Source organism: Mesorhizobium sp. M0761 (genome assembly GCF_040320205.1).
Taxonomy (GTDB): Bacteria; Pseudomonadota; Alphaproteobacteria; order Rhizobiales; family Rhizobiaceae; genus Mesorhizobium.
The window spans coordinates 57,672-114,080 of the sequence record NZ_JAMYPF010000020.1; the positions used below are offsets into that span (position 1 = coordinate 57,672).

52 protein-coding genes and 5 pseudogenes (1 of these 57 cut by a window edge) are annotated in these 56,409 nt (G+C 61.7%); 28 read left to right on the plus strand and 29 right to left on the minus strand.

All coding sequences use genetic code 11. The annotated features are described in order from the left end of the window. Positions 1-68 precede the first annotated feature (68 nt). The gene (locus tag NKI32_RS25870) at positions 69-1,643 is read right to left on the minus strand and encodes a phytoene desaturase family protein (protein WP_353004219.1); all 1,575 of its coding nucleotides are present in this window, start codon (positions 1,641-1,643) and stop codon (positions 69-71) included. A 119-nt stretch (positions 1,644-1,762) separates the two neighbouring features. Here NKI32_RS25870 and NKI32_RS25875 point away from each other — a divergent pair, with 119 nt between their 5' ends. Genes NKI32_RS25875 through NKI32_RS25895 form a run of 5 tightly spaced genes read left to right on the plus strand, consistent with a single transcriptional unit; the run spans position 1,763 to position 8,405 of the window. Further along, positions 1,763-2,557 carry a cyclase family protein gene (locus tag NKI32_RS25875; protein WP_353004221.1) on the plus strand — a complete coding sequence of 265 codons (795 nt, stop codon included), beginning with the start codon at positions 1,763-1,765 and terminating at the stop codon, positions 2,555-2,557. 12 nt (positions 2,558-2,569) lie between these two features. Beyond that, the gene (locus NKI32_RS25880) at positions 2,570-4,141 is read left to right on the plus strand and encodes a phytoene desaturase family protein (RefSeq protein WP_353004223.1); all 1,572 of its coding nucleotides are present in this window, start codon (positions 2,570-2,572) and stop codon (positions 4,139-4,141) included. Next, entirely contained in the window at positions 4,141-4,623 is a 483-nt protein-coding gene (locus NKI32_RS25885) for a MarR family winged helix-turn-helix transcriptional regulator (RefSeq protein WP_353004225.1), read from the plus strand. The genes NKI32_RS25880 and NKI32_RS25885 overlap by 1 nt, the downstream gene beginning before the upstream one ends. Before the next feature lie 43 nt (positions 4,624-4,666). Next, positions 4,667-6,820, plus strand: a complete 2,154-nt coding sequence (locus tag NKI32_RS25890) for a thiamine pyrophosphate-dependent enzyme (protein WP_352511439.1) — start codon at positions 4,667-4,669, stop codon at positions 6,818-6,820. Then, positions 6,813-8,405, plus strand: coding sequence for an indolepyruvate oxidoreductase subunit beta family protein (locus NKI32_RS25895; protein ID WP_352511438.1), 1,593 nt, complete (start codon positions 6,813-6,815; stop codon positions 8,403-8,405). Before NKI32_RS25890 ends, NKI32_RS25895 begins: the two co-directional genes overlap by 8 nt. Positions 8,406-8,537: 132 nt before the next feature. Here the strand turns inward: NKI32_RS25895 and NKI32_RS25900 are convergent, their stop codons facing one another. Further along, positions 8,538-9,434 (minus strand): LysR family transcriptional regulator, encoded by an 897-nt coding sequence (locus NKI32_RS25900; RefSeq protein ID WP_352511436.1) that lies wholly within the window; start codon positions 9,432-9,434, stop codon positions 8,538-8,540. 228 nt (positions 9,435-9,662) lie between these two features. Between NKI32_RS25900 and NKI32_RS25905 the strand changes: the two genes are divergently transcribed. From NKI32_RS25905 to NKI32_RS25920, 4 genes and pseudogenes are all read left to right on the plus strand, one after another. Then, complete coding sequence (locus NKI32_RS25905) at positions 9,663-10,397, plus strand: SDR family NAD(P)-dependent oxidoreductase (protein WP_352511435.1); 735 nt, start codon at positions 9,663-9,665, stop codon at positions 10,395-10,397. A gap of 50 nt (positions 10,398-10,447) precedes the next feature. Next, a pseudogene (locus NKI32_RS25910) lies at positions 10,448-11,199 on the plus strand (SDR family NAD(P)-dependent oxidoreductase). A gap of 32 nt (positions 11,200-11,231) precedes the next feature. Continuing rightward, positions 11,232-11,831 (plus strand): NADPH-dependent F420 reductase, encoded by a 600-nt coding sequence (locus NKI32_RS25915; protein WP_352511433.1) that lies wholly within the window; start codon positions 11,232-11,234, stop codon positions 11,829-11,831. A gap of 132 nt (positions 11,832-11,963) precedes the next feature. Continuing rightward, positions 11,964-12,596, plus strand: a complete 633-nt coding sequence (locus tag NKI32_RS25920) for a class I SAM-dependent methyltransferase (RefSeq protein ID WP_352511431.1) — start codon at positions 11,964-11,966, stop codon at positions 12,594-12,596. A 269-nt stretch (positions 12,597-12,865) separates the two neighbouring features. Here the strand turns inward: NKI32_RS25920 and NKI32_RS25925 are convergent, their stop codons facing one another. Together NKI32_RS25925 and NKI32_RS25930 are read right to left on the minus strand one after the other, a co-directional pair. Further along, entirely contained in the window at positions 12,866-13,459 is a 594-nt protein-coding gene (locus NKI32_RS25925) for a DJ-1/PfpI family protein (RefSeq protein WP_023686902.1), read from the minus strand. A gap of 160 nt (positions 13,460-13,619) precedes the next feature. After that, entirely contained in the window at positions 13,620-14,318 is a 699-nt protein-coding gene (locus tag NKI32_RS25930; RefSeq protein ID WP_023667782.1) for a GntR family transcriptional regulator, read from the minus strand. A 175-nt stretch (positions 14,319-14,493) separates the two neighbouring features. On the opposite strand from NKI32_RS25930, the gene NKI32_RS25935 reads away from it, so the two are divergent. Genes NKI32_RS25935 through NKI32_RS25945 form a run of 3 tightly spaced genes read left to right on the plus strand, consistent with a single transcriptional unit; the run spans position 14,494 to position 18,051 of the window. After that, positions 14,494-15,720: an iron-containing alcohol dehydrogenase gene (locus NKI32_RS25935; protein ID WP_353004230.1), complete on the plus strand. Its 1,227-nt coding sequence runs from the start codon at positions 14,494-14,496 to the stop codon at positions 15,718-15,720. A gap of 58 nt (positions 15,721-15,778) precedes the next feature. Beyond that, positions 15,779-17,227: an NAD-dependent succinate-semialdehyde dehydrogenase gene (locus tag NKI32_RS25940; RefSeq protein ID WP_352511588.1), complete on the plus strand. Its 1,449-nt coding sequence runs from the start codon at positions 15,779-15,781 to the stop codon at positions 17,225-17,227. A 41-nt stretch (positions 17,228-17,268) separates the two neighbouring features. Next, complete coding sequence (locus tag NKI32_RS25945; protein WP_353004232.1) at positions 17,269-18,051, plus strand: alpha/beta hydrolase; 783 nt, start codon at positions 17,269-17,271, stop codon at positions 18,049-18,051. 323 nt (positions 18,052-18,374) lie between these two features. Here the strand turns inward: NKI32_RS25945 and NKI32_RS25950 are convergent, their stop codons facing one another. Then, on the minus strand, positions 18,375-19,271 hold the full coding sequence (locus tag NKI32_RS25950; RefSeq protein ID WP_353004234.1) for an NAD(P)/FAD-dependent oxidoreductase: 897 nt from the start codon (positions 19,269-19,271) through the stop codon (positions 18,375-18,377). Between the two features lie 129 nt (positions 19,272-19,400). On the opposite strand from NKI32_RS25950, the gene NKI32_RS25955 reads away from it, so the two are divergent. The 3 genes from NKI32_RS25955 (at position 19,401) to NKI32_RS25965 (ending at position 22,229) form a co-directional block, all read left to right on the plus strand. Further along, positions 19,401-20,030: a TetR/AcrR family transcriptional regulator gene (locus tag NKI32_RS25955; protein WP_353004236.1), complete on the plus strand. Its 630-nt coding sequence runs from the start codon at positions 19,401-19,403 to the stop codon at positions 20,028-20,030. Positions 20,031-20,494: 464 nt separating this feature from the next. Then, on the plus strand, positions 20,495-21,670 hold the full coding sequence (locus NKI32_RS25960; RefSeq protein WP_023667775.1) for a zinc-dependent alcohol dehydrogenase: 1,176 nt from the start codon (positions 20,495-20,497) through the stop codon (positions 21,668-21,670). A 10-nt stretch (positions 21,671-21,680) separates the two neighbouring features. Then, positions 21,681-22,229: a hypothetical protein gene (locus NKI32_RS25965; protein WP_023740532.1), complete on the plus strand. Its 549-nt coding sequence runs from the start codon at positions 21,681-21,683 to the stop codon at positions 22,227-22,229. A gap of 255 nt (positions 22,230-22,484) precedes the next feature. On the opposite strand, the gene NKI32_RS25970 is transcribed toward NKI32_RS25965, so the two are convergent. Continuing rightward, the gene (locus tag NKI32_RS25970) at positions 22,485-22,709 is read right to left on the minus strand and encodes a hypothetical protein (RefSeq protein ID WP_155922421.1); all 225 of its coding nucleotides are present in this window, start codon (positions 22,707-22,709) and stop codon (positions 22,485-22,487) included. A 1,049-nt stretch (positions 22,710-23,758) separates the two neighbouring features. Here NKI32_RS25970 and NKI32_RS25975 point away from each other — a divergent pair. Continuing rightward, entirely contained in the window at positions 23,759-23,965 is a 207-nt protein-coding gene (locus NKI32_RS25975; protein ID WP_023825912.1) for a hypothetical protein, read from the plus strand. A 281-nt stretch (positions 23,966-24,246) separates the two neighbouring features. Here the strand turns inward: NKI32_RS25975 and NKI32_RS25980 are convergent, their stop codons facing one another. After that, positions 24,247-24,714: a hypothetical protein gene (locus NKI32_RS25980; RefSeq protein WP_023667769.1), complete on the minus strand. Its 468-nt coding sequence runs from the start codon at positions 24,712-24,714 to the stop codon at positions 24,247-24,249. A gap of 410 nt (positions 24,715-25,124) precedes the next feature. On the opposite strand from NKI32_RS25980, the gene NKI32_RS25985 reads away from it, so the two are divergent. Further along, positions 25,125-25,724 (plus strand): EF-hand domain-containing protein, encoded by a 600-nt coding sequence (locus NKI32_RS25985; RefSeq protein WP_352768598.1) that lies wholly within the window; start codon positions 25,125-25,127, stop codon positions 25,722-25,724. A gap of 210 nt (positions 25,725-25,934) precedes the next feature. On the opposite strand, the gene NKI32_RS25990 is transcribed toward NKI32_RS25985, so the two are convergent. Then, positions 25,935-26,099, minus strand: coding sequence for a hypothetical protein (locus NKI32_RS25990; protein WP_023667766.1), 165 nt, complete (start codon positions 26,097-26,099; stop codon positions 25,935-25,937). Between the two features lie 1,015 nt (positions 26,100-27,114). On the opposite strand from NKI32_RS25990, the gene NKI32_RS25995 reads away from it, so the two are divergent. Together NKI32_RS25995 and NKI32_RS26000 are read left to right on the plus strand one after the other, a co-directional pair. Further along, a complete protein-coding gene (locus NKI32_RS25995; RefSeq protein ID WP_023732302.1) occupies positions 27,115-27,774 on the plus strand; it encodes a L,D-transpeptidase in 660 nt (219 codons plus the stop codon). Positions 27,775-27,784: 10 nt separating this feature from the next. Then, positions 27,785-28,297, plus strand: a complete 513-nt coding sequence (locus NKI32_RS26000; protein WP_023686887.1) for an OmpA family protein — start codon at positions 27,785-27,787, stop codon at positions 28,295-28,297. Between the two features lie 305 nt (positions 28,298-28,602). On the opposite strand, the gene NKI32_RS26005 is transcribed toward NKI32_RS26000, so the two are convergent. The 9 genes from NKI32_RS26005 to NKI32_RS26045 form a co-directional block, all read right to left on the minus strand. After that, positions 28,603-29,472, minus strand: a complete 870-nt coding sequence (locus NKI32_RS26005; protein WP_353004238.1) for an SDR family oxidoreductase — start codon at positions 29,470-29,472, stop codon at positions 28,603-28,605. Position 29,473: 1 nt separating this feature from the next. Then, complete coding sequence (locus tag NKI32_RS26010) at positions 29,474-29,638, minus strand: hypothetical protein (RefSeq protein WP_023710084.1); 165 nt, start codon at positions 29,636-29,638, stop codon at positions 29,474-29,476. A 23-nt stretch (positions 29,639-29,661) separates the two neighbouring features. Next, positions 29,662-31,428 (minus strand): thiamine pyrophosphate-dependent enzyme, encoded by a 1,767-nt coding sequence (locus tag NKI32_RS26015; protein WP_353004241.1) that lies wholly within the window; start codon positions 31,426-31,428, stop codon positions 29,662-29,664. A 9-nt stretch (positions 31,429-31,437) separates the two neighbouring features. Further along, complete coding sequence (locus NKI32_RS26020) at positions 31,438-31,581, minus strand: hypothetical protein (RefSeq protein ID WP_023818614.1); 144 nt, start codon at positions 31,579-31,581, stop codon at positions 31,438-31,440. Between the two features lie 493 nt (positions 31,582-32,074). Beyond that, entirely contained in the window at positions 32,075-32,320 is a 246-nt protein-coding gene (locus tag NKI32_RS26025; protein ID WP_023667758.1) for a hypothetical protein, read from the minus strand. A gap of 13 nt (positions 32,321-32,333) precedes the next feature. Beyond that, positions 32,334-32,549: a hypothetical protein gene (locus NKI32_RS26030; RefSeq protein WP_023818615.1), complete on the minus strand. Its 216-nt coding sequence runs from the start codon at positions 32,547-32,549 to the stop codon at positions 32,334-32,336. Positions 32,550-32,736: 187 nt separating this feature from the next. Then, entirely contained in the window at positions 32,737-33,864 is a 1,128-nt protein-coding gene (locus NKI32_RS26035) for an NAD(P)/FAD-dependent oxidoreductase (protein WP_353004245.1), read from the minus strand. Positions 33,865-33,924: 60 nt separating this feature from the next. Then, positions 33,925-35,466: an amino acid ABC transporter permease/ATP-binding protein gene (locus NKI32_RS26040; protein WP_353004247.1), complete on the minus strand. Its 1,542-nt coding sequence runs from the start codon at positions 35,464-35,466 to the stop codon at positions 33,925-33,927. Positions 35,467-35,560: 94 nt separating this feature from the next. After that, complete coding sequence (locus tag NKI32_RS26045) at positions 35,561-36,403, minus strand: ABC transporter substrate-binding protein (protein ID WP_353004268.1); 843 nt, start codon at positions 36,401-36,403, stop codon at positions 35,561-35,563. Positions 36,404-36,616: 213 nt separating this feature from the next. On the opposite strand from NKI32_RS26045, the gene NKI32_RS26050 reads away from it, so the two are divergent. Further along, positions 36,617-37,711 carry a LacI family DNA-binding transcriptional regulator gene (locus tag NKI32_RS26050; RefSeq protein ID WP_352654952.1) on the plus strand — a complete coding sequence of 365 codons (1,095 nt, stop codon included), beginning with the start codon at positions 36,617-36,619 and terminating at the stop codon, positions 37,709-37,711. Between the two features lie 177 nt (positions 37,712-37,888). Here the strand turns inward: NKI32_RS26050 and NKI32_RS26055 are convergent, their stop codons facing one another. The 8 genes from NKI32_RS26055 to NKI32_RS26090 form a co-directional block, all read right to left on the minus strand. Next, complete coding sequence (locus NKI32_RS26055) at positions 37,889-39,307, minus strand: NAD(P)/FAD-dependent oxidoreductase (RefSeq protein ID WP_353004249.1); 1,419 nt, start codon at positions 39,305-39,307, stop codon at positions 37,889-37,891. Then, positions 39,304-40,167, minus strand: a complete 864-nt coding sequence (locus NKI32_RS26060; protein ID WP_353004251.1) for a PfkB family carbohydrate kinase — start codon at positions 40,165-40,167, stop codon at positions 39,304-39,306. Before NKI32_RS26060 ends, NKI32_RS26055 begins: the two co-directional genes overlap by 4 nt. Beyond that, on the minus strand, positions 40,164-41,018 hold the full coding sequence (locus tag NKI32_RS26065; RefSeq protein WP_023686872.1) for a sugar phosphate isomerase/epimerase family protein: 855 nt from the start codon (positions 41,016-41,018) through the stop codon (positions 40,164-40,166). Before NKI32_RS26065 ends, NKI32_RS26060 begins: the two co-directional genes overlap by 4 nt. Positions 41,019-41,039: 21 nt before the next feature. Then, the gene (locus NKI32_RS26070) at positions 41,040-41,900 is read right to left on the minus strand and encodes a carbohydrate ABC transporter permease (RefSeq protein ID WP_023686871.1); all 861 of its coding nucleotides are present in this window, start codon (positions 41,898-41,900) and stop codon (positions 41,040-41,042) included. Beyond that, positions 41,897-42,856: a carbohydrate ABC transporter permease gene (locus NKI32_RS26075; protein ID WP_023682778.1), complete on the minus strand. Its 960-nt coding sequence runs from the start codon at positions 42,854-42,856 to the stop codon at positions 41,897-41,899. The genes NKI32_RS26070 and NKI32_RS26075 overlap by 4 nt, the downstream gene beginning before the upstream one ends. Before the next feature lie 11 nt (positions 42,857-42,867). Then, complete coding sequence (locus NKI32_RS26080; RefSeq protein ID WP_023686870.1) at positions 42,868-44,190, minus strand: ABC transporter substrate-binding protein; 1,323 nt, start codon at positions 44,188-44,190, stop codon at positions 42,868-42,870. A gap of 28 nt (positions 44,191-44,218) precedes the next feature. Further along, a complete protein-coding gene (locus tag NKI32_RS26085; protein ID WP_023686869.1) occupies positions 44,219-45,232 on the minus strand; it encodes an SIS domain-containing protein in 1,014 nt (337 codons plus the stop codon). A gap of 172 nt (positions 45,233-45,404) precedes the next feature. Next, positions 45,405-46,427, minus strand: a complete 1,023-nt coding sequence (locus NKI32_RS26090; RefSeq protein ID WP_023686868.1) for a LacI family DNA-binding transcriptional regulator — start codon at positions 46,425-46,427, stop codon at positions 45,405-45,407. A gap of 1,012 nt (positions 46,428-47,439) precedes the next feature. Here NKI32_RS26090 and NKI32_RS26095 point away from each other — a divergent pair. The 6 genes from NKI32_RS26095 to NKI32_RS26120 all read left to right on the plus strand — a co-directional run bounded on the left by NKI32_RS26095 (position 47,440) and on the right by NKI32_RS26120 (position 54,340). Then, complete coding sequence (locus tag NKI32_RS26095) at positions 47,440-48,519, plus strand: substrate-binding domain-containing protein (RefSeq protein WP_023692318.1); 1,080 nt, start codon at positions 47,440-47,442, stop codon at positions 48,517-48,519. A 363-nt stretch (positions 48,520-48,882) separates the two neighbouring features. Beyond that, positions 48,883-49,875, plus strand: a complete 993-nt coding sequence (locus NKI32_RS26100; RefSeq protein WP_023704355.1) for a substrate-binding domain-containing protein — start codon at positions 48,883-48,885, stop codon at positions 49,873-49,875. A gap of 80 nt (positions 49,876-49,955) precedes the next feature. Then, on the plus strand, positions 49,956-51,470 hold the full coding sequence (locus NKI32_RS26105; RefSeq protein ID WP_353004254.1) for a sugar ABC transporter ATP-binding protein: 1,515 nt from the start codon (positions 49,956-49,958) through the stop codon (positions 51,468-51,470). Next, the gene (locus NKI32_RS26110; protein WP_023667741.1) at positions 51,463-52,470 is read left to right on the plus strand and encodes an ABC transporter permease; all 1,008 of its coding nucleotides are present in this window, start codon (positions 51,463-51,465) and stop codon (positions 52,468-52,470) included. Before NKI32_RS26105 ends, NKI32_RS26110 begins: the two co-directional genes overlap by 8 nt. Beyond that, complete coding sequence (locus NKI32_RS26115; protein WP_023667740.1) at positions 52,467-53,492, plus strand: ABC transporter permease; 1,026 nt, start codon at positions 52,467-52,469, stop codon at positions 53,490-53,492. The genes NKI32_RS26110 and NKI32_RS26115 overlap by 4 nt, the downstream gene beginning before the upstream one ends. Next, positions 53,489-54,340 (plus strand): sugar phosphate isomerase/epimerase family protein, encoded by an 852-nt coding sequence (locus NKI32_RS26120; protein WP_353004256.1) that lies wholly within the window; start codon positions 53,489-53,491, stop codon positions 54,338-54,340. Before NKI32_RS26115 ends, NKI32_RS26120 begins: the two co-directional genes overlap by 4 nt. 204 nt (positions 54,341-54,544) lie before the next feature. Here NKI32_RS26120 and NKI32_RS26125 read toward each other — a convergent pair. After that, positions 54,545-55,204: pseudogene (locus tag NKI32_RS26125) on the minus strand (ABC transporter permease); the annotation flags it as partial. A gap of 38 nt (positions 55,205-55,242) precedes the next feature. Between NKI32_RS26125 and NKI32_RS31595 the strand changes: the two are divergent. Next, positions 55,243-55,395, plus strand: a pseudogene (locus NKI32_RS31595) (GMC oxidoreductase); the annotation flags it as partial. A 143-nt stretch (positions 55,396-55,538) separates the two neighbouring features. On the opposite strand, the pseudogene NKI32_RS31600 reads toward NKI32_RS31595, so the two are convergent. Both NKI32_RS31600 and NKI32_RS26135 read right to left on the minus strand, forming a co-directional pair. Further along, positions 55,539-55,663, minus strand: a pseudogene (locus NKI32_RS31600) (aldehyde dehydrogenase family protein); the annotation flags it as partial. A gap of 16 nt (positions 55,664-55,679) precedes the next feature. Then, positions 55,680-55,844 carry a hypothetical protein gene (locus NKI32_RS26135; protein WP_023715648.1) on the minus strand — a complete coding sequence of 55 codons (165 nt, stop codon included), beginning with the start codon at positions 55,842-55,844 and terminating at the stop codon, positions 55,680-55,682. Between NKI32_RS26135 and NKI32_RS26140 the strand changes: the two are divergent. Beyond that, positions 55,804-56,057, plus strand: a pseudogene (locus tag NKI32_RS26140) (MBL fold metallo-hydrolase); the annotation flags it as partial. The gene NKI32_RS26135 and the pseudogene NKI32_RS26140 overlap by 41 nt on opposite strands. Positions 56,058-56,080: 23 nt before the next feature. Here the strand turns inward: NKI32_RS26140 and NKI32_RS26145 are convergent. Then, positions 56,081-56,409: the 3' end of an ATP-binding cassette domain-containing protein gene (locus NKI32_RS26145; RefSeq protein ID WP_023686849.1), read on the minus strand. It continues 415 nt past the right edge of the window; 329 of the gene's 744 nt are visible here — the last part of the coding sequence; its start codon lies beyond the right edge, outside the window; the stop codon is at positions 56,081-56,083.

The window sequence follows — 56,409 nt, forward strand, 5'->3', positions numbered from 1 at the left end:
AGTTCATAGCTTCAGGCTTCGTGGGCAGCAGCGCCTTGCCTCTCGTCGCCCTCCTGAAATCTTCCGAGCTACCTCCCGCCAAGCTGTTGCGCGAGCATGTAGCCCGAGGCCGCGCCGGTGCCGGCGCCCGGCCATGTCGCGGCGCCCGTGAGGTGCAGATTGGCGACCGGCGTGTTCCAGCCGGCATAGCCGCGCGCCGGGCGAAACAAGAAGTTCTGCGCCAGATGATGGCTGCCGCAGACCTGGTCGCCACCGACGAGATTGGGGTTCTCACGCTCGAGGTCGATTGGCGAGAACACTGCACGGCCGAGGATTTTCGGGCGCAGTCCGGGTGCGTATATCTCGATGATGTCGAGCACGCGCTCGGCGTAGGCATCCTTGACCTGATCCCAATGCGCGTGAGCGATCCTGCCTGCCGCATCGCCCAGGATTTCGGCAGGCAGCATGCGCACTTGCACCCACAGCACATGTTTGCCCTGAGGCGCGCGCGACGGATCGATCGCGGTCGGCTGGCCGATGACCAGCACCGGTTCGTCCGGCAGCATGCCCGCCATCGCCTGCTGATAGGTGCGCGACATCGCGTCGAGCGACGGCGACAGATGCACATAGGCGAACTGCCGAAGCTCGGCGCCGGCGCGCCAATCGGGCAGGTCGTCGAGCGCCAGATGGATCATCATCGTGCCCGGCGCGTGCCGGAATTTCTGCATCGCCGTGTCGAAGCCGGCGTCGCCGGAACCGTTGGGTAGCAACCTGCCGCTCAACGCCTTGGGCGCGACGCCGGCAATCACTGCCTTGGTCGCCGTATGTGTCTCACCTGAAGCGAGTCGCACGCCCGATGCCTTGCCGCCGGCAACTGTGATCTCGGCAACTTCCGCCCCGGTGACGATCGTGCCGCCGGCCGACGCCACCGTGCCCGACAACGCGCGGATGATGGTGTCGGCGCCACCCTTGCCCAGCACCATGCCGAAGCTCTGATTGGCCATCGATTCAAGATAGGGGAATACGGCGCCGCCGGCGATGTCGGGGGCGAAGTCGAGATGCATGCCCCAGGTGGCAAGCGTTGCCCGCACATGCGCGGACTCGAAATTTTCCTCCAGCCAGGCGCGCGGCGATGACAGCAAAAGCCTACCAGTATCGAGCGCGCCTGACATGCCCTTCTTGCGCCACAGGTTCCAGGCGGTGCCGGCAAGCGCGCGGGCACTCATCGGCGAGCCCAGCAGCCGGAACAGATGCTCGGCCTCTGCCGGGAAGGCAGCGACCAGTCTACGCCAGGTCGCGGCATCGGCGGCGGAGAAAGCGGCCATGCGGCCGGTGGTTTTTTCCAGATCGTTGCTGACGCCGAACCAGCGTCCGTCCGGGAAGGCGCTGGCAAAACAGTCGGCGACCGGCGCGAACTCAAGACCCTGTGCTTTCAATTCATTTGCATATTTCCGGTGGAAGGCGGAGCCGGCGAACAGGCTCAGATTCATTGCACCGAAATCGTGCCGGAAGCCGGGAAGCGTGTATTCGTGGGTCTGGACGGCGCCACCGATTGCCGCGCTGCGCTCGAAAATCCCGGTTTTCCAGCCTTTGAGCGCGAGATGCGCGGCGCATGCCAGACTGTTGTGGCCCGCCCCGACGAATATGGCGTCAAACTCGCTCACGCCCCGTTCCCATTTCCTTTATGCTTAAAGATAATTGCAGATGCATATGTTTTCGTCTAGTAGGATATTAAGGGCCGAGACGAGCCTTGATCTTCACCATAAAGAGGGAACTTCAGACCATGGACACGCAAAAACTCCTCGGCGAAGTCGCCGGCCAGCTGCTTTCAGGCGCCATCAGGGTGGTCGACCTCTCTGCGCAACTCGGACCCGACACGCCCCTTATCAAGCTGCCGCCGGAGCTTGCCGTCGACACGCCAAAGGTCGAGATCCATAACATCTCCCGTTATGACAAGAACGGCCCGTGGTGGGCATGGAACTGGCTGAAGCTTGGGGAGCATTCGGGCACGCATTTCGATGCGCCGCAGCATTGGATCAGCGGCAAGGATTATCCGGACGGCGCCACCGACACCATTCCGGCGCAGAATTTCGTCGGCCCGGTCAACGTCATCGACTGCTCGAAGGAAGCAGCCGCCGACCACGATTTCCTGCTCACCGTCGACCACATCAAGGCATGGGAAGCCAAGCATGGCACGATCAATGCCGGCGAATGGGTGGTGATGCGCACCGACTGGTACAAGCGCAATGGCTCGGAAGCCGAGTTCCTCAACGCCAACGAGACCGGCCCGCACACGCCAGGTCCGACGGCCGAAGCCATCCAATTCCTGATCAGCAAGGATATCAAGGGCTGGGGCTCGGAGACCATCGGCACCGATGCCGGCAAGGCCGGCGGCATGGAGCCGCCATTTCCAGCCCACACGCTGATGCACAAGGCCAACCGCTATGGCCTTGCCAGCCTCTGCAACCTCGACCAGTTGCCTCCGAAGGGCGCCATCCTGATCGCCGCACCGCTCAAGATCGAACATGGCACCGGCAGCCCTATCCGCGCGCTGGCGCTTGTATCAACGGCTAGGTGAAAGCACGCCACGGTGAGCCAGCCGGATCACATCATCGTTGGCAGCGGCATCAACGCGCTGGTCTGCGCGGCGATGCTCGGCGGCAAGGGCGCGAAGGTGCTCATCCTCGAACGCAACGACCGCATCGGCGGTTGCATGCGTACCGAGGAGATCACCGCACCCGGCTTCATCCATGACGTAATGGCGACGACCTTCGTGCTGTTCATCACCTCCCCGGCCTTTGCGGCATTGGGCGGCGATCTCGCGCGGCACGGGTTGGAGTTCTGCCACACCGGCACGCCAACCGGCGTGCTGCGGCCGGACGGCAGCCACGCCGTGCTCACCACCGACCGCGCCGCCAATGTCGCGGCAATCAATGCGATTGCCGCCGACGATGGCGACCGGCACGCGGACGATGTCAGCGGCATCGAGCGCAATGCCGGCCTATTGTTCGGCCTGCTCGGCGGCAGCCTGTGGTCCTATCCGACGGCGAAACTGCTGGCCGGCGATGCCTGGCGGCGCAGCCCACGCGGCCTTGCCGCCTTTCTCGGCGAAGCACTGGTGCCGGCGCGCAGCTGGCTGGAAAGCACCTATCGGTCCGAGACAATCCGCGCGCTGTGGGCGCCCTGGGTGCTGCACGCCGGGCTCGGACCGGAAGACGCCTTCTCAGGGCAGATCGCCAAGGTCATTGCCTTCGCGCTGGAAGCGGCCGGGGCGCCGATCGTCAAGGGTGGGGCGAAGACCCTGCTCACTGCCTTCGAAGCCCTGATACGGGAACGCGGCGGCGACATTCGCACCGGCGCCGATGTCGCCTCGATCGTCCAGAGCGGTGGCCGCGCGACCGGCGTGCGGCTGGCGTCGGGCGAAACGATCACTGCCAACAAGAGCGTCATCTGTTCGGTCACGCCGACGCAGCTTTACGGCCGGCTGGTCGGCAGCGAAGCTCCCGAAGCCGATGTCGAGGCGACACAGAAATACCGCTACGGCAAAGGCAATTTCCAGATCCACTATGCGCTGAACAAGCCGCCGGCATGGCGCGGCGAAGGCCTCGACAAAGTCGCGCTGCTACACCTGACGCCGGGGCTCGACGGCGTCTCGAAAGCCTGCAACGAAGCGGCGCGCGGCATGCTGCCGGACGTGCCGACCATCTGTGTCGGCCAGCCGCATGCGCTCGACCCATCGCGCTGCCCGCCTGGCAAAGCAATACTGTGGCTGCAACTTCCCGAGGCGCCCCGTCACATCAAGGGCGATGCTGCCGGCACGCTCCAGGCACCCACCGACGGGCAATGGACAGAGGCGTTGCGCGAAGCCTATGCTGATCGTGCCGAAGCCATCCTGGCCAACCACATCGATGGCTTCAAGGATAGCGTCATTGCGCGGCGCGCCTATTCGCCGGCCGATCTCGAAGCGATGAATATCAACCTGGTCGGCGGTGATCCTTATGGCGGGTCCTCGACCATCGACCAGTCGTTCCTGTGGCGCCCATTCAAGACCAGCCGCAACCACCAGACCGGCATCAAGAACCTCTACCATATCGGCGCCTCGACCCATCCAGGCGCGGGCCTCGGTGGCGGTTCCGGCTTTCTGCTGGCGGGGAGGCTGTGATGGAGCAGAAGGTTCTGGAAAAGCGCCAGCGCATCTCGACGCTTGGCCAGATCGGCCTGCAGCAATTCGCGCCCTATCTGATGAACCGCATCATGGGCCGCTACAACGCCACCTTGCGTGACGATTTCCGCAAGCAGGGCCTGACTATTCCGCAGGTCCGCACGCTGGCTGTGCTGTCGGTCACTGACGGCGTCACCGTCAACGACCTCTCGGTCTACACCGTCATAGAGCAGTCGACCTTGAGCCGCACGCTCGACACGCTGGAGGGACAAGGCTTTGTGCGACGCGAGCAAGGCGTCACCGACAGCCGCATCCGCCATGTCTTCCTGACCGATGAGGGCCGCGCAGAGTTCACCCGCGCCTGGCCGGCTATGCATGACGCCTTCGAGGCAATGTTCGACGATATTGACGATGCCGAATATGCAGCACTGATCGCGACGCTCTTGAAGATGCTCAAGAACATTCGCAAGCACGAAATCTAGACGCAGGCGCCGGCCGCACCGCCGGCAACGGAAGGTTGGAAAAATGGCCGAACGGTCTTTTGCCAAGGAAGTCGAAAAGCTCCGGCTCGGCGCCGGCGAGGAATTTGCGGGCGAAGGCATTCTCGCCATCACCAAGGCGCTGCTGCAATGCGGCGTCGGCTATGTCGGCGGATACCAGGGCGCGCCGATCAGCCATCTGATGGACGTGCTGGCCGACGCACAGGACATTCTGGGCGAGCTCGGCGTGCATTTCGAGGCGAGCGCCTCGGAAGCCACCGCCACCGCCATGCTGGCGGCCTCGGTGCATTACCCCATTCGCGGTGCGGCGACCTTCAAGTCGACCGTCGGCACCAATGTCGCGTCCGACGCACTGGCCAACCTCGCCTCCGGCGGCGTCACCGGCGGCGCGCTGATCATCGTCGGCGAAGACTATGGCGAAGGCTCCTCGATCATGCAGGAGCGCAGCCATGCCTTCGCCATGAAGAGCCAGGTCTGGCTACTCGACCCGCGCCCCAATTTGCCGTCGATCGTCAAGGCGGTGGAGGATGGTTTCGAGCTGTCCGAGGCATCCAACACGCCGGTGATGCTGCAGGTGCGCATCCGCTGCTGCCATGTGCATGGCCATTTCATCGCCAAGGACAACAAGCGCCCGCCGATGACGGTGGCCGATGCGCTCGACGCGCCGCGCCGCGACACCGGCCGCATCGTGTTGCCGCCCGCCTCCTTCCTGCACGAGAAGGAGAAGGTGCAGAAGCGCTGGCCGGCGGCGGTGGAGTTCATCGCCAAGAACAAGATCAACGAATTCTTCGGCTCGGACCACGGCTCGGTCGGCATCGTCATGCAGGGCGGCATGTACAATTCGGTCATCCGCGCGCTGCAGCGTCTCGGCCTCGCCGACACCTACGGCGAGACGGATGTGCCGCTCTATGTGCTCAATGCCGTCTATCCCCTGATCGACGACGAGTTCCTCACCTTCTGCGAAGGCAAGCAGGCGGTGCTCGTGGTCGAGGAGGGCCAGCCCAACTACATCGAGCAAGCCTTTGCCGCCATGCTGCACAAGGCCGGGCGCGGTACCAGACTGGTCGGCAAGGAGTATCTGCCGATGGCCGGCGAATACACCGGCCAGGTCATGCTCGACGGCATCGGCGCCTTCCTGCGCGCCGAGGCCTCGCATCTCTTGCCGGGCGAGGTGCGCGCGCCCAACAAGGTCGGCGACGGCGTCGACACCGCCGACCTGATCAATGTCGTGCCGGGCCGTCCGCCGGGCTTCTGCATCGGTTGCCCGGAGCGGCCGATCTTTGCCGCGACAAAGCTGGTCGAGCAGGAACTCGGCAAGCACCACATCGCCTCCGACATCGGCTGCCATTTGTTCTCGATCATGCCGCCCTTCGAGCTTGGCGCCACCACCATGGGTTACGGGCTCGGGCCGGCCTCGGCTTCAGCCTTCAATTCGCCCGACGCCAAACGGAGGTCGATCTCCTTCGTCGGCGATGGCGGCTTCTGGCACAACGGCCTGACCTCCTCGATCGGCAACGCGGTCTTCAACAAGAACGACGGCGTCATCGTCATCGTCGACAATTTTTACTCCGCCGCCACCGGTGGGCAGGACATCCTGTCGTCGCGTGCGGGCAACAAGACCAAGTCGACCAAGCATCCGATCACCGAAGCGGTGAAGGGCATGGGCGTCAAATGGCTGCGCCACATCGACCGCACCTACGATGTCGGCAAGATGCAGGACACGCTGCGCGAGGCGCTGACGACGGAGGAAAAGGGACCAAAGGTCATCGTCGCCTCTTCCGAATGCATGCTCAACCGCCAGCGTCGCGAAAAGCCGCTGGTCGACAAGGCGATCAAGGGAGGGACCCGTGTCGTCAAGCCGAAATTCGGCGTCGACGAGGACATCTGCACTGGCGACCACGCCTGCATGCGGCTGTCCGGCTGCCCGTCGCTGTCGGTGAAATCGCTCGACGATCCCTTGCGTGACGATCCGGTGGCATCGATCGACCAGAGCTGCGTCGGCTGCGGCAATTGCGGTGAGGTGGCGGACGCCGCCGTGCTGTGCCCATCCTTCTACCGCGCCGATGTCGTGCACAATCCGGGCCGCTGGGACCGCTTCCTGGAAAGCGCTCGCCGCGCCGTGATCGGCCTGATGCAGCGCCGCCGCGAGAGCCGTAGGTTGACGTTCGCCGATGCTTGACCAGGCTTCGCCCTTGCGCCCGAAATCCGGTGCCGCCGATACCGAGCCGGTGATCAAACTCGCTTTGCTCGCGGTCGGTGGCCAGGGCGGCGGTGTGCTCGCCGACTGGATCACCGATGTCGCCGAGCGCAATGGTTACGTCGCGCAATCGACCTCCGTCGCCGGCGTCGCCCAGCGCACCGGCGCTACGATCTATTACGTCGAGATGGCCCGCGACACCGGCCGGCTGCCGGTCTTTGCCCTGTCGCCTTCGCAGGGCGACGTCGACATACTGATCGCCGCCGAGCTGATGGAAGCCGGCCGCGCCATCATCAGGGGCTTCGTCACGCCCGATCGAACCACGCTCATTGCTTCTTCGCATCGCATTGCCGCGGTGTCGGAAAAGATCGAGCCGGGTGACGGCCGGGCCTCGTCTTCCAAGGTACGCGCGACGGCGGAAGCTGCATCGAAACGCTTCGTCGCTTTCGACATGGAAAAGATCGCCGCCGACAATGGCTCGATGATCTCGGCCAGTCTGCTTGGCGCGCTGGCCGGCTCCGACGCATTGCCGTTCAAGCGTGAAAGCTATGAGCAAGCGATCGGCGCCGGCGGCCGGGGCGCGAAAGCCAGCCTCGCTGCCTTCGCCGTTGCCTACGACCGCGCGCGCGGTACGACGGTCCCCGCGCCAGAGCCGGCAGAACCGGCCACGGTCGAACCAGCTCCGGGTGCAGGGCGCGTGAGCGGTCCGCAGAACCTGCTGCAGGGTTGGCAGGCGCTGGCCGCCCGCATCGACCTGATGCCCGCGGCGGTGCGCTACATGGCGCTCCGGGGCCTGAGAAAGGTCGTCGACTACCAGGACATCTCCTATGGCGGCGAGTATCTCGACCGGCTCGACCAGGCGGTCGCGCTGGATAGCGCTGAACATGCCCATGCATTGTCCATCGCTGCCGCCAAGCATCTGGCCAACGCGCTGTGCTACGACGACATGATCCGCGTCGCCGATCTCAAGACACGTTCGACGCGTGACCGGCGGGTGCGCAAGGAGGTGGGCGTCAAGGACGGCTCCATCCTGCAGGTGACCGAATATTTCCATCCGCGCATCGAGGAGTTCTGCGGCACCTTGCCGGCGGGGTTGGGCAGCTACATCGAGAACCGACCGAAACTTGCCGGCTTTCTCGACCGGCGCATCAATCACGGCCGGCGCATCCGCACCGACAGCTTTGCCGGCTTTGCGGTCCTCTGGTTCATTGGCGGCCTGCGCCGCTGGCGCCGCCGCCTGTTGCGCCACAAGGTGGAGACGGCGCATCTGGAGCGGTGGTATGCATTGGCACTTGGATATGTGCCCCAGGATTACGCGCTCGCCGTCGAAATCCTGAACTGCCGCCGGCTGATCAAGGGCTACAGCGACACCCACCTCCGCGCCCAGTCCAAATTCGATCGCGTGCTGTCGGCGCTCGATCTGGTCAAGGGCCGCGATGACGCTGCCGACTGGATCAGGCGGTTGCGCGAAGCTGCGCTGAAAGACGAGAAAGGCGACATGCTCGATGGCGCGCTGAAGACGGTGGCATCGTTGTCTGATCATGGTGTGGGAAGAGGTCGAGCTTAGGCTGGTACCTCTACGCTACTGCCGCCGTTTCCTACTCCCACTGGATTCGCGGATTGAACACGCCGCTTCAGGCGATCGCAGCTCGGCTTCCACCCGGATTGCGGGAAGCGTTGCCGGCGGACCTGCCGGGGGTCAGTCGCGCGATATGGACAGCCCCGAGAGAAGCGGAGCGTACGTGGCGAGCCTCCGGGATACGAACTCCGTGAAGAGCCGCACCCGCTTCGTCTTGCGTGTCTCGCCTTGCGTGAGAAGCCACAGTGTCCCATGCATGGGCACGTCGATCCCCGGCACCCTCACCAGCAGGGGGTCGGCATCTCCGACGAAGCACGGCAGTTTCGTTATCCCAATCCCCTGGTGCGCCGCGATGATCTGCGTCTCGGCGTCAGGTGTCCTGAACGGTACTCCCGTGACGTGAACTTCTCCCTCGCGCGCCCAGTCCGGAATTCCATGATTGTCTATGCCTATCCACCGGATGGGATCAGGCGTGCCCGCACGCCACGCGGCTAGTCGATCGCGAGACATGTAGACGCCGCTGAACAGCTCCGGTCCCTTCAGGCCGTGAAGATTGAGCGGCAGGGTCTTGCGGTCGGCGACAATGCGGATCGCGACGTCGGCCTCTCGGTTGGTCAGATTTGCCAGCTCGCCGGACGACAAGATTTCCATCTCGATGTCGCGATGCAAACGCGCGAAGTCGGCGAGATCCGGCATGAGCAGGTGTGTCGCGAGGAACGGTGGAAGCGTCACCCGCAAAAGCCCGCGCGCGCTCTGGTCACGACCGAAGACTCGCGTCTCCAGCTGGTGCGACGACGCTTCCATCTGGGTCGCGAGATCGAGGACCTCTTCGCCCGCAGCCGTCAGGCGGTAGCCGGAAGGCAGCTTTTCGAACATCTGCGCCCCGAGGCGTTCCTCGAGCTGAGCGATGCGTCGCAGCACGGTCGAGTGGTTCACACCGAGGTGTGCGGCGGCAGCACGCACCGAGCCTACGCGCGCGGCGGCAAGAAAGTAGCGAACGTCATCCCAGTCGATCATGGTGCATTCCTGCGCAGCGCAGTGCGGCTTGCAAAGCCCATACTAACACGATCAGCCGTAGTTCGTGCGGTCGCCGCGGCGTTCAATCATCTAGCTGGATCGTTTTCGCACCAGCGATGTGCGCGATTGCGCACTCACCGCCCGACTTCGGCGAACCCATCTTGAGGCTCTCGCGGGACTTTCCCGTACAGCCAAAGATACGAGACGGCGAAACGAAGGATGCATGACATGAACAGACTGAATGGAAAGACCGCTGTGATAACTGGCGGCGCTACGGGCATCGGCCGCGCCGCAGCCAAGCGCTTTATCGAGGAGGGCGCCTTCGTCTTCATCTTCGGCCGCCGGCAGGAAGCGCTCGACGCCGCCGTGGCTGACCTTGGGCCTAGTGCCCGCGCGGTTAAGGGCTCGGTCTCGGATGAGGCCGACCTCGACCGACTCTACGCTGCGGTGAAGGCCGAGCGCGGAAGCCTCGATATCGTCTTCGCCAATGCCGGGGCGGGAAGTCCGCTTCCGCTCGGGCAGATCACCGCCAGGCACATTGACGAAACCTTCGACACCAATGTGAAGGGTACGATCTTCACGGTCCAGAAGGCGCTGCCGCTGATCAGCCAGGGCGGTTCGATCATCCTGACCGGCTCGAGCGCCGGCACCACGGGCGCTCCGGGGTTCACTGCCTATAGCGCGAGCAAGGCGGCAGTGCGCAACCTGGCGCGGACCTGGGCGGAGGACCTGAAGGGCACCGGCATCCGGGTAAACGTGTTGTCGCCCGGGGCGACGGCGACCGAACTCGCGAAGGAGGCGTTGGGCGAGGAAGGCCAGAAGGCCTACGGCGCGATGACTCCGCTCCAGCGCATGGCCGATCCGGCGGAGATCGGGGCCGTGGCCGCCTTTCTCGCGTCGCCGGACAGCAGCTTCATGACTGCCAGCGAGGTCGCCGTCGACGGCGGCCTGGCTCAACTCTGACCCCCAGCGCGGTCCATACCTGGCCCGTGCGCAACGAAAGACAAAGAATTATGAAAAAACTCGAAGGCAAGATCGCAGTCATCACGGGCGGAAGCAGCGGGATCGGATTGGCCACAGCCAAGCGCTTCGTAGAAGAAGGAGCGCACGTCGTGATTACCGGGCGAAGAGAGAAGGAGCTGAAGGAGGCCGCAGCCTTCATCATGAAAAACGTTACGACGGTCGTGGTGACGTGTCGCTCCTGGAAGATCTGGATCGCCTCTATGCCGTCGTGAAGGAGAAATATGGTCATATCGACATTCTCTTCGCCAACGCCTGCGCGGGGACGATCGCACCGCTCGCCGTCGCTACCGAGGCACATTTTGATCAGACCTTCGATGTGAACGTGAAGGGTCTGTTCTTTACGGTGCAGAAGGCCCTTCCCCTGTTCAAAGACGGCGGTTTGATCATCCTGAATTCTTCAGTGTCGAACGTGTTGGGGCTTCCAGGGTTTAGTACCTACGCCGCGAGCAAGGCGGCTGTACGCAACTTCGCGCGCGCTTGGACACTGGAATTCAAAGACCGCAAAATCCGCGTCAATGCAATGAGTCCGGGACCAATCGAGACGCCGGCCTTGGAGACAACGACTGGCCTTACCCCTGAGCAAGCCGAGCAAGCGGCCGCCCAGTTTGCGTCACAGATCCCAATGGGTCGCAGGGGCAAACCAGAGGAAATCGCTGCTGCCGTAACGTTCCTCGCCTCCGATGAAAGTTCTTTCGTCACCGGCGTGGATCTCGCCGTCGATGGAGGCATGGCGCAAGTCTGAGCCCGGCATTAGCACCAGATCGGAGAAGTGCTATGAACTATGCAATCGTAGGATTCGGCAATATCGGACAGGCCCTTGCCAAGGCGTTTGCCCGAAACGGCATCGAAGTTTCCGTTGCAACCACACGCGACCCGGAAAGCTTTGCCGCCGATGCGGCCGCGATCGGACCCACGATCATCCCCAAAAAACTGGCGGAAGCCATCAAGGCGGACATCATCTTTTTGGCTGTCCGCTTCGAGGCGCACCCGAATGTCGCGAAGGCGCTCCGCACATGGCAGGGGAAGACGATCATCGATGTGACCAATGCCTATGGCGTGCCCCCTGAGGAACTGGGAGGGCAACCTTCTTCCAAATTCATCGCGCAGGCCTTCTCTGGCGCAAAACTGGTCAAGGGCTTCAACCATCTGGTCGCCCCGGTGCTTGATCAGGATCCGGCCGTACATGGTGGCCGGAGGGTCGTGTTCCTGGCAAGCGACGATGACGCTGCCGCAACACAGATTGGGGAGCTTGCGGAAAATCTCGGTTTCGCGCCGATCAAGCTTGGCGGGGTGTCGGAAGGTGGCCTGCTGGTCCAGGCGCGCGGAAACAGCTGGGGTCATCTGATCTTTGAGGACCTGGTCAAGTTCGACTGACGAGCACGACGTCCCCACCCGAAAAGAGACGACACACGCGATCGGAACTCGGATCGGATCAAGCCCGATCCGATCCGAGCAAATGGAGAAATCACTATGAGCACCGAGAAGAATATCCACTAGGAGACTTCGATGTACGACCAATCCAAGGTATCCGAATTGATCCGGTTCGCACGAATCGAGGCGGGCTCCACCGTGATCGACGTCTACCCTGGCGACGGAGACTGGACGCGCCTCTTCTCCGACATCGTCGGATCAGAGGGGCGGGTCTACAGCTTCGTGCCGGCGGAGGTCGCCCACTTCAAGAACGATCCGGTCGGCCTCATGCGGACGCTCGCGAAGGAGCCGGGCCGAGAGAACGTCGAAGCCACCTCGGCGGACCTCGTCGCGATGCCGGAGGTCACGCCGCCAGCCGATGTCCTATGGCTGCACCTGTTTTACCACGATCTTCACACCGCCCTGATCCAGAAGAAGGGTGCGACGGCGGCCGACTTCAATCGAGCTGTCTACAAGCGGCTGAAACCCGGTGGGTCCTACGTCATCGTCGACCACGCCGCCGCCTCTGGGTCGGGCACGAGCGACACCCGGTCGCTGCATCGGATCGACCCTGCATCCGTCCGCGAGGAGGTGGAGGCGGCCGGCTTCGTACTGGACGCGGAAAGCACCGTGCTGGTGAATAAGGATGACCCGCACTCGATCAAGGTGTTCGATCCCGCGATCAAGGGCGAGACCGATCGCTTCGCGTTTCGGTTCGTGAAGCCCTGACAGCTCCCGGGCGCCGACTTCATGTCGACCTCCCATTGAGTCCATCAACTCAGGTTCGCACCCGTCAAGCTGGGAAAGCTCAACGAGGATGGCGCGCTGGTGCACGCACGCGATGCGGCAGCGCTTGAAGGCGTCCGAGGTGGTGATGGCACAAGGTTCTGGAGCACACCTGCCGCAGGTTCCTGATTTGAACTTGATGAAATGACGGAAGTCGCCGCGCCGTTGAGGGAGCCGGCGCATCCCCTCAGGGATGCGCCGGGACAAACGGTTCAAGAATGGTGGATTTCCGTTCCCAACACCTTCAGGCATTCACGGATGAACGCCGCAAGCGCGGTCCAGCCTTTGGCTGAAACCATGGTCCCATCGACATAGGCGTCGGTGGGAGACAGATCGATATAAGTGCCGCCGGCAAGCGTCACCTCCGGCTCGCAAGCGGCGAGCGCCGCCACCTTTTTGCCGCGCACGACGCCGTCGACCGCGATCAGAATCTGGACGCCATGGCAGATCGTGAAGATCGGCTTTTTCGCCTCGTGGAAATGGCGCACCATTGCCTGTATCCGCTTGTCGGTGCGGATGTATTCGGGGCCACGACCGCCGGCGCAATAGACAGCGTCGTACTGGCTCAGCTGCCTCTCGGCGTCGGCGAAGGTCTTGTTGATCAGCGCGTTATGGCCGGGCTTTTCGGTGTAGGTCTGATCGCCCTCGAAATCGTGCAGCGATGTCTTGATCATGTCTCCGGCGCTTTTGTCGGGGCACACGACATGAACGGTGTGTCCCACCGCTTCCATCGCCTGCTGATAGACGAAGATTTCATACTCCTCGGTGAAATCACCGGTCAGCATCAGGATTTTTTTGGCTGGCATGTCTTTTCCTCTCGGCTTGTTTCAGGGGCGAGGTGCACTGCGCGCCTCGCTTCCCGGGATCGAAATCGGCTCAGAACGGGGAATAGAATTCGTAGGCGGCAGGCTGGGCGGACAGCGGCGCGCCGCGCTTGAGGGTGCTCTGACAAGCAACATCGCCAGGCTACTCGAACGCAGGCAGGAGCCTGTCCCGCGAATTTTCGATGTGCGCGCGCATGGCTTTTTCGGCGGCGTCCGGATCGCCCGCGGCAAAGGCAGCGAGAATAGCCTCGTGCTCGTCGAGCGCCTCTTCGGTCACCCTGGAGTGATACATCAGGCGGAAGATATGGAAGTGGGTATGCTGGTGATTCAGTGTCTCGCGAATGAGTTCGTTTTGGGCAAACTCGACGATCTTGTCGTGGAAGATCGCATCCTGACGGGCGAAGTTCGAATAGCGCAGGCGTTCGTCTTTCCCCACCCGCCGAGCCATGACGCCGGCCGCCTCCTGCAGCGCGGCAAGGCGCTCGCCGTCCATTGTTGCGGTGGCTTTGGCCGCGGCGGCAGGTTCAAGCAATAGACGCAGCTCGTAAAGCTCGTCGAAGCGCCGGCGGGTGATTTGCGGGGCGGCGCGATAGCCGATCAGGTGGGTTTTCAGAACCAGCCCTTCCCCCTCCAGCCTGCCAAGCGCTTCACGAATGGGGGTATGCGAGACGTTGAATTCCTTGACGAGATTGTCGACGGTGATGCGCGATCCCGGAGCAATCCTCAAAGACATCAGCTGCGCGAAGATTGCCTCGTACACGTCGCCGGCCAGGCTGTTGGCGCGCTGGATGCGGCCGGTCGCGCGGGCTTCATTGTCAACCGTCAGATCCGTGTTCTGCATTGTTTGCCTCTTGACAGAACCACCCACTAACACGATGCTCCGCGAAACTCAATCCTATATCCTATACGATTTTATTAGAGGGGTATCGCATGATCATGACCTGCAGCGCCGAGGTCGGCCTCTGGCACGAAGCCAAGCCTGTCGGCTTCCAATCCGTCTTCGCAGGATCTTGTGCATGAGCTTGTTTGCAGCGGCGCGCCTGCCGAGCGAGATTCTGTTTGGCAGAGGCCACCGCCATGTCCTGCCTGCCATTGCCGCCAAATATGGGCGGCGTGCGTTCGTCTGTACCGATGAGCGCTTCGCGGCGACGTCGCAGTTCGCCGAGATTCTGGCTGGCTTGCACAACGCGGCGATCGAAGCGCTGGTCTTCGACCGAACGCTGCCGGATGTGCCGCGCGACAGCGTCGCCGCCTGCATTGCGCAGGCGAAGGATTTCAAGCCGGACATGGTGATCGGCATCGGGGGCGGCAGTTGCCTCGACATGGCCAAATGCGCTGCACTTCTGCTCAGCCACGGCGGCAAGCTCGAGGACTACTATGGCGAGTTCAAGGTACCCGGCCCTACCCTTCCGGTAATCGCAGTGCCGACGACGGCTGGAACAGGCTCCGAGGTGACCCCCGTCGCCGTGATCTCCGACCCGGATCGGACGCTGAAAGTGGGTATCGCCAGTCCGCATCTCATCGCGGCAGTGGCGCTTTGCGATCCGGATCTGACGGTGACCTGTCCACCGTCCTTGACGGCGATCGCCGGCGCCGACGCGCTGACGCACGCAATCGAGGCCTTCACAGCGGCCAAACGCGGCGCCGACCCTCATTTGCCGCAACAGCACGTGTTCATCGGCAAGAGCGCTCTGACCGATCATTTCGCGCTTTTGGCCATCAGGCTGCTCGGCCGCAGTCTGGAAAAGGCATATCGCGACGGATCGGACGAGGATGCGCGCGCCGACGTGATGATGGGAGCGCTGGCCGCCGGTTGCGCCTTCGGTACGGCGGGAACGGCCGCCGCCCATGCGGTGCAGTATCCCGTTGGCGCGCTTACCCACACCCCGCATGGCCTGGGAGTGGCCACGATGCTGCCCTATGTGATGACCTACAATCTGGCCGCAGCAGCCGCGGAGATTGCGGAAGTCGGCACTGCTCTTGGCCTTTCCCTTCAGGGCGGGGGCGCCGATGCCTTAGCGCACGCCACCATCCGTGAGGTGAGCCGGCTGTTTGGCGCCATCGGCATCACACCGACATTGGCCGAACTGGGTCTTCCCGAAGACAAGATCGACTGGACGGCCGAGCAGGCGCTCGGCATCGACCGATTGATCAAGAACAATCCGCGTCCGTTCGACCGCGCCGCGATGCGACAGCTGGTCAGGGCTGCCTATGACGGCGACATGTCCGCCACCATGATGTGATCGACCAGGAGTTCATCCAATGAACATTGCCGCAGGCATATCCGACGAGGATCAAGATATGTTCGACTACGCCACGGTCTCGCACGGTCTCTACATTGGCGGACGCTGGCGGCCCTCATCGGAGGGCCGCGTGATCGAAGTGGTCGATCCCTCGACCGAAGCCGTGATCGCTGCGGTTCCCGACGCCACGCTCGCAGACGCCGCTGCCGCCGTCGACGCTGCCGCGAAGGCGGCGGCCGGCTGGCGCGAGACCCCGCCACGCAGGCGATCGGAAATACTGCGGCGCTGCTTCGAACTGATGACCGAACGGATGGAGACGTTGGCCGCGCTGATCTCGCTGGAGAACGGCAAGGCGCTGCGCGATGCGCGCGGCGAAGTCGCTTATGCGGCGGAATTCTTTCGCTGGAACGCCGAGGAAGCGGTCCGCATCAACGGCGAGTTCGGCCTTGCACCCTCGGGCGCGAACCGGATCATTGTCGACTACCAGCCCATCGGCATTTGCGTGCTCATCACGCCATGGAATTTCCCAGCCGCCATGGCGACACGTAAAATCGCTCCGGCGCTGGCGGCCGGCTGTACGGTGATCCTGAAGCCCGCCAGCGAGACACCGCTGACGGCCTATGCGCTTGCGGCGCTCTACGAGGAAGCCGGCGTGCCGCCCGGCGTCGTCAACGTCCTGACGACCTCGACCCCCGGACCGGTGACGGCGGCCATGCTGGCCGATCCGCGCGTGCGAAAGCTGTCCTTCACCGGCTCGACCGGCGTCGGGCGCGTGCTGCTGGCCGAAGCCGCAAAGCACGTCATCTCCTGTTCCATGGAGCTTGGCGGCAACGCACCCTTCATCGTCTTCGACGACGCCGACTTGGAAGCAGCCCTCGACGGTGCGATGGTTGCCAAGATGCGCAACGCCGGCGAAGCCTGCACGGCCGCCAACCGGCTTTACGTCCAGGCCGGCATCCATGATGCTTTCGCGGAAGGCTTGAGCAAACGCATGGCGGCACTCAACCTGGGCCCGGGCACAGACTCAGACACAGAATGCGGGCCGATGATCACCAGGAAGGCTGTGCACAAGATCGACCGGCTTGTGCAGGACGCCGTTGCCCGCGGCGCCAAAATCCTGTGTGGCGGCGGCGTATCTGAAGGCAGAGGCTTTTTCTATCCGCCAACGGTGCTCAAGGACGTGCCGGCCGACGTTGCCATGGCTCACGAGGAGATCTTCGGTCCCGTGGCGCCGATCAGTCGCTTCGACAGCGAGGCGGAGGTCATCGCCAAGGCCAACGACACAGAATACGGTCTCGCGGCCTACATCTACACGCGCGACCTGGCCAGAGGAATGCGCGTGGCATCGAAGATCGAGTCCGGCATGATCGCGCTCAACCGCGGCCTGATGTCGGATCCGGCGGCGCCCTTCGGCGGAGTCAAGCAAAGCGGGTTGGGGCGAGAAGGCGGCCAGAAGCATGGCGTTGCCGAGTTCATGGAGGCCAAGTACATCGCCGTGACCCTGTGAGCGGACATCACGCCAAAGATCCGTTTCGCATTCGCGATCATGTGGTCGAGTTCGACGACATGGTCGCCGAGATCGTTCGCAGAAGCGAGGACACCAGGGCGAATGTTCCCATGGTCGCCGATGTCGCCTACGGGGCTGACGCCACCGAAACCGTGGATCTGTTCTTTCCCGAGGGCAAACGGGACCGCCTGCCGGTGCACATGTTCATCCACGGGGGCTATTGGCGCATGTTCTCCAAGCGCGACTATTCCTACGTCGCCGAGACCGTTACGAACGCAGGTGCGATCGCGGTCATTGTCGACTACGCGCTGATGCCGACCGTCAGGATGGCCAGGATCGTCGACCAGGTGCGCCGCGCCAAGCGATGGGTATTTGACAATGTCGTACACCATGGCGGCGATCCCGGCCTGCTGACCGTTAGCGGTCATTCCGCCGGTGCGCATCTGGCAACAATGCTTTTCGACGGTGACGAGCGGCCTTCCGGCATCAAAGCTGCGCTGCTGCTTGGCGGCCTCTACGACCTGAAGCCATTGCAGATGTCGTTCCTTGCCGCCGAGATCGCGATCACCGACGAGGAGGCCCGCCGATTCTCGCCGATCGATCACAGTTTCGATCCATCCGTGGACGTAGATATCTTGGTCGGCGCCGATGAAACGCCGCCGTTCCACAGCCAGGCCGCACTCTTCACGGACCACCTTGACACACAGGGACTGACTGTTTCGCGCACCACCCTTGGCGGGGCCAATCACATGAGCAGCGTCCGTGACCTTGGCTTGGCTGGTACCGAGGCCGCGTCACTGCTGGCCCGCGTCGTGGCCGCCTGAGACTTCCGCCAGAAGCGCTGCTGGACGCGACCGTTCTGCAAAGTAGCGTCGCAGCATCGGGTACCGACAGCGGTGGCGAATCTCCCGCCACCGGTCCCCATACCGTAAGCCCGCCGTCGATGTCGACGTCGACGTGGTTCATGCTTTCCAGCGTGATTGAGCTTGATAACCGATGTCGGCGATCGCCGTCATGCCGGCAGCGCAGTTGAGTTCCCAAAGCCAACCGGCCAAAGATGCCCCTCAGGGGAGAGCGGGCCGGCGTTCCGTAACCTCGCCTTCAGAATATGATAGCCCGCGGCACCCGGAGAAGGGAATCTGCGCTCTCAAACCAGCATCGACTGCTGGGCGAAGATGCCCGCCGTCGCGCCGTGCGATATTGCCAGGGTGACCGATGGCGGCGTGAGGGGGTTGGCGAGGTCGCCCGCGGCGTAGATGCCGGGCATGCTGGTTTCGCGGCGCTCGTCGACCTTGAGGATTACGCCGAGGGGCGTATCGACCGTGGCGAGGCCCAGTGATTCATGCAGGCCTGCGGATGGCTTGTTGCGCGGATGCGCGAACAGGATGTCGACCGCGACATTGGGGCCGGTATCGAGCTTGACGGTGGCGTTATGCCCCCCGTGATGGGCGATCTCGATGATCCGGCCGTCGACGACAGGTATGTTGCGGCCCGCCAGACCGGCCCGGATATCGGGCGGAATGTCGTGACCATCGGCAAAGACCGTCAACCTGTCGGTCCAATCGTGGAACAGCCTGACCTGATTCATCGACTGTGGGCCGGACCAGACGAGGCCCCAATGCTGGCCGGCGACTTCAAAGCCGTCGCAATAGGGGCAGGGCACGATGGACGTGCCCCAGCTTTCGGCAAAGCCCGGAACATCAGGCATCTGGTCGACGACGCCATAGCTCAGGATCAGCCGGCGCGCGCCCAGGCTTCCGCCATCGCCAGTGAGCACGGAGAAATCGTCGATGGCCCCGGACAGGCTGTCGGCCCGGGCATTGACCAGCTTGATCGTGGGATAGCGCGCCAGCTGCCGCCGCGCCTCGGCCAGGATGTCCAGCGGTGGCTTGTGATCGTGGCCGAGCAGGCCATGCGAGTGGCCGGCGAAGCGGTTGCGCGGCAGGCCGGTATCGAGAACGGTGACCTTGCGGCGGGCACGGCCGAGTTGCAGGGCGCCGGCGAGACCGGCAAAGCTGCCGCCGATGATGATGACGTCATCCATGATGGGCTCCGTGTTGTGGATGAGGGGCTGGTTGGACCTGGTTGAAACCTACCCATCGGCTTGCGCATTTCAGAAACTACATGGTATCGTAATCCGAGAATTAGGATACTGTCAAGGACTGGAATTGTCGTGACCGAAAATAGCCAGGGCCGGCGCGGCCGGCCCGCCAACGAGGCGCTTGGCCAAACGATACTCGACGCTGCGTCCGAACTCTTTGTGGAATTGGGTTTTCAAGCGACGACATTGGACAAGGTCGCCCAGCGGGCGAAGATATCCAAACTCAGCATCTATCGGCACTTCGAGAACAAGGAGGCGCTGTTCAGCGCGGCGATGGCGGCCGGCTGCCATCAGTTGTGTGCGCCACAGGCCCTTCTTGAAGGCGTCGGCGGTTCGGTCGAAGATCAGCTCATGGCGGTGGGATCGTCCCTGCTTCGCACGCTGTTGAGATCAGACGTCCGCAGTGTCGAAGCCATGGTCATGGCCGACCAGACGAATCCAAGGTCGTTAAGCAAGCTCCATTTCGAAGCCGGCCCCGCCCATGTCATCGCCCAAATCGAGGTCCTGTTGCGTCAGTTGCACGCGAAGGCGGTTCTGAACGTGCCCGATCCTCTCCGGTCCGCCCGCTTGTTTGCCGCGCTTTTCAAAGGATCCGATCTTTTGATTATCGCACGCTTCGATCAGGCGAGAGCGGCGGACGACAACGAAATCGAATCCTATTGCCGGTCGGCCGTCGCCATGTTCATCGCTGCGCACGGCTAGCACTCTGCCCTGCCCGCTAATCATTGTATTTCTGCGAAATACTCCGCTAGAGCCGCCGTCGCGATGGCGCCCATCCACCTCATGTCGATCGCGTCGGGGTCGGACTGCGCGCCCGCCGGTGAGCGGCATCTCCTACCTGCTCCGGTCACAGCGCTGCTTCGGCCGACCCTGTGCGGGCGAGGAAGAGAATGCCGGTTATGGCCCGCGAGAATCGAGCAGATGGGGTATCAGCCGCCGCGAAGGACACCTGCGGACGGAACCTTCTTTGGTACACTTGAGTACGTCCATTCGTGGCTCGGGCTCCAGCGGTTCGTGCCCCGACGCGCCTGGGAAGGCCGCTGGTGCCCGCGACAGATCCTTCCAAGGTGCAGGTCTGGAATGGCCCAAAAATTCTCTCGAGCTCCCGGAACATCGGTCCGCCCCTGTGGTTCGACAAGCAGCGATTGCGAAAATAGGAGCAAGCTATGCGAGCGTTGGTCTGGCACGGCAAGGAAGACATACGCTGCGATCAGGTTTCGGACCCGGGAATTGAGGATGAACGTGACGCGATCATCAAGGTGACGAGTTGTGCGATATGCGGCTCCGACCTTCACCTCTACCACAACTATGTGCCAGCCATGCTGCCCGGCGACATCATGGGCCACGAGATGATGGGAGAGGTCGTCGAGGTCGGCAAGGGCGTCAACGGCGCTCTGAAGGAGGGAGACCGCATCGTCGTGCCGTTCACCATAATCTGCGGTGAGTGCGACCAGTGCAAGCGACAGAACTTTTCGGTTTGCGAACGCACAAACCGCAAGAAGAATCTTGGTGACAAGGTGTTCGGGCACACCACCGCGGGTCTGTTCGGCTACACTCATTTGACCGGCGGCTATCCCGGGGGACAGGCGGAATACATGCGTGTGCCGTTCGCCGATGCCACGCACGTAAAGGTGCCTGACAGCCTTACCGACGAGCAGGTTCTCTTCCTCGGCGATATTTTTCCTACCGGATGGCAGGCGGCGGCACAGTGCGACATTGAGCCCAACGATACGGTTGCGGTGTGGGGCTGCGGCCCAGTCGGGCAGATGGCCATACGCAGCGCCCTGCTGCTCGGCGCGAAACAGGTGGTGGCGATCGATTGCCTGCCGGAACGGCTTTCCATGGCCGCGGCCGGCGGCGCCATCGCCATCAATTTCGCCGAGGAAAGTGTCGTCGAACGACTGCGGGAACTCACCGGCGGAAAGGGCCCGGAGAAGTGCATCGATTGCGTCGGCATGGAAAGCCACGTCTCGCTGGCCCAGCCCGATACCGTCTACGATCGCGCAAAGCAGTTGATGCTGATGGAAAATGATCGACCGCACGTTTTGCGTGAGATGATCTATGTCTGCCGGCCGGCCGGCGTGATCTCGATCCCCGGCGTCTACAGCGGGCTGGTCGACAAGATTCCGATGGGACAGGCAATGAACAAGGGGCTCACCTTCCGAATGGGGCAGACCCATGTCAACCGTTGGACCGAGGATCTGTTGCGCCGCATCGAAGATGGCCAGATCGACCCATCCTTCGTCATCACCCATACCGTGGGGCTCGAGCAGGGACCCGAGATGTACAAGGTGTTTCGCGACAAGCAGGACAGCTGCATCAAGGTTGTACTGAAACCGTAGGGAAATCGTCATGAACGTGATTGCCAAACTTACCAACATCACCCGATCGCCTGGCGATCCCAAAGTGCTGAAGACTGGGCAGAGTGCGGTCGCGGCCTCCGATGGCCTTGCCCGCAAGCTCGGCTGGTTCAGCATCGCGCTTGGCGTCGCCGAGCTGGTTAGCGCCGAGCGGATTGCCGGCGCGCTCGGCATGCGCGGCAAGGAAGACCTGATCCGCGCTTATGGGGCGCGGGAAATCAGCAGCGGCATACTCTCGCTTTCAGTGGACAAGCAGGCCGGGCTTTGGAGCCGGGTGGCCGGCGACGGCCTGGATATCGCGACATTGCTGACAGCGTATCGGCATGGCAACCCAAAGCGCGATAATGTAGGCCTAGCGCTTGCCATGGTCGCCGGCATCACATTGCTCGACATCATCGGTGCGAAAAGCGTGACCGCGCGCCACTCTCGGAGCGGGACCAAGCCACGCGATTACAGCGATCGAAGCGGCTTTCCCGGAGGCACTGCCGCAGCCCGCGACCGTGCCCGCTCGCAGCGCAGCCAGGAGGCCGGCACAGCCTGATAGAGATTTCCGAACCCTGGCGCCATGCGACCTGGACAGGTGGCATCTCGTCAGGCCCTAACGCCAGAGGTGGTAGCTCTCGGCGAGCCGAGTTTGCTGGAACAGAGTGGACCGTCGCGCGGCCGTTCTCGCCGTCTCCTGGGTCACCGCCGCGCATGGGTTGTGTGGCCGGTGCGTTAAAGGCACGAAGCAAGCAGCGATCCGACCGGCGTCGAGCCTTCCATGTCTCTTGCCTTGGCAAGGTTCCGGCGATCCTCAGGCCGAGCCGCGTTCGGGAAGCTCGGTCTCTTCCGCCACCCCTTTCCGCAGGTCTCGGCGCAAGCGTTCCGCTTCGTCGGAATTATTATCGTCGTCTGTCCGCTCGAGTTCGCGATCGATTGTCTCGCGCGACCCTTCTGCCGGATCCTGTTGCGGAGATGTGTTCGGGCCGGTTTCGATCTTGCCGTCGCCGGGAACGGTGCGGTCGCGAGACTTCGTCATCTTCAGCTTCCCTTTCATCTGTCATCTGCCTCGGCATGTCCGATGGCATGAATTTTGGCCGCTTCCCTGCCGAACCGGATCGTCGACGCTTTGTTCCGGGAAAGCCCCCGCAGGTTCGTGCTGGTCGGCCCCGGGGCATTGGTCGATGCCCTTGCCGGGAAGCATCCTATGCCAACGAGGTCGGCGGCAGCCTCATCGATGTCGTTATCAACATGTGGGCTGTGAAGGCGTTTTCGGCCCGGACACGCGAGCACGCCAGGCTCGCGGCGAGTTTTCGAACCGAAGCAGATGCGCAGCGTAACAACTGGATGTATACGGAAAAGGCTGCCTCATCCACGACATCGCGCTTTCGGTAATGGCCGGCGGCATGCTCGCCTGGGCGGTCCGGCAGCTGGTAGCGAACTGGTCGTAGGCCTTTGCAAAGCCGCGTCGATGAAGCGGGTGCGGTAGCGCTGGTCGGTGTAGCGTCGAGGCATCTGTCAATCGGAGACAAGCGCGACCGCTTTTGGGACCTCACTGTTTTTTCCACCGGGACTCGACATCTCACTATCATAGTTGATTGTGGCTGCCGGTGACCCTGCGTAATGGATAGCCATTCCAACTCTCCAACAGGAAAACGGTATGTTGTATCCGGGTCGGTTTTTGGGGCCAAGCGACATTGAGATGCTCGCCCAGGTTTGTCACACGGTCTGCAAAGAGCGCGCCCTACCTCTTGCTTCGCAGAACGGAGAGCGCATAGCTGCGCACATACTCAGGCTGTTTATGAACGGCTTGATTGGGCAGAATGAACTGCTTGATGCTGAGAGGAACTGGGCTCGTCGGCCTGACCGTTCGGTCCAGCAGACGATGTCAACTACGCGCACATAAGAGGCCGCGTGACCCAGTCTTGGTAGTCGGAAAGCCGCCAAGGCCAGTTGGGAACAAACCTGACATTTAAGCGTTTGTAGAGCCCTTCCACCGGGCAACTCACCGAAATGCTTCTTGCCGTGCATGATGGAATATCGACGGCCGTTTTGGCGGGCAGGAGCGCCAATGCGGAGATAGTAGGCGTGGTCGACCTCACCAACAAAGCTGAGGTCGACATCGGCATCACCAGCTTGGGAAGAGCCATCCAGTTCGTGGCCAACGCCTCGGTGCTTGGATACGACATTCGCGGCGCCATGGTCTTCTATGGCGCGCCCGGTACCCCGAGCCTAAGGGCGAGAGAGTGCGAGCGCTTGTGGGCGCAGTTTGGCGGCGCGCTTCTACAGCCGTAGCTCTATCAGGACGTTCGCCCCGCCCGTTCTTGGTATGAACGCGTACGGAACTGAGGCGCTACCCAGCCGCAGCGGGAATGGCTCAGTGGTAGCTCTAGCTGGCGACCGCACTAAGCAGCTTTTCGGTGATGGGCTTTGAGCGGCTGAGCCAGCGTGAGAACGTTCGGCCGCATATCTGCCGGTGCCTGCTTTCATGTGACTGGGCGGGGCTATTGGGGAGCCGTGTTGACCACTGGGCCCTTAGCCGAGGGAAGCACTACGGCAACCTCGCCTTTTGCTGGCTAACATCCTTCCGCTCTCAGGGACCGGACCATGCGCACAACAACAGGGTCATACGGTTTCTTTTCGGATTTCCGATAATTCATTGTGAAAAGCGCGGCACGCTGGTTGCAGACCATAATTGCACGGACGTAGCGAATCTCGCCATTCTTGACCCCGGAGTAGCTGGCCCATTTCGGGGCTAGGCGCCGATAGGTCAGTCGCCAACCGGCCTTTTCGTCCTCGATCATGCGATGTTCAATCTCGGCGCGAAAACTTGCTTTGCCCAGTCGCGCGCCCCAAACGACCAAAAACGCGTCTCTTGGGCCCTGAAAAGCCGCGCCCTGCTCCGAATTCTGGGTCAGGACGAAATTCGGAGGAATATCGAAACTAAAGCCAAGCTGTCGGACGCCGAAGGGCTGCCACGCCTCGGCCTGAAGCAACGTGGTCCAAAAGAGAAAAACTGTAAGTCCCAGCAGGAGGCGTCGCATTGCTCTGATTTAGCGCTGGCTAACATGGTGTCCAGACGGACAGAGGTCCGTGACATAAAAAATATGCATCATGGCCGCGCAGCATATGGACGCGGGATTCGCGATTGACGGCGTGCGGTCGAAACGGCTTCCGTCCCACGAAAGGAGAGGACGCAGAGGGAATTGGTGCGTCGGTATGATCGATTGGCAGAAATTGGCGAGGCCGAATGTCCAACGTTCATTGCCCGCAAAAATGGGCGCCGGCTTCCTCTTGTGCCTAGGGAAGAAGAGCCGAATTATCCTGGCGAAGACCCTGATCTACCTCAGACGGGGGCATGCCTCAGTAACTTCGCCGTGACCTGATCCCTTCGGGGAACAATCACATCGAGCTCCAGTTTGGCCTTCAAGCGAAAGCACTGATGGAGCATGCCATGAGATTTCCACACAGCAAGACGGCCGCGGCCGCCGTTTTCATTGCCCTGACCTCCCCCGCACTCGCCCAGACAAGCGGAACACCATCACCCTCGACACCTGCACCCGCTCCGGCAACCGAACCGCCGACCGCCGGACAGTTGCCGGATGCGACCGGACAAGCGGATGCACCAACACGCGAAATGATCCGCCAGATGGTTGAGCAAGCTGTCCGGGAGAGAATGCAGCAGGATCGCGGTTCCGAAGAAGGTTTCCGCGAGGAAGATAGTCGCAACTATCAAGGCGATCGCAACGAGGGTGCTGACCGCCACGATGAAGATGGCGGCCGTTGGCAGAACCACGGTGGCCGCGATCGTGGACACAGAATGGCTGGACGCTGGCATCATCAGCTGATGCGCGGTGCCGGCATGCGACTGATGTTCGGGCTGTTGGACACCGATGGCGACGGATCGGTTTCCGAGGACGAGGTTCAACGCGCGGTGGGCAGGATGTTCAGTAGCATTGACGAGAATGGTGACGGCAAGATCGATGCGGACGAGATCCAGTCCTTCATGCATGGCTCCAGCATGCATGGCACTGATAGCGAGGACACGCCGTAGCTGCCTTCAAAGTGAATGCCCTCCCTCGGACAAAGCCGGCGAGCGCCTGGCGGTCGAATTCGAAGCGGTGTCTCTTGGCTGTTAGGCGCGGCGGCCCTAACAGCACCCTCCAGCCTTGCGCTATTCCCGCGGTCCCGGAGACGCCGGCCGTGACAAAAAAACGGCTGCGCAGTGCTGATCAAGGAACGATCGAAGCCGACCAACGCAGGGTCACTCGGGCGCCCGGTCCTCCAGCAGAACGAAGGATGCGGCGATCAAGTCGTCGCCATTGATACGTCCTTGGCTGTCCTCCAACATAGTTGCAACCTTGTGGAAGGCCATCATTTCACCCGCGTCAATCTGCGCTTCACGCATCTTGGCTGTGAGATCAGCCACGCGATTTCCTAACGAATGTGATTTTGCAGTCTCGCAATTCGACATGATTAGTCATCCTTTGCCTTGGGGTTTCACGCTGCCGAACGCAATGCTTCAGCGGATGTTCCGAATTTGGCCATCAGTCTTATGGGATAGGACTTGCGTCTGACGGCGGTTGGAAGAAGCCCGAACGGCGGAACACGCAGCCGGAAGCCGAATTGGAGACCGACCGTCGATCGAAGTCCCTTGTCGCCGGTTGAGATCCCGCCATCTTCACTGTCGAGAGGGTGGCGGGATCGCCTTCCGAGGAGCGAGCACATATGAGAGTAATAGGTATTCGCAGATGTACTCACGGCCATCCTGCTCGCTTCTTTTATCTGCGCATGTTCATTCTTTCGGGAAACCCCATCTCTCCAACAACACGCAACAACCGCGTTGCTACCCACGATTGATGCGATGATAACTGCATCAACAAAGCAAAGCCTCTTCGCCTAAGGTGCGATTGCCGCGGGCTTTTCGACTGGAAGGTCGTCCAAACGCGCCCGGTGGTCAGCCATGGCGGTTCAGCAGGAGCTAGATAGACTCATCGCGAAAATCCCGCAGCGAGGCATGTCGCAAGTCCTCCTCGCGGCGTGCGGAGACCGAGCGCGGAATCCGCCTGGTTCGTTGTAACAGGCATGCCAAGATGAGTTTCGGCGCCTGGACGCGGAAAAACCCGCCAGCGTGAGCCAGCGGGCCTTGTGATGGGATGGCCCGCGCGTGCGGTCAAGGCTGCGCGGGCCGACCATGATGAATGAGGGGACATCTTGGTCACCGGCACGACCGATGAAGAACGAGCCGGGTGTGACAAAACACCCTTGGAGCGAGGATGTTCCCGTCCGCACAAAAAAGCCCGCCGGCGTGAGCCGGCGGGCAGCCGCTATTTTGCCGTCAAGCGGACAGACCGCTTGCGGCCCACCCACTGCAGCATTTTCCACTTTGAGCCGAAATCATTCTCAACTATGGTTCGCCAGGCTTAAGGCATGGGGGATTGCCGATGGTTTTATCACGCAGGGGTGTCGTGCTCGGCGGTCTGGCGCTGGTCGCGGTCGGTGGAACCAGCAATATTGTTCAAGCCGCGGGGGCAAAATCCTTTTTCGCCGGTACCGCCAGCGATAACGATTTCGTCTATCGCAAGACGAACTTCGCCAAGATCGACAAGAGATGGCATCGCCAGATCGTCAAGTATTTCAGCAGCGAGCCTGTCGGCACCGTCGTGGTCGATACCCGCCACCACTTCCTCTACCTCATCATGGAAAACAAGACTGCCATCCGCTACGGCGTCGGCGTCGGCAAGGAAGGCTTCAAATGGTACGGCCGCGCGACGATCGACCGCCGCGCGCTGTGGCCGCAATGGGTCCCGCCCCCCGAAATGCGCCAGCGCAAGCCGGACCTACCTCCCATGATCGCAGGCGGCGCGTCCAACAATCCGCTCGGGCCGCGCGCGCTCTATCTGTACCGCGACGGCGCCGACATCGGCTACCGCCTGCATGGCACGCTGGAGCCATGGAGCATCGGCACCGACGCTTCCAGCGGCTGCATCCGCATGTTCCCCGAAGATATCATCGACCTCTACCAGCGGTGCCCGATCGGCACCGCGGTGGAGGTCCTGCCGCACATCGCCGACCAGGCGCCCGCTTCCACCACTGTCGAATGATTGGCGCATCATGAACCGCATGATTGAAAACACGTGCCGGCTGCTCGCAGCCGGCCTTCTGGTTGTGGCCGCATCCTGCTCGACCAGCAACACGCTGGCCCCTTCCACGCCTGACGTCACCAACGCCGAGATTGCCGGCTTCCAGAACGTGCAGCCGGGCAGCGAGGAGGATTTTATCCTCAATGTCGGCCGCCGCACCTATTTCACCAAAGGTTCGGCCGCGCTCGATTCTGTCGCCAAGGCCACCCTCGACACCCAGATCGCCTGGTTGACAAAGCATCCGCGCTGGCTGCTCAAGCTGCAGGGTTTCGCCGACGATCCCGGCGCAAGTGAAACGGCGCTGTCACAGCAGCGCGCCGATGCGGTGATGGACTACCTCGCCGCCGGCGGCATAGACCGGAACCGCATGTGGGCCAAGGGCTACGGCAAGGACAGGCTCGTCCGCGACTGCCCCGACTCCGCCTGCAGGTCGCAGAACCGCCGCGTTGTGTCTAATTTGCGCGATGAGAGGGACGAGTCGTAGAGGCTGCTGTTTTGCTGGTCGCCAAATCAGTCTCACAACGCGACGGCGGCATGGCTGCAATGCGCCTATCAGGGACATTCACCCAGCGTTTGCCCCTCCCCGAAAGCTGACGCTCCGGTGAACCCGGAATGAAGCCAGCTTCGCGTCTACCAACCTCCGGTTCAGGGTCTGGTGGGAGGCTTCTGCATGCGCCTCGACCAGTTTGCGGACGTGGCGGTTGTCCGCGATCCTGATCGCGCATGAGCCTCGCCACATGTCGGTGTGCTACCGGGAGTGGGCGCTGTGAAGCTGGCAGGTACGCTCGCTCAAAGCATCGGCCGTCCGCCGGTGACCTCGTAGAGTGCACCGGTGGTGTAGCTCGATCCTTCCGAGGCAAGCAGCACATAGGTCGCTGCAAGCTCTGCCGGTTGCCCGGGACGCTTGAGCGGCGTGTTCTTGCCGAACTCCTTGACCTTCTCAGAGGGCATCGTCGACGGGATCAGCGGCGTCCAAATCGGCCCGGGAGCGACCGCGTTTACCCGAATGCCGCGTTCAGCTACCAGTCCTGCAAGTCCGGCGGTGAAGTTGGCGATCGCTCCTTTGGTAGTGGCGTAGGCAAGCAGTGCCGGCGAGGGACTGGTCGCGTTGATTGAGGATGTGTTGATGATGGTCGAGCCGGGTTCCATGTGCTTCACTGCTTCCTGGGACAGATAGAACATCGCATAGACATTGGTGCGAAAGGTGAGATCCCATTCCTCCGCGCTGATGTCCTCCAGCTTCTCGAACGACGCCTGGTGGGCTGCATTGTTGACGAGGATGTCCAGGCGCCCGCATTCATTGATAGCTCGCCGCACAAGCGACCGCGCGAATGTTTCGTCCGAGATGTCGCCGGGTGCGAGCACCGCCTTGCGCCCCGCTTCCTCGACCAAGCGCGCCGTCTCCTGCGCATCTTCGTCCTCTTCAAGATAGGAGATGATGACGTCGGCGCCTTCGCGTGCAAACGCGATAGCCACCGCCCGGCCGATGCCCGAGTCCGCGCCGGTGATCAGCGCGACGCGGTCCGTCAGCTTACCGCTGCCGCGATAGCTCTCCTCTCCGTGGTCGGGCCGTGGATCCATCTCGTCGGTGTAGCCGGGCATGTCCTGCTGCTGTTCGGGAAGCGGCGGCCGAGGATATTTCTGCTGGGCATCCTGCATGTCAGGTCCTTTTTTGGTTGGAGTTGCGGTTGTGTCGATCCGGTTCCGTGATCGGTCCCTTGGCGGCTTTCGAGCCACCGCCCCATTCCTCGGCCTTGCACGCTTGGTCGCCGCCCATGAGGTCCGGCGAACCGCGATTTGCGGTGCCGCTGTCGGTCTTGTTCAACTCGTGCTCCTTCTTGCGTGTGGTCAGTCTTTCTCGCCGGCGGTAATCATCGACCTAAGCGGCTCTTGCGCCACATTCGCCTCGATTTCCGCGCGTCCGGGGGTATCCGGTAGCGCCTTGCGGAAATTTTTCGCATAATCCGGCGGCATCTTCGGTGGCATCATCGGTTCGTACGGGTCGACCACGGCCTCGATGACCACCGGACCCTCAGCAGCCAGGGCAGAGTCGAGAACGCCTTCCACCTCCTCGGCGCGAGAGACGCTGTAGCCAATGCCGCCCATGGCTTCGGCGGCCATGGCGAAGTCGATGGGCTGGAGTTCGCAGGCGAATTGCGGGTTACCGAGGAACATCATCTGCTCCCAGGCGATCTGATTGAGCATGCCGTTCTTGAGCACGAGCACCTTGAGTGGGACCCGGTACCGAACTGCCGTCGAGAACTCTCCGAGCTGCATCGCGAGACCGCCGTCGCCGACGACCGCGAAGACCGGCCGGCCGGGAAAGGCCAGGCCCGCGGCGATCGCGTAGGGCAGTCCGCATGCCATCGAGGCCAGCGCGCCCGAGACGCCGAAAGCCTGCCCGTCACGCAGTTCGATATGGCGGGCCGCCATCTCGGTGTTCTGGCCGGAATCGGCAACCAGGATCGCCTCATCGGGCAATCGTTTCCCAAATGCGCGTGTGACCACCTGGGGCTTGAGCGAAGTGGCGGCCTTTCGCTCCGACTGCGCCATCATCTCGCGCCAGCGTCGCATGCCCGCCTGCGCCTTCTCGAGGAAGCTGCGATCATCCTTGCGCTTCAGGCGCTTGTTCAGCAATCGCAGCGTCACGGCGGCATCGCCGGCAAGGCCGGCCTCAACGGGATAGCGCAGGCCGATGCGCTGCGGGTCGCGCTCGATCTGCACCCCGCGCGCCTGTCCCGGCTTCGGGTAGTATTCGATGTAGGGAAAGGTCGAGCCGACGACGAGCAGCGCGTCACATTCCTCCATGATTTCCTGCGACGGCAGCGTGCCGAGAATTCCGATGCCGCCAGTCGTCAGCGGGTGATCGTCGGGCAAGGCAGCCTTACCGAGCAAGGCCTTTGCGACGGGGGCACCAAGCAGCTCCGCCGTCTCTTCCAACTCGTGCCTGGCACCAAGCGCGCCCCGACCGGCGAGGATCGCGACCTTCGTCGCCCCGTTCAGGATCTCGGCGGCTTTCGCAAGTTGTTCTTCGTCGGGAAGCCTGCTTCCTTCGAACCAACGATCCGGCGTATGCGACGGTTTGTTGCGCTTCGAGCGCTTGGCCTGGTCGAGCGTGTGCTCCTGCACATCGCTGGCGATCGACAGATGCGCAACGCCGCGACGTGCCAGCGCCGACCTGCAGGCGAGACCGGCCAGGCTTTCCATATGCGCCGCGTCGGAGACCTGCGCGTTGAAGACGGCGACATCGCTGAAGACGCGCGTCAAGTCGACATCCTGCTGGGTGAAGGTCTCGATGAGGTCGTGGAACTGCATGCCGGTAATGGCGAGCACCGGCGCTTGGTCGAGCTTGGCATCGTAGAGTCCCGTCAGGAGGTGTGTGCCGCCAGGGCCGGAAGTTGCGAGGCAGACACCGAGCTTGCCTGTCCATTTTGAGTAGGCGCACGCCATGAACGCCGCGGATTCCTCGTGCCGCACCTGAATGAAGCGGATACGGTCCTGCCGCCTGCGCAGCGCCTCCATGATGCCATTGATGCCGTCGCCCGGCAGGCCAAAGATGATATCGACGTTCCAGTCGATCAGCGTCTCGATGAGGATGTCCGCGGCGGTCGGCATGTCTCAGTCCTACCGCGATGCGGATCCCGCCGCCTGGCTGCTCTTGTTCGCGGTCTTGTCAGTCTTACGCTGGTCCTTGTCGCCGCCGCGATTGCCGCCAAGCAAGTCGTCGGAAGACTGAGCGGTCTTGCCGTCTTCCAAATTAGTGGCCATGCGCAAAGCTCCCTTCATCCGGCCTGCCTAACCAGAAAGTCGGTGAGATGTTCCGTGCCCGAAGGCAAGGCCGCCTAGTCAGGTGCCGAAGGCAAACGTGTCAGTACCACCCGATGAGGCGCTGTTCGGCAGTCAGCGGCTGAACAGGCGAGGTGCGATCGAACAGACGAAGACATCGAACTGCTGCGAGGCCGAGCTTGCATGTAGTGGCCGAGGCTGCCTGATCGCCAAAAGCGCTCGCGGCAGAGCTGGCCGATGTTCACGTCGCGTCTTCGCAGGTCCCTATAGCCAGAGCGCAACGCCGCCCGGACCGTCCCCATAGGCGAACTCCTCGCACCCCTCGTCGACGAATTTCCCGCGCGGGATTCTGCCTCAGTGGCGAAAGGACTCGTTCGTCACGCACACCGCGGCGGGCGATGTGCGCCTCGACCATGCGGTGCCTGGCGTGCCGGTAGTCTGGCATGGCTCCTCGATAGCCTTAAAGACGACAGGCTTAGTCGTCCTGCCTGCGCTTGTGGTGCTCGCTCTCCTGGTTTTCGCCGCGGATCATCTGGCGATCGTCCTTGTCGGTCAATTCCACGCCCTCGTCGCGCAGATTGGCGCCGTCTTGCCGCGCCTCGCGCTCCTGCTTGGTTCTCTTCAGCTCATCCTCGGCATTGAAATCGTCGCCGGCATTGCTGGTGTTCTCGCGCTTTTCGATGATGCGCAGCTGCTGCTCGTGGGTCTTCCGGCCGGCCATGGCAAGGCGCCTCCTACTTGTTCGTGCGTCCGGTCTGGTCAGGATTGATGCCGCCCTGAGGCGTGACATCGTTCTCGACATCGCCTTCGAACGTATTGTCCCCATCGAGAGCATCGTTCTCGTCGAGCATATCGCCGCCCTTGACCGCGCCCTTCGAGGTGCCGATTCCCGGGTTGTCTCGCAGATCCTTGTCCGAGGGCTGTTTAGTCTTGGGGTGTTGGTTGGTCATGGAATTTCTCAGCGCTGGTTGAGCTTGGACGAACGACGGTCCTGGCGCTGTCCAACTTCAACGTGGAGAAAATGTTCCGGAACATATTCGCTTGTCAGGTGCGCGTAAGCGGCCAGGCGGCCGCCGTCTCGGCTAGCGAAACTCCAAGCATGCCACATTACATCCCATTCCGAGGCGAATTGGCAGGCTAAAGTGAAAATCGAGACGGTCGAAAGCTTGCAAGGAGTGGGTGCTCTGTTCCGGTGGCGATCTCGGTTGCAAGCAGTTCGCCGGCAATCAAGCCAAGTGTTGCGCCGCTGTGGCTGAAGGCGACGTAATACCCCTCGATCTCCCGCAACTGGCCGAAGACCGGCTCGCCGTCTCCGGGGATCGGCTTGGGCCCGACACCGTAGCTCTCCAATTCCAATTTCGGATGACCGTCGAGAACATTCGACGCTTCGTCGAGAAGCCCCTGGATGGTCGATGCTTTTACGCGATAAGTCCCGTCCGGATTGACTACCACCTCTTTTTCCGACCAGGCAGAATCGAGCGCGAGGGCGCCATCAGGCGTCGGCCGGATGGCGACGCGCGGCGTGTTGAGCACGGCGCGTAGAGGCAAGTCGACTGGCTTGGTCCTGACCAGCAGCGCGATTGGTGTCCCATCGGCAATACGCTGACCGGCCACGGCAACCATTCGCGGCACATCCGCACCGGTCGCCAGAAGCACCGCGTTGGCGGCGAAGCTGATCCCGCTGGTGGTGGTGACGCCGGTGGCGCGGCCGTTGGCGACGGTGACGGTAGCGCTTCCGGCCTCGGTGACCACCTGGCCGCCCCGCTCCACGAATTCCGCGATCAATATTTCGATCAGCGACGGCAGGTCGACCCAGCCCTCACCCGCGTTGAAGATCGCGCCTTGAGGCGTGACAGCGCTTGCGCAGACACCCGGCGTGACCAACCTTATGGCGTCCGCGGACAGATGCTGCGCATCATAGCCGAGACGTTTTTCGTGAGCGAAGACATCGGCGATCTCGTTTGAGGCATCGTCCGCATCCCACGTCAGGCCGCCGTCGAAACGCAGCCAGGCGGCATCCGGGCATCGCGCCGACAAACTGCGGTAGCGGTCGATACCGATCATGCGCAGGCGATGATATTCAGCCGAGCGCCTGCGCGCCGAATTGATCCAGGCGAGCGAGCGGCCGGAAGCTCCCTTGGCGAGCGGTCCATCATTGATCAGCACGGTCTCGATGCCGAGCCTTGCAAGATGAACGGCCGAGGAGACGCCAAAAATGCCGCCGCCGACAACAACGACCTTGGAAACCTGATGTGATGCAGCCATGAGATATCTTTCACTGGTGGAGGTTGGTTTGGGCGGCCGTCTTGAAGGGCTCATGCGTGATCAAAGCACTTCGGCAAGGAAGTGCTTCAGACGCGGGCTTTTCGGCGTGTCGAAAATCGCGGCAGGCGTGCCGGCCTCGATGATGCGGCCTTCATCCATGAAGACGACCTGATCGGCGACCTTGCGGGCGAAGCCCATTTCATGCGTCACCACGACCATTGTCATGCCGCGCCGGCCGAGATCCGCCATGAGGTTGAGCACACCCTTCACCAGTTCTGGATCGAGTGCGCTCGTTACCTCATCGAACAAGATGACCTCCGGGTCCATCGCCAATGCACGAGCGATTGCCACACGCTGCTGCTGGCCACCGGAAAGGCTCCCTGGACGATGGTGTTTGCGGGTCGCAAGCCCGACGTCGGCAAGGCGCGCCTCGGCGATGCGCTCAGCTTCCTGTACAGGGAGCCCCTTTACCTTGGTCAGCGACAGCATGACGTTTTCGAGCGCGGTGTGGTCGGGAAACAGATTGAACTGCTGGAAAACCATGCCGACACGCCGGCGCAGTTTTTCAGGCTTCATCGCCAGGATGCTCGCACCATCGAGCAACACCTCACCGCCCTTGGGCTCGACCAGGCGGTTGAGGCAGCGCAGCAGGGTCGACTTGCCCGAACCTGATGGGCCGATCACGCATGTGACCGTGCCAGGCTTGACTGCCAGGCTGACGCCTTTGAGAACATCGAGGTCGCCATAGGCCATGTCGAGATCGGTGATGGCGAGACTGCCGCCCTTGAAGCGGGGCAGCGCTGAGCGGGCATCAGAGCCGGCCTCCGAAGGTGCACTGCCGGTGGCGCCCTCCAGTTCGCTCACTTCGGCCAGGCCGCTGATGACGAGGCCGGCCTTTTGCTTTCCGACCCGCAGCGAGTTGTCGATATAGTTGACCACATGGGTCAACGGCACGGTGATGATGAGATAGAACACGCCGGCCAGAAGCAATGGCGAGAGGTTTCCGGTGACCACTGCCTGGTCCTGACCGACACGGAAAATCTCGCGCTCCGAGGCGAGCAGACCGAGGAAGTAGACAAGGCTTGAATCCTTGACGTTGCCGATGAACTGGTTGACGAGGGCCGGCAAGACGCGGCGGATGCCTTGCGGTATCACGATCAGGCGCATGCCTTGGCCGTAGCTCATGCTGAGCGCCCTGCAGGCCTCCATCTGCCCGCGCTCGACGCTCTGGATGCCCGAGCGGAATATTTCGCCGATATAGGCGCCGGCGATCAGGCTCAGCGCAAGAATGCCGAGCGGAAAGGGCGAAGGCCCGAAGATTTCACGGCCGATGCGGGCAAAGCCCTGGCCGATCAGCAGGATGGTGACGATCGCCGGCAGCCCACGGAATATATCCGTGTAGACCCGCGCCGGAATGCGCAGCCAGCGCGATTGCGAGATGCCCATGACCGCCAGGATCATGCCGAGGATGACACCCAGCACCGTCGACGCGGCGGCGAGGATCAAGGTGTTCTTCAATCCGATGGTGATCATGCTGGGCAGCACGTCCGCCATCGCCTGCCAGTCGAGGAAACTGCGCCGCAGGTTTTCGAGCCAGTTCATTCGCCCCCCTTTTGGTTGCGCTATTCACATCGTCCGCATCAAGGACGGCGGCGTAATCCGGCCGCCGGCATGAAAGCCAGCGGCCGGGTACGGTCTACTTCTTGGGAAGATACTGGTCGGGCATCGGCGAGCCGGGGAACCACTTTTCATAAAGCGTTTTCCAGGTGCCGTCCTGCATGGCCGCGTGAAGGGCGGTGTTCAGCGCATTGCGGAGCTTGTCGTTGCCCTTGCGCAGGACGAAGCCGGCCGGCGCGTCAAAGGAAGGAATATTGACCGCGATCTTCAGGTTCGGATAGCGAACGCCATAGTCCTTGGCAGCCTCGTAATCGAGGAAGTGGGCATCCACGGTTCCGTTGTTAAGCGCCGAAACGGCGGAGTTGTTGTCGGGGAATTTGACGAGATCGGTTCCGACAAAATTCTTCGCCGCGTAGATTTCCTGGAGCGTGCCTTGCACGACGCCGAGACGTTTGCCCTTGAGCCCGTCCGCCGACGTGATCGCCTTGTCGGCAGTAAGCACGGACAGATAGCCTGCGATATACCCGTCGGAAAAGTCGACGGTCTTCTTGCGTGCTTCCGTCGTGCCGATTGCCGCGACCGCGACATCGAAACGCTCGTTTGCCACCGAAGGCATCAGCGCCGAGAATTCCTGGCCGGTGAAGATCACCTGGTCGGGCTTGAAGCCAAGGCGGCTCGCGACGTTGCGGAACAATTCGATGTCGAAGCCGGTGAACGACCCATCGGCCTGGGTGAAAGCGTAGGGTTTGGCATCGCCCATGGTTCCGACGCTGATGACCTTCGCATCAATGAGGCCATAGGGATTGTCATCCGCGGCGGCCGCTCCTGAAACCAGCCCAGCGCCGAGGCACATCGCCATAAGAGCCATTGCGCCGGTTCTGACCGGGCACATCAACGACTTGAGAATTTCTTTCCTGCTCATGTCTTTCTCCACTCTGAAGGTCTGTTCTTCTTGGTATTTCCGTCGAGCCGCCATCTGGCGCGCCGACATGCCCTTGCCGAAATCACGGTCCGTCACGCCTCTCGGCTCCACTCCTTTTAAAGAGACCGGTCTCATATTGCGTGAGACCGGTCTCTTTGTTAATCGTTATCGCCACGTTGACCTCCCGTCAACAACTCTTGTAGTCGTCATCCGATGAAAAGAACCGCCCCCAAGACCCCGTCGATAACGGTCAGCGACGTCGCCCGCGCGGCCAACGTTTCGAAAGCGACAGCCGCGCGCGTGCTCGGCGGATACGGCGTCGTCAGCGACATGATCCGCGCGGAAGTCATGGCCGCGGCCAAGGCCTTGGACTATCGTGCGAACGAGCTCGCCCGCAGCATGACGACCGGCCGCTCCGGCATCATCGGCGTGGTTGTCGGCGACATCGAGAACCCGTTCTTCAGCCTCGCGGTACGCGGCATCAGCGACGCGGCAAAGGCAGCCGGGTTCAACGTCATCCTGGCCAATTCCGGCGAGAAGATCGAGGCGGAAAAGGCGGCCGTGAAACTGCTCATCGGCAAGCGCGTCGACGGGCTGATCGTCACGCCGTCGGAATCGCGCGACATCGCGCACCTGCGCGATATCCACCGCTCGGGCCGACCGCTTGCCCTGCTGGATAGGGCGCTGGCAGATCTGGATGTCGATACGGTCACGACCGACGATCGCGGCATCGCCATGCTGGCGACCCGCTTTCTAGCCGATGCCGGCCACCGCAACATCGCCTATGTGACCGCGGTCGACGCCGAAGGGCACGAGTACCGCGATCTCGGGCAGATCTACACCTCGTCGGTCCGTGAGCGCATCGACGGTTTCCTCACCGTGTGCCGAGAGGCCGGACTTGATCGGCCAGAACGCTTTGTTCGCCTTGGCGCGACAAGCCCCACCGAAACGCGCAGGGTTGCCGGCGAGATGCTGTCGGCGCCGGATCGGCCGACGGCGATCCTCGCCTCCGACAGCGTCATTGCGCTGGAGATCTTCAAGGTGACCCGCGAGCGCGGCCTGCGGGTTCCCGACGACATTTCGCTCATCACTTTCCATGATGCGGACTGGACGAGCGTCACCACGCCGCCCATCACCGTTATCGACCAGCCCGTCTACGCGCTTGGCAAGAGCGTCGCGGAATTGCTCATCCGGCGATTGAAGGGAGATTCCCGCCCGGCGGAAAAGCTCGTTTTGCCGACCGCCATCATTGCACGCGGATCCGTTGGCCCGCCCTCGAATGGAAAGCCGCAAGTGCGCCAAGCATAGGTGTGATGGCGATACGGCCCACATGAATACGTTAGAACAAGGTCGACGCACTCCGCTTTAAGAATGTACGTCGACCAACCCAGCAAGCACCCTGATCGCAATGCCGCGTCCACCGTCATCGGGACGGCACGTGCCGGCTCATGGTTTGAAGAGCATGACGATGAGCCAGATGCCCGGCTACTTCTTGCGCCTGCCTGGCTTCAGGGCCGCCAGAAGACTGCTGATCCTGCCGGCCTTGCGGTTGCGGATCTCGGCCTCGTTCTTGCGGCGCACCGCGGCGCGGACAAGCCTGGCGCCGAGATAACGCAAAGGCTCGGGCGGCAGCGACATGCGCCGCTCGATGCCGACCAGACCGCTTTCGCTCCAGCGATCCTTTCGCTCGAGCACCAGGCTCGCCAGAATGCGTCCGGCTATCGGCGTCTGCGCGATGCCGGTGCCGTTGAATCCCATGCCGTAGAAGATATTGGGATAATCGCGCAGGTGGTCGAAGACAGGAACGTGTTCAGGCACGCAGTCGATCGGCCCCGACCAGTCATATTCGATCGCCACACCGCGCAGCGACGGGTAGACCCGATGCAGCTCTCGCATATTGTCGCCGCCGTGCTCCGGGCTGCGGTTGAAGCTGGCGCCGAAATTTCCACTGAAGGCGACGTTGCCGCTGCCACGACCGAAGACCACCCTGCCCCCGATGGTGCGCTGGTAGTAGAGCACCTGGGCCTGGGAATCGCAGATCGAGGCGCCGTCGCGCCAGCCGATGCTGTCGAGCAGTTCGGGAACGGCGGCAGTGGCAATCACCTCGCTGCCGACCACATAAAGATGCCGCCGCAGTTCCGGCAGCGCGGAAAGCCAGGCGTTGGCGGCAAGCACGATTTTGTCAGCCCGTACCGCGCCATGCGCCGTGCGCACCGTGCATGTCATGCCGGGTTCGATGGCGAGGACCGGGCTGCGCTCGTGGATGATGACGCCGCGTGCCAGTGCCAGCTTGCGCAATCCGATGGCAAGTTTGGCGGGATGGACCGTGCCGGCAGTGGTCTCGACCACGCCGACATAGGAGGCCGATGAACCGGTGCGGCGTTGAATGTCCTCGGCTGTCAGCGGGCTGAAACGGTTTTCTCCAACAGCCGCCGTCAAGGCCACGGCGGTCTCCCAGGCGCCTTCCTGCGCAATGGAGCTTGCTGTCCACAGCCATCCGTCCAGCCTCAGGTCCATGTCTATGGTGCCGTTTTGCTGCAGCGCCTTCAGCTCCGCGATCGATGCCACCGTGTCGGCGCACAGCAGGCGCGCTTCCTCGAGACCGACGACCGCACTGATCTGGTCGATTTCGGCGAACCATGAATGGACCTGACCGCCGTTGCGCCCCGAGGCCCCCGATCCGCACAGATCGGCTTCAAGGATCACCACCCGCGTTTGCGGCGCCAGTTCAAGGATCCGCAGCGCCGTCCACAGACCGGTATAGCCGCCACCGACGATCACCACGTCGGCGCGCTCGTCGCCTCGCAATGGCTCGGTCGCAGGGGCGGCGGTAATGTCCTGCAGCCAAAACGACCGGTCAGATGCAAGCGCGACCGCAGGCTGCCGCAAACGAAGTGTACTCACGCTTGGGCTCCCTGCGCATCGACAATGAAGCTGGCATATTTGGCTCGCAGCCAATCGGGTATCGGACGCGGTCTCTGGGGAAACCCGCCGAGATGGGTGCAGGTCTGTGCCGCCGCGATCGACGCCCTGTGCAATGCCTCCAGGGCGCCAAGGCCGCCGAAATGGAAGCCGGCGAGGAAGGTGGCAATAAAACTGTCGCCGGCGCCACACGTATCCACGACATCGACAAGCGTCGCCGGCGCATGCACGACATTCGTGCCATCGTCGAAGTAGGAGCCGCGTCGGCCACAGGTCAAAACTACCTGCCTTGCGCCGGCCGCCCTGAGCGCGCCCAGCGATGGCTCGATGGGAACATCGACATCGTCCGGTCCGGACGCAAACAAAAGCGGGACACCGTCGAGCGGCAGCGCCATATGGGCGGTCGATAGATCGATGCTGAACGGCACATGGTCCGCCACCAATCGTTGAACAAGGTGCTTGTTGGCGTTGGTGCCGAGATGCACCCAGTCGGCCGCGGCGATGACCGCATAATGCGCGGGCGCCGGCATGTAGTTTTCGCCCACACCGAAGGATTCGTGCAGGAACTTCCGGTCGCCGGATTCATCGCGCAGCAAGGTGACGGCCGTATCGCCGGGACGCCGTTCGACGTCGTCCGGAGATAGGCCGGCACCTTGCAGTTCGGCAAGCACCACGTCGCCTTCGGGATCGTTCCCGACGGCGCCGAAATAGCGCGCGGACCAGCCGTTGCGCCGCCATTGCGCCGCGACATTCAAGGCATTGCCGCCCACCGTCATCAAGTTGTTGGTCAAATAGGCATCAAGGCAATTGTCCCCGACCGCGATAAGCTTTTTCGACCTCATGCCGGCACCGTTGCGCGATCGATATACGGCGCGATGGCGCCAAGGCAGCGTGTCCAGGCTTTTACCGGATCGAGCGCGTAGGAGCCGTTGCCGAACGGCTCGAAGGTGAACTTACCGGCATAGCCGAGGCGCGCGAGTTCGCTGACATAGTGGTCGAGCGGCAGCGTGCCCTCCCCCCACACCAGATGCCCGCCTGGCGTGCCGTCGACCAGATGAACATGCGCCAGCCGCGAGCCGAACAGGTCGACATAGCCGGCCACGGTGTCGCCGGCCGTGGCCATGGCGACAGTGTCGAGCACGATATCGATATTGCCGGCGCCCACCTCATCCAGCATTTGGCGCAGGCCTGCCGCATTATTGACGAGGTTGCTCTCGAACCGCTGCAACGGCTCGAGCAGGCAGCGCACCCCGTTTGCGGCGGCGCGCCGGGCGATCTCGCCGATCGAACCGACCGCGCGGTCCCATGCCGGTTGCCGGGGTTCGCTCTCGTAGCCCCGGCCGGGCGTCAGGAAGAGATAGCGGGCGCCAAGCGCCGCGCAGATGTCGGCTGCACGCCAAAACCGCTCGATGCTGTCCTGGCGCAGTGCGGCGTCGCCGGAGGCAATGTTGATTGGATACAACACCTGCTCAGGCGTAAAGCACCAGGCCGACAGCTCGTTGTCGGCGAGTACCCGGCGAACGGATTCGACACGTGCGTCCGTGGCGTGGAACAGGTCCAGATGCTGGGCAATCCCCCACAGCTCGATCTCGCGCAGGCCAAAGCCTCGGATCGTCCTGGCGACCTCATCGAAGGGGAAGTGCTGGAAGCTGAAATTGGCTCCGATCAGCTGATGAGCAGCGAGCTGCGGCATGAAGGCTCCTTTCGGGAATTGTTATTTGCCGATGCCTTCGGCCAAGCCACGGATGAAGTAGCGTTGCGCGCCAAAGAACACGATCACGATAGGCAGCGCCGAGATCGTCATGGCCGCGAACACCACGGCATAGTTGGTCCCGTGGGTTGCCATGATCGACGTCAGTCCGACCGGCAGCGTCTGCACATCCGAGCCGCTCGTGAAGATCATGGCGAAGAGATATTCGTTCCAGGCGAACAGGACGTGCAGGATGACGCAGGAAATGATGATCGGCCGGCACAGCGGCAAGGTGATGCGCCAGAAGATCTGACCCTCGCTGGCGCCATCCATCGTCGCCGCCTCGTCGATGTCTTCAGGCAGATCCAGCATGTAGGCGCGGATGAGGAAGGTGGTGAACGGCACACGGAACGCCGTGTAGAGAATGATCAGCGCCCAGTAGGTGTTGTAGAGACCGAGCGCCTGCAACATCTTCACCAGTGGAATGATCGCCACCGTGGGGCTCAGCATCAAGCCGCCCAGAACGATGGCGATAACCAGCGGCTTTGCCGGCATCTTGGTGCGGGTCAGGCCGAAAGCCGTCCAGGCGCTGATCAGCACGGTGCATATGGCCGAAGCGACGGTCACCAGCACCGAGACTGTCACGTAGCCACGCACGCCCTGGTTCCACGCTTGCACGTAATTGTTCCACGACCAATGGGTGGGCAGGGCGAAGGGATCGCCGAAGATCTGCGCATTGTCCTTGAAGCCGCTCAGCGCCATCCAGATCAGCGGATAGATGACGACGACACCAAGGCAGACCAGGAATGAATAGAGCAACGTCCTGGCGATGACCGACCACACATTGACGTGCCGGCTGCGACCGGCTGCGACCATCGCACTCATAGCTGCACCCGGCGGCGCTTGGTGTACCAGAGCTGTGCCGCACCTGTGAGCATGGTCAACATGAAGATGACGGCGGCGATCGCCGCGCCATAGCCGAAATTGTCCTCGATGAAGGCCTTCTGGTAGAGCCACGTGCCCAGCACCTGGCTGCTGTTGTTGGGACCGCCTGCGGTCATCACCATGACCTCGTTGAACACCTGGAACGCGCCCGTGATGGTGACGATGATCATCAACCCCGTCATTTCCCGGGTCAGCGGAAAGGTGATGCTCCACAGGCGGCGAAGAGGACCCGCGCCGTCGATCGTTGCGGCATCGTAGAGGTCGCGCGGGATCTTCTGGATGGCGATGGCGAACAGCAGCGTCGAATAGCCAAAACCCTGCCATTGGCTCATGGCGATGATGGCATAGATGGCGGTGTGCTCATTGCCGAGCCAAGGCATGACGAGCTGGCTCAGTCCAACACGGCTGAGCGCGGCATCCAGCAAGCCGATCTGCGGCTGGTAGATGAAATAAAACAGCAGGCCGGTCACCGTGATCGAGATTGCCGACGGCACGAAATAGACGGCGCGCCACAGCCGGCGCCAGCTTTCGCTTTTCAGGTCCTCGATAATGGCCGCCAGCAGGAACGCGCCGAAGACCTGGAAGATGACGGAGATGAGAGCGTAGAGGCAGTTGTTCCACAGCGCCAGTAGCACGACCGGGTCATGCAGCAGCCGGTCGTAGTTGGCGAGGCCGACATTGGTGACCTCGCCGGTGTAGATGTCCTGGTCGGTGGTGCTGACGATGAAATTGTCGACGATCGGATAATAGACGAACCAGCCGATGAGGATGAGCGCGATCGCCGCCCATCGCAACGACAACAGGTTGGCGAAGCAGGCCCGCCGGCTCTTTGGCCGTTGCGGCCTGGCGACGCCGATGTCGGCGCCGCTGTCCACTGTGTCCGAGGCCCTTGCCATGCTCGCCTGCTTTATTTGGCCGCGGATGCGGCTTTGCGCACCTCGTCCATCACTTGCTCGGGCGTCATCGAGCCGCCCGCCAGCGCCTGCAGGCTGGACAGCCAGACGGCGGCGACGCGCGGTGGGTTGGCCGTATCCAGCCAGGGCATGAGGTATGAGGCGGCGTTGATATCCTTGAGGCCATCGACCACAGCCGCGCTCATGTTCGATTCCGAGGCGCCGCCGATGGTGGCGCTCGGCTGGCCATAGGGTGGCGCAGACAAGACCTGCGCATTTTCCTTCGAGGTCACGAACTTCATGAAATCGATCGCCAGCGGGATGTTCTTCGATGCCGCATTGATCATGTAGCCCTCCGGCGCGCCCTCGATCGACTTGGCGTCACCCTTGGCGCCGGCGGGCACCGGCAGCCGGAAGAATCCGAAATCGGCGGGCTTTAACGCCGACTCCGGCGTGGCGGCCTGATCGAACTCGATGATTTCCTGGTAGTACATGGCCGACTGGGCGTTGGTGAAGGCCTGGAGAGCCGAGGCATAGGATGTGCCGTTGACGCCGGCGCCATCGGTGCAGCGCTCGACAAGCTGGCTGAACTGCTTGAGTGCTGCGACATAGCCTGGATCGCTGTATTGGGCGGTGGCCGGATCGAAGTCGCGTTCCAGCGTTGCCTGCGGCACGTTGTAGGCGAGCAGCTGGCCTGCAAAGTGGATCGCCGGCCAAGCCTCCTTGTTGCCGAAGGAGATCGGTGTCACGCCGGATTTGCGGATGGCGTCGCAGCTGGTCAGCAAGTCCTCGAAAGTGGCGGGTGCCTTGAGGCTGAGCTTGGCGAAGATCTGCTTGTTGTAGCCCATGAACTTGGCATCCTGGTAAAGCGGAATGCCATAGAACTTGCCGTTGTACTGGAACGCCTTGACGGCGGCTGGAGACAGCGACTTGCCCCACTCGGTATCGGCAGCAATGACGGGCGTGAGATCAACGGCGCGATTGCCGCGCACGAAATTGCCACCCCAACTGCCTGTCCAGGAGAAATAGATATCGGGCAGCGAGTTGGAAGCGACCAGCGTCTTGGTCTTGCCCTTCACGCTGTCGTCGCTCTCCTGGATAAGTTCGACCTTCACATCCGGATGGAGCTTCTCATAGGCCTGTGCCAGGTTGACGAAATAGGGCGACAGCTGTTGCAGCCCGAACTTGGTCAGGACCGAAAGCGTGCCGGTGTATTCCACCTTGGCGTTTGGGTCGGCCGTGACAGCCGGCGAAGCGGCGGAACTGCCGCTTATCGACAACCCCAATGATGATACCGCGGCCACCGTGACCGCCACGACTTGCAGCGAACGTTTCATGGATAGCTCCTTCAGAGGTAAGAGGGGATCAATATTCCACGCGTTTGTAGTAGCGACGGGTGGTCAGCGGGTGGTTGCGCAGCACCTCGAGATGGGCGCTCAGCCGCTCGAGCAAGGTGGCGAGCAGAACCGGCGAGATCATGCCGCGGACCTTTGCGGAGATGCCCGGCAACTTGACCGAGGCCGCGTCCAGCGTGCGAACGCGGTCCGTGTAGCGCCTGGCGAAGTTCTCGACCCGGTCGGCCAGGGGCCGAAGGGCATCTTCGCCCTTGAACACGAAAACGCTGACGCCCGGCTCGACCAACTCGAGCGTACCGTGGAAGAAGTCGGCGGCGTGCACCGGGCGGGTGCGAATCCACTGCATCTCTTCGAGGATGCACATGCCGTAATAGTGTGCCTCCGGCCACACCGAGCCGGCGCCGGTGAAGATGTGATAGGTATCGTCCTTGATTGTCTGGGCCAGTTCGGCCGCCCTGTCCTCAAAGGCAGCCTTGGCGTCGGCAAGCAGATCCGGCAGCAGTTTGAGTTCGGCGACAGTGCCATCAAAATCATCATATTCGCCGCGCTCTTCCAGCAGGGCCAGGACGATCAGCAGCGTCTGCAGGTAGAAGGATTCCGACGAGGTGTCGTCTTCGGCGAAGTTCGTGAAATTGTGGTCAGCCTCCCGTGCGATTGGCGTATCCGAATGGCCGGTGAGCGAAATCGTGCGCACACCACGTTTTTTCAGAAAGGCCATGAGCTCGACGCCTTCCTTGGTCGTGCCCGACAAGGACGGGATGACCACCACGGCCTTGCTGTCGAGACCGGCGGGCGGATCGATCACGACCTGCGCCGGATAGGCACCGCTCACCGGGAAGGTAGAACAGCGCTGCGCCAACTCGATCGCGGGCAAGGTTAGAAGCTGCACGCCGCCGGTGCCCATGAAAAACAGCCGCTCGACGCCATCTGCCAGCAGTGTGCGCATGAGTGAGCGAACCTCACCTGCGACGGCGACGGCCCCGCTTTGGATCTTCACGAAGCGGTCCCTATCGAAGTTCAGCATGACGTTTTCCTTGTATTTCGCATGTGACAGGCCTCTAGCCCGCCTTAGGCGTCGGTGGGCCGTCTAGCTCGTTTTCCGATGTGAGATCGATCTCACAAGCAATAATGGGCACGCAATTTCGCCAATGGCAAGTCCTTTAGACGAAATTCTCCGAAATCGAGGGGTTTGCTCTTTAGCGCACAGCGCGCCGGGCAACCGATCCGCGTACGATCAAGCGGGTCTGAAATCGGGTACGGCGCGGTGCAACCTTTTTGCCGGCAAGCCGCTCCAGCAGATATCTGGCGGCGAGCGGTCCGATCTCGGAGATGGGTTGCGCCACGACCGTTATCTGCGGATCGGTGAACGTGGCGAGGTTGAAGTCATCGAAGCCAACCACCGACACATCATGCGGAATCGAGAGCCCCATTGAACGCAGGCCAAGAAGCGCGCCTTGCGTCATGAGGCTGTCCACCGTGAACAGTGCGGTCGGGCGATTGCGCCGGCTGAACAGGCGGATCGTGGCTTCGATGGCGTGCTCGACGGTCGAGCGCGATACGCCGATGAGCGCTTCATCGATTGCGATCCCATGCGAGTGGAGCGAGTTTTGGTAGCCAGCCAAGCGTTCCTGTGCCGTAAAGATGCGTGACTCGTCGCGCAAAAGACCGATCCGGTGGTGACCGTTGCCAACTAGATAGTCCACTGCCTCGCGTGCCCCGCCCTCGTTGTCGACGACAACGCTGTCGCATTGCAGGTCCTTTACCACGCGGTCGATGAGCACGATCGGTGCGCCTTCGCGGGCCAGTTGCACAATATGCTGGCTGTCGGTTGCAGACGTTGGGGCAAGGATGAAGCCGCGAATGCTGAGCGAGCGAAGGCTCTCAAGCAGTTCTTTCTCCTGTTCTACATTCTCCTCGCTGCTGGCAATCAGAAGATTGTGGCGGTGCTTGCGCAGTTCCACCTCTATGTCGTGCGCGATTCGGGCGAAGAACGGATTCTGGATATCGCCGGGCACGAAGCCTATGATCGGCAATTGTCCGCTGCGCAGCGCCTGCGCGACGAGGTTGGCCCGATAGCCCAGCCTTTCGGCTGCCTCAACCACGCGGAGCGCCGTCTCGTCGCCAACGTAACCATAGCTGTTGAGCGCCCGGGCGGCCGTGGCGCGCGACACCTTAGCCGCTGCGGCAACGTCCTTTAGTGTGATTCCTTTCTGGGCCACAGGTAACCGTCCTTCTTGGATCTGAACATTGCGTCAGATCATTCTCGGCTCGTCTTGCCGGCATCGTTGTGCGGCATATCGGACGATTCTCAAACTGCGAACATAGCTTTCGCAACTCCTTGCCACCTAATCGAGATACGCGCGCTGTTTGGCTATCTGGAAATTTGATCCACGAATGCACCTACATGTTGTGCAGTCAGTTCATTGCCTTGCACTGCCAGCATACGGCAATGAGTTCACGCCATGGTCCAGGCGGCCTCCCTGGCATCGATCATAACACCGATGGAGACGACTAGCCTTGCCGCCAAACTCGTCCAGCGATTGGAGGCGAGCTTTCAAAAAGGCCGAGCCAGACGCTCAAGGCCCGCTGCACGGAGAGCCACAGGCTGGGAGACTCTGAGCAAATCGGGAATCTGAGTCGCTTGCTCTGAACCGTCGGCATCATGCTGCTAACCGGTTTTGATCCTTCGGGGCTCCGCATTGGCAATAGCGACGAAAATGCTGTCGAGCAGACCCTTGTCGCGGAAGGAACTTGCCAAGCAAGGGCACCTCGGCCAAGTACGCAAACAACGCCCGGAGACGAGGCGCATCCGGCAGCACCCTTTTGGGGCCAGATAGAGACTCAGAAACCCAAAGCTTTCAGCTTCCCGCTATTGAAACGGAGGACTCGATCGTGACGCGTGCGCCCGACCATCGCCAACGGTGGGCTCCAAACTGATCGAAACTTCTCGTCGACCTTTGCAAGGTGATTGATCATCGGGGAGACCAAAGCCGAAACACTGGGGTTGGTGTCTCCAGTGACGCTGAACGAAGCTTCAGGGAAAATCCCAAATCTGCCGATTTCCCTGGCGCTGTCATTGCAACGATCGAGACAATCAGGGAGACCGGACCGGAGGCACGAGAGGCCGCGTCCTTCCGTGGGGTCGCTCCTCCAAACCGTTTGACGCAATTTAGAGATGTTGCCTTGACCCCGCACTAGCGTCTACTGCATCTCCCAGCGGGAGCGTCACCAATGGCGAGAAAGTCTGTCCGACGCAAGTCAACGATTTATGATATCGCGGTGGCGGCAAAGTCGTCCCCGACCGCCGTCAGTCTCGTCCTCAATGGCTCGTGGCAACAGCACCGGATCAAGGCGGAAACCGCAGCGACCATCCTCGATTGGGCTGAGCGGCTTGGCTATGCTGTCAACCTCAAGGCACGAGGATTGCGGCTTTCCCGATCCGGACTCGCTGGAATGATCTTGCCACATTACCGCAATCGCTTCTTCGCCGGATTGGCCGAAGCCTTTGAAGCGGAATCCCGCGTCCACCGCTTGTGCCCGATCGTCGTCAGCACCCATCGCAATCCTGATAACGAGTTGAGTGTGACGGAAACCCTGCTGGCTCAGCAGGTGGAATTTCTCTTCCTTGCGGGCGTTCGTGACCCCGATCCGCTGAATGATCTGTGCCGGGCAGCGGGCGTCCGGTGCATCAACATCGATCTGCCAGGCCGCCGGGCTCCCTCAGTTGTTTCTGACAACTACGGGGGCGCCAAGGCGCTCACAGAGATCATTGTTCAGAAATTGAAAGAACGAGGGGGCTCCACCGAAGATCTCTTCTTCTTTGGCGGGGTCAGCGATGATGACGCAACACGTAGCCGTTTGCTGGGTTTTCACGATGCGCTGGCAGCGCATGGGATTGTTACGGGCCCGGGCACGATTGACTGCTGCGGATACGCACCGACCAACGCTGCTCGGTCTCTCGCTGCACGATACGCTCAGCTTGGGCATCTGCCCTCAGGTATGTTCGTCAACGGCGTGACCGCTCTTGAAGGAACATTGCGGTTCACTTCGACACTAGCCTCAAGTGAGCTTGGACGGGTTGTTGTCGGAAGCTTCGACTGGGATCCATTCGCGGCGCATTTGCCCTTCGATGTGACCATGGTCCGACAGAATGTCGAGGTGATGATTGCTGAAGGATTTTCGCTTCTCGAGAATTATTCGATAGACCACTTTCCGCTGGTGACCGTACCGACCAGCTTTGGGCGAACCGGAGAGCATGACGGCGCCCAAGAAGATTGGGATTCGGCATCCAAATCGAGCATCGACCACTAGCAATTCTTTGTCACGAGACATCGTTGCAGAAGTTCAACTCCGTTCATCAGCACCTCGGATCTGGGTAGCACCGCCTCCACCCAAGGCTCGCGGGCGATCGCATGTCGTTCTACGGTTGCAGCCTGAGTGCGAAGGGCGGATCGTTTACATCAATCGAGAAATGTTTTTAGACGCTGGTGGCGTGACCGCCTTGCTAAATCTATTTAGCACCTTGACCGGCCGGCATTCAAAGTCTTTTATGGCGCGTTCTGGGAGGAATGCGGCGCCGAGTGCGTCAATGCCGTCGGGCACAAAGGGGTGGGCCAAACAAAGCCGACATGGGCAATAGGCAACTGAAAAACTCGTCAATCAGGGAGGAATTAAATGTTAGCAAAAACTATACTCGCGGCAGCGTTCGGCGCAGCCCTTTCGGTCGCCACAATGAATGCTGCGCTGGCAAAGGACGTCAAGGTTGGAGTTGTCGTGAAGATCGGCGGCATTCCCTGGTTCAATGCCATGGAAACGGGAATAAAGGAAAAGTCGAAAGAGCTTGGCGACGACGGCTTCATGGTCGGGCCGACCAGCGCCGACCCGGCACTTCAGGTCCGCGCGATCGAAGACCTGATAGCTCAGGGCGTCAGCGTAATTGGCGTCGTGCCGAATGATGCAAACGTTCTCGAGCCGGTTCTAAAAAAGGCGCGCGACACGGGCATCAAGGTCATAACCCATGAATCGCCAGACCAGGTGAACGCTGATTGGGACTTCGAAATGGTCTCGGCCGTTGGTTTCGGTGAGGCCCATGCCAAGCTATTTGCCGAGAAAATGGGCGGCAAAGGCAAGTACGTTGTGTACGTAGGTTCTCTTACTGTGCCCGCACACAATGCCTGGGCCGATGCTGCAATCGCCTACCTGAAGAAGAACTTTCCCGACATGCAGATGGTTGGCGACAGATATGGCGTCGCCGAGAGCGCCGATGACAGCCGAAAGACGGCTCTGGATGTGCTTGCCGCCAATCCTGACCTCGGCGGCTTCCTGACGTTCGGCAGTCAGGGACCGATCGGCGCCGGACGCGCGATCGAGGAGCAGAAGCTTGGTGACAAGGTGGTTCTTGTCGGTTCATTCTCGCCTAGCCAAGGCAGCGCAATGCTCAAATCCGGCATTATTGACGGCGGCTATATGTGGAATCCTCTGGAAGCGGGCAAAGTATTCGTAACGATGGCTGATTTTCTGGCGGGCGGCGGTGAAATCACCGACGGCATGACGATCGAAGGTCTGGGTGTCGTTCACCCTGACTTCAAAACCGGCACCATCATCGTGGACGCCGTGCAGCCTATCACGGTCGAAACGGTCGATGGTCTTGCAGCCCTAGGGCTTTAGATGGCGGACCATGGCTGGCGTGCCGGGGTGGCAAATCAATCCCGGCACGCCCCATCCTTGTCATTTCAGAAGGGCCCGCCGTGAACCTCGTCGCGTCTACGACGCAGGACCTCCCATCGGTTCTGTCGTTTAGCAACATAAGCGTCACATTTGGTGGCGTTAGAGCCCTCCAGGATGTCGCCTTCGAGGTTCTCCCGGGCGAAGTGCAATGCATCGCCGGTGAGAACGGCAGCGGCAAGAGCACCCTGATCAAGGTAATCACCGGCGTTTGTCAGCCGCTAGGCGGCGCAAACATGTCGATCGCCGGAAAGTCTATCGACATCATGTCGCCGGCTGCGGCGCGCAGCGCCGGGGTGGAAGTCATCTGGCAGGACCTCGCACTGTTTCCTGAAATGACAGTCGCGGAAAATATCGGGATCAGAACTGTCCTCGGCAACATGCCTCGGCTCGTCGATCATTCGCGCATTCGCGAGGTGGCGCGAGGGCTGTTGGCGCGGCTTGGCGCCGACCTCGATGTCGACGCGCCTCTGCGTAGCTTTGCAATCGCCCAACGTCAGATCGTCGCCATCGCCCGGGCGCTCGCCGGCGATGCGAAGGTTATTTTCATGGACGAGCCCACATCGTCGCTTACTCAATCGGAAACAGACCGGTTGCTCTCGATCGTTCGAACACTCTCGAATGAAGGCATGGCCATCGTCTTCGTCAGCCATCGCCTTGCGGAAGTTCTGGAGATCTCAAGTCGCGTCACCGTTCTGCGCGACGGTAAGGTCGTTGGGGTGTTCCCGACCGCCGGAATGACCCAATCACGCCTCACCGAACTGATGACCGGCAAGACGTTCGACCAAACCGTGAGCACGAGAAACCTTAGTGGATCACCCGTCGTGTTGAACATCGATCGATTGACCCGCGCAGGCGACTATGACGACGTTTCGCTGACAATACGGCGAGGTGAAACGCTTGGCCTGACCGGGCTACTCGGCGCCGGTCGCACAGAACTCGCGCTTTCTATTTTCGGCATGCTGCGCCCAGACCGCGGCAGCATCGCACTCAACGGGACGGTTCTTCATCTGAACTCCAACCGCGACGCAATCCGCGCGGGTATTGGATATCTCTCCGAAGACCGCTTGTCCCTTGGTCTCATACAAGCTCAGTCCATCGCCGACAACGCCGTTATCCCGGTGCTCGACAAGATCCTTGATCGAGGGCTGATCTCCTCGGAGAAGAAGGACGCGCTCGTCAATCATTGGATCGAGGAATTGGCGATAAAAGTCGGGCGGCAGACCGATGCGATTTCCACGCTCTCGGGCGGCAACCAGCAAAGGGTGGCCATCGCCAAATGGCTGGCGGTCGGCCTGAAACTGATCATTCTTGATTCGCCAACCGTGGGGGTGGACGTTGGCGCGCGGGCCGGCATCTTCGAGATTGTCGCCAAGCTCGCTGCCGAAGGCCTGGCGATTCTGCTGATATCCGATGAAGTGCCGGAGGTCTATTTCAACGCCGATCGTATCCTTCATATGGCTGCGGGCAAGATAGTCGCCGAATACGATCCGCACGCCATCCCGCTCGGCGACCTGGAAGCTGCCGTCTATGCGTAACCGCGGCAAGCTCTTCCGGGCTCATCCCACCGAGACATGGCTCGTTGTGGTTCTTCTCATCATGAGCGCAGGTCTCTCCGTTGCGAGCGACAAATTCTTCACCATTGCCAATCTCTTCAATCTGCTCAACACAAGCTCGACAAATCTGATCTTCGCGGTTGGGCTGCTGGTGGTGTTGATCGCTGGGGGCATCGACATCTCCTTCGCTGTGGCCGCGTCAGTGGTTCAATACGTTGTGGCGCTGGCTCTAGCCCAAATGGGAGGTGGTGATTGGTTCATCGGCCTCACCTTGGCGGCAATTGTCGGGATCGCCCTGGGTGCGGTGAACGCCGGCCTCATCTACTATTTCCAGATCATTTCAATCGTTGTCACCATCGCCACCTTCAATATTTTTTTCGGCCTGCTGATGTTCTTCACGCACGGTGTATCGATCTACAATCTGCCTGCATGGTGGACGCATCGCACTGTGCTTTTCGAGTTCCAACAGGCGAATGGCAATTGGGCCGAGCTAACACTGCCGGTTGCGATCATGGCGGTCTGCGTCGCCGCCACCTGGGGGCTTATCCGGTATACCACCACGGGACGGCAGCTATACGCTTTTGGCGATAACCCGGAGGGCGCCCGTCGCCTCGGTATCAACATCGCGGCGATGCACTTCATTGCCTTCGGCTGGCTTGGTTTGATGGCCGGGATCGCGGGACTTGTGCAGGTGCACTATTCCCAGGAAGTCGTGCCCAACGCATTGGTGGGGCGCGAGCTGGACGTGCTGGCAGCTGTTGTCCTTGGCGGTGCCAGGCTGGGTGGCGGGCGCGGCACCGTGCTCGGTTGCATCCTTGGCGTGTTTCTTGTGTCGGTGACGCAAAACGGGCTGAACCTCCTCGGCATCTCTCCCTATGCTTTCAAGATGATCGTCGGGGCGATCATCTTGATTGCCATCACGCTGTCCAACGCGCCGCTCGGGCATATCCTCGCGGGCTTGCGGCAGAGGATGGGTACATGACGCAGCGCGTGCTCGAAACTGGAGCGCTACGGCACGGATTCTTGCGCCGTCTTGCCGGCACGTTGGGCGCCGAGAATATCGGACTTTTGCTGGCATTGATTTTGGTGATTGCATTCTTCGGATCTCTCTCGCCGCGATTCCTGTCCAAAGCTACCTTTGAATCGGTGGCCTTCCAGTTGCCTGAACTTGGACTGCTTACGCTCGCGATGTTGATGCCGATCATCTCGGGCGGCATCAATCTCGCCGTGACGTTCACGGCCAATCTCTGTGGCCTCACGCTCGCCTGGGTTCTTCAGGCCAACGGAGGACCGGACGCAAGCATCTATGCCTTTCTACTCGGTTCCGTTCTTGCGGTCGGCGTTGGCACGGCAAGCGGCTTGGTCATGGGCCCGGTGATAGCCTATACCGGCGCGCACCCCATCCTCGTTTCGCTCTCGGTGATGATTTTCCTGCGCGGCCTTGGCGAGTTTCTGACCCGCGGCGCCGATATTTCGGGCTTTCCCGAATTCATCCAGCCCCTGGGTCACGGCAGCATCGTCGGCATTCCTGTCCCGCTGCTGATACTGCTCGGCGCAGTCATCGTCTGGCATGTCTTGATGACCCGAACCAGGCTTGGCTTTTCAAACTATATGGTCGGCTCCAACATCGAGGCGACGCGCTATTCCGGCATCTCGACGCGACGCGTGATCATTCTGATCTACGCGCTGTCTGGCGCCATGTGTGCGTTGGCCGGCATTATCATGATGGCACGATTCAATTCCGTCCGTGTCGGCCATGGCGAGTCCTATGTGCTGATTACGGTGCTTGCCTGCTTCTTGGGCGGGGTGAATCCGTTTGGCGGCTTCGGCAAGGTCGTTTCGGTCTTCCTAGCCCTCATCGTTTTGCAGTTGCTTTCTTCGGGACTGAATCTCTTGGGCGCCAGCCAGCACCTGGCCACAGCCATTTGGGGCATCATGCTGATCGGCGTCATGATCTTGCGGTGGGCTGCCGGGCAGCTCAATTTCATGAGGATAACACGATGAAGGGTTTTGGCGTTCATACGAGCATGTGGACGAGTGGTTGGTCCGTAGAGGGCGCCGAGCACACTGTAGCGGCGGTGAAAAAATACGATCTCGATTTCATTGAAATTTCGCTGGCCGATCCATTTTCTTGCGATGCCGATCACACCCGCAAGCTGCTGGCGGCAAATGGCATGCAGGCGGTGTGCTCGCTAGGGTTGCCCGAATATGCGTGGGCATCGCGCCACCCACAGGAGGCGATTGACTTTCTCAAGGTGGCTATCGACAAGACGGCCGACATCGGAGCCCAGGCGCTATGCGGCGTAATCTATGGCGGCATCGGCGAGCGTACTGGCGTGCCACCTACGCAGGACGAACTTGATAACATTGCGAAAGTGATGACGTCCGCCGCCGCGCAAGCCAAGTCTCGCGGCATCGAACTCGGTGTTGAAGCCGTGAACCGCTACGAGAACCACATCATCAACACCGCGGCTCAGGCGGTGGCACTAATCGAGAGAGTCGGCGCCGACAATATGTTCGTGCACCTTGATACCTATCACATGAACATAGAGGAGAAAGGTATGGGCAACGGTATTATCGTCGCCCGCGATTACCTCAAATATATCCACCTCTCCGAGTCTGATCGCGGCACCCCAGGCGAGGGCAATTGCAATTGGGATGAGACGTTCGCAACGCTGGCCGCGATCCGCTTCAAGGGCGGGCTCGCGATGGAGAGCTTCATCAACATGGATCCGCGTCTGGCGTTTGGCCTCAGCGTGTGGCGTCCGGTGGCCGAGAGTGAAGCGGTTGTAATGGGCAACGGTCTGCCGTTCTTGCGCAGCAAGGCACGGCAGTACGGGCTGATCGCATAAGTTACATCGCCATGCGAGATCGAAACTCGGCACATCATGAGCCGACTGCATCGACATTGCGGCGACTGCCTTCGAAGCAGGAGCCGCTCGAGAGGCAATATTGCGGCGTTTTAGATCCCGGCCTTCGGCTGCCCCCCGGGCGCAAGCAGCCAACCGGTCGGCGATCGCAACTGCCGTGAACAACCTATTTCACCGGCTCGGGCATCACAGCCTACCCTCGGCGGTTGCGAGCCGGCCCCGCATCAATTCGCGGCGCTTTCGAAACTCTGTGTATTCCTGGTCGGCCAGTACCCCGATCTGGATCACCGATCCACTCACGGCAAAGTTGAGTGAGGAGGGAATGCCTAGAAGATTGCCAAGGTTCTGAAGCACCTGCAGCAAGATCGTTCCAAGCACCACACCAATGATTGACCCTTCCCCGCCCCGCACGAGAACCCTCCAAGGACGGCGGCGGCGATCGCGTAGAGCTCGTAGAAATTGCCGTGCGAGCTTGGCAGGATCGAGCGTGTGTACATTGCGAGAAAGATGGATGACAGCGCCGTCAGCCCGGCGCAGATCACATAGGCGCAGATGATCACCCGGCCGGTACGGATTCCCGAAAACCGCGCGGCCTCTTCATTTTTGCCGACGGCGTAGAGGTATAGTCCGAAGGCGGTACGGTGCAGAACGACCAACATCACCGCCGCCAGGACAAGCAGGAAGACAAAAGAATGAGGAATGGGAATGGAGGTAGGCATTGTTGGTAAGAACCGAAACCAGATCGGTGCGACCGGTGGTGAGATATTCCAGATCCTCGAAGCGGGTTTCGTAGGGAAAGCCTGCCGTCGCATCTTGCGTGTTGCCCTGCTGCTCGCCGGCATGAAGATCGCCCGCACCATCCTGCGTCAGCCGGCCTGCAGGCGGTGATCGCCGACGAGCTGTCGCCGGGCGGGGCCGCCGACCTTTCCGATCAGTCCATAACAGACCACATCCTCGAACACGCCAAGACGGTCTATCACCCCTGCGGCACCTGCCGGATGGGCAGCGATGACCAGGCGGTGGTCGACCCGCAATTGCGCGTGCGCGGCGTGCCGCGCCTACGCATCTGCGACGCCTCGATCATGCCCGCGTCTCATCAGCGGCAACACCAACGCGCCGGTGATCATGATCGCCGACCGCTGCGCCGATTTCATCCTCGGCAGCGCTTAGCGAGAAACGGTCAGCCGAGAGAAATCCAGGCTGTTTTGGGACGGTGTATCTGTCCAGCGCATGCAGCGACTTGTCGCGACCGAAACCGGACAGCTTGACTCCGCCGAGCGGCACGGTGATGTCGGCGCCGCCATACATTGCATAGGTCCTATCAAATCGAGACTGGGATAGCGATGCCAACGCGCTGCTGTTGGCCGCCAGAAAGCTGGTGCGGATACGCCTGGAGAAATTCAGGCGATGCAGGCAACTTCACCAGACGCAGCAGCTCCAGCAGCATCCATGACGGCGCCGAAGTCGCGCCCGGCTTCCAGATCATCGCTGCGCCGGCCACACGCCCGGCCACTCGGTCTACCTCGCAAACTCCGGCAAGGAACAGCGCATGATTTCGGCCGACACGATGTATGTGCCAGCGCTGCTGGCGCCGCATCCGGAGTGGCAAGGCAGCTACGACCAGGACGGGCCGATGGCGATCACCAGGCGGCACAAGCTGATCGATCGCGTGATCGCCGACAACATCCGGATCTCGGGCGGGGGCTCTCAGAGAGGTTCCTGCTATTGCTGCTGCAGGCCGGTGATCATGGCAATGATCTCGTTCTTATCGGTCTTCGCGGTCTCGCGAATTCCAATCTGCTTGCCACGCCTGAGAACACAGATGCGGTCGGAGAGCTTGAAGACCTGGTCGAGGCTGTGGCTGATGATCAGGATGCCGACATTGCGCTGCTTCAGCGACTGGACGATAGCCTCCACCCGGGCGGTTTCGGCAACGCCCAGCGCCGCCGTCGGCTCATCCAGCAGGATCAGCTTGCTTGCCCAATGCGTGGCGCGCGCGATCGCAACGCCCTGGCGCTGGCCGCCGGAGAGATCGCGGATAGTGGCGTGGG

Coding starts and splice junctions, on each gene's coding strand:
- NKI32_RS26135 (WP_023715648.1), bottom strand. CDS start 55,844: ATGATCTGGAAGCCGGGCGCGACTTCGGCGCCGTCATGGATGCTGCTG.
- NKI32_RS25900 (WP_352511436.1), bottom strand. CDS start 9,434: ATGATCGACTGGGATGACGTTCGCTACTTTCTTGCCGCCGCGCGCGTA.
- NKI32_RS26080 (WP_023686870.1), bottom strand. CDS start 44,190: ATGAAACGTTCGCTGCAAGTCGTGGCGGTCACGGTGGCCGCGGTATCA.
- NKI32_RS26020 (WP_023818614.1), bottom strand. CDS start 31,581: ATGGCCACTAATTTGGAAGACGGCAAGACCGCTCAGTCTTCCGACGAC.
- NKI32_RS26065 (WP_023686872.1), bottom strand. CDS start 41,018: ATGCCGCAGCTCGCTGCTCATCAGCTGATCGGAGCCAATTTCAGCTTC.
- NKI32_RS25935 (WP_353004230.1), top strand. CDS start 14,494: ATGAGCTTGTTTGCAGCGGCGCGCCTGCCGAGCGAGATTCTGTTTGGC.
- NKI32_RS26015 (WP_353004241.1), bottom strand. CDS start 31,428: ATGCCGACCGCCGCGGACATCCTCATCGAGACGCTGATCGACTGGAAC.
- NKI32_RS26005 (WP_353004238.1), bottom strand. CDS start 29,472: ATGCAGGATGCCCAGCAGAAATATCCTCGGCCGCCGCTTCCCGAACAG.
- NKI32_RS25875 (WP_353004221.1), top strand. CDS start 1,763: ATGGACACGCAAAAACTCCTCGGCGAAGTCGCCGGCCAGCTGCTTTCA.
- NKI32_RS25995 (WP_023732302.1), top strand. CDS start 27,115: ATGGTTTTATCACGCAGGGGTGTCGTGCTCGGCGGTCTGGCGCTGGTC.
- NKI32_RS25980 (WP_023667769.1), bottom strand. CDS start 24,714: ATGCGACGCCTCCTGCTGGGACTTACAGTTTTTCTCTTTTGGACCACG.
- NKI32_RS26000 (WP_023686887.1), top strand. CDS start 27,785: ATGAACCGCATGATTGAAAACACGTGCCGGCTGCTCGCAGCCGGCCTT.
- NKI32_RS25895 (WP_352511438.1), top strand. CDS start 6,813: ATGCTTGACCAGGCTTCGCCCTTGCGCCCGAAATCCGGTGCCGCCGAT.
- NKI32_RS25925 (WP_023686902.1), bottom strand. CDS start 13,459: ATGCCAGCCAAAAAAATCCTGATGCTGACCGGTGATTTCACCGAGGAG.
- NKI32_RS25885 (WP_353004225.1), top strand. CDS start 4,141: ATGGAGCAGAAGGTTCTGGAAAAGCGCCAGCGCATCTCGACGCTTGGC.
- NKI32_RS26050 (WP_352654952.1), top strand. CDS start 36,617: ATGAAAAGAACCGCCCCCAAGACCCCGTCGATAACGGTCAGCGACGTC.
- NKI32_RS25920 (WP_352511431.1), top strand. CDS start 11,964: ATGTACGACCAATCCAAGGTATCCGAATTGATCCGGTTCGCACGAATC.
- NKI32_RS25940 (WP_352511588.1), top strand. CDS start 15,779: ATGTTCGACTACGCCACGGTCTCGCACGGTCTCTACATTGGCGGACGC.
- NKI32_RS25985 (WP_352768598.1), top strand. CDS start 25,125: ATGAGATTTCCACACAGCAAGACGGCCGCGGCCGCCGTTTTCATTGCC.
- NKI32_RS26040 (WP_353004247.1), bottom strand. CDS start 35,466: ATGAACTGGCTCGAAAACCTGCGGCGCAGTTTCCTCGACTGGCAGGCG.
- NKI32_RS26115 (WP_023667740.1), top strand. CDS start 52,467: ATGACGCAGCGCGTGCTCGAAACTGGAGCGCTACGGCACGGATTCTTG.
- NKI32_RS25970 (WP_155922421.1), bottom strand. CDS start 22,709: ATGACGAAGTCTCGCGACCGCACCGTTCCCGGCGACGGCAAGATCGAA.
- NKI32_RS26045 (WP_353004268.1), bottom strand. CDS start 36,403: ATGAGCAGGAAAGAAATTCTCAAGTCGTTGATGTGCCCGGTCAGAACC.
- NKI32_RS25915 (WP_352511433.1), top strand. CDS start 11,232: ATGAACTATGCAATCGTAGGATTCGGCAATATCGGACAGGCCCTTGCC.
- NKI32_RS25960 (WP_023667775.1), top strand. CDS start 20,495: ATGCGAGCGTTGGTCTGGCACGGCAAGGAAGACATACGCTGCGATCAG.
- NKI32_RS26120 (WP_353004256.1), top strand. CDS start 53,489: ATGAAGGGTTTTGGCGTTCATACGAGCATGTGGACGAGTGGTTGGTCC.
- NKI32_RS26110 (WP_023667741.1), top strand. CDS start 51,463: ATGCGTAACCGCGGCAAGCTCTTCCGGGCTCATCCCACCGAGACATGG.
- NKI32_RS26075 (WP_023682778.1), bottom strand. CDS start 42,856: ATGGCAAGGGCCTCGGACACAGTGGACAGCGGCGCCGACATCGGCGTC.
- NKI32_RS25950 (WP_353004234.1), bottom strand. CDS start 19,271: ATGGATGACGTCATCATCATCGGCGGCAGCTTTGCCGGTCTCGCCGGC.
- NKI32_RS26070 (WP_023686871.1), bottom strand. CDS start 41,900: ATGAGTGCGATGGTCGCAGCCGGTCGCAGCCGGCACGTCAATGTGTGG.
- NKI32_RS26100 (WP_023704355.1), top strand. CDS start 48,883: ATGTTAGCAAAAACTATACTCGCGGCAGCGTTCGGCGCAGCCCTTTCG.
- NKI32_RS26095 (WP_023692318.1), top strand. CDS start 47,440: ATGGCGAGAAAGTCTGTCCGACGCAAGTCAACGATTTATGATATCGCG.
- NKI32_RS25890 (WP_352511439.1), top strand. CDS start 4,667: ATGGCCGAACGGTCTTTTGCCAAGGAAGTCGAAAAGCTCCGGCTCGGC.
- NKI32_RS26030 (WP_023818615.1), bottom strand. CDS start 32,549: ATGACCAACCAACACCCCAAGACTAAACAGCCCTCGGACAAGGATCTG.
- NKI32_RS26035 (WP_353004245.1), bottom strand. CDS start 33,864: ATGGCTGCATCACATCAGGTTTCCAAGGTCGTTGTTGTCGGCGGCGGC.
- NKI32_RS25965 (WP_023740532.1), top strand. CDS start 21,681: ATGAACGTGATTGCCAAACTTACCAACATCACCCGATCGCCTGGCGAT.
- NKI32_RS26060 (WP_353004251.1), bottom strand. CDS start 40,167: ATGAGGTCGAAAAAGCTTATCGCGGTCGGGGACAATTGCCTTGATGCC.
- NKI32_RS25930 (WP_023667782.1), bottom strand. CDS start 14,318: ATGCAGAACACGGATCTGACGGTTGACAATGAAGCCCGCGCGACCGGC.
- NKI32_RS26085 (WP_023686869.1), bottom strand. CDS start 45,232: ATGCTGAACTTCGATAGGGACCGCTTCGTGAAGATCCAAAGCGGGGCC.
- NKI32_RS26025 (WP_023667758.1), bottom strand. CDS start 32,320: ATGGCCGGCCGGAAGACCCACGAGCAGCAGCTGCGCATCATCGAAAAG.
- NKI32_RS25905 (WP_352511435.1), top strand. CDS start 9,663: ATGAACAGACTGAATGGAAAGACCGCTGTGATAACTGGCGGCGCTACG.